The sequence below is a fragment of the Pseudomonas sp. NY15364 genome (genome assembly GCF_048068235.1).
In the GTDB taxonomy this organism is placed as follows: Bacteria; Pseudomonadota; Gammaproteobacteria; order Pseudomonadales; family Pseudomonadaceae; genus Aquipseudomonas; species Aquipseudomonas mendocina_D.
This window is the reverse complement of the sequence record NZ_JBLUPX010000004.1, coordinates 171,142-228,296: the sequence shown is the minus strand read 5'-3', so window position 1 is coordinate 228,296 and position 57,155 is coordinate 171,142. Positions and strand designations below refer to the sequence as shown.

Sequence of the window (57,155 nt, the reverse complement as noted above, 5' to 3'; positions counted from 1 at the left end):
CACTTCACGCGGGCGGAAATCGTTTTCGGTCAATGCCGCGAACAGGCGGATCACCGCCCCTGCCAGCATCTCCGGAAAATGGCGCGGTGTATCGGCTTCCAGTCCCAGGGTCAGCACGGCCACGTCGCCTTCCACGTCCAGGCGCGCGCTGAGGGTGTCGGAGAGCAGGCGCACATAGCGCAGCGCATGGCGCAGGCCAACGCCAAAGGTTTCGCTGGAGAGAAACAGGTATTCCAGCAGCAAGCCATGGAAGGCGGGCAGGTGCTGCGCCAGGTACAGCCCGACATGCTCCTCGCCACACTCTTCGCTGGCGGCCTTCCAGAATGGCGCCTGGGCGGCATGGGGAAAGCGGCCAGCCGGCAGCCCACCAGGAGGCAGGCCAACGCGCACCAGCACACGGTCAGGATCGGTTCCGCTGGCACGCAGGGCATCGATTACCGGGCGCATCAGCGCCACATCGTCGGTCAGATCACGCATGATTCCTGCTGTTGTTCTTATTAGTGAGCATTATTCGTGAACGGCGCCATCTTAGGGTCAGCGAGCCACCGCGCGCAAACCGCGTCGCAGGTCGGATTGACTGGCCTGCACACAAGCTGGGCAGAACAGCCAATGCCAGCGTGGGTCTGAGGGTTAAGCTGCTGTCATTCATTAGCCAAGGAGTTCGCCAATGGCCATCGACTGGCTCGAACTCGATACACCACCAGCCCTGCCCGGTCTGTTCCTGCGCGCAGCCCTGCGCCACAAGGTGACTGGCCGCCAGCTACCCAATATCGGCCTGCGCTGCCGTGTGGAGGCGGAGGCGCAGCACCTGGCGCGCTATCGCCAGGTGTGTGCCATCGAACAAAGCCCGTACCTGCCGCCGGTGTATCCGCACGTGCTCGCGTTCGGCCTGCAGATGAAGCTGCTCACCGACCGCCGCTTTCCCTTCCCGCTGCTGGGGCTGGTGCATCTGGAGAACCGTATCCGCGTATTGCGCCCAATGGGCGGGCTGGGGCCGTTCCAGGTCAGCGTGCAGGTGACCGACCTGCAGCCGCACGACAAAGGCGCCACGTTCAGCCTGATCACCCGCCTGGAAGATCAGCTCGGCCTGCTCTGGGAAGGTGACAGCCGCATTCTCTGCCGCGCTCTACGTCTCGACGGCCAGGCGCCGCTACGCGCCGAACAGCCGCCGCTGGAGCTGACGCCACTGGCCGACTGGGCCGCCCCTGCCGATACAGGCCGGCGTTACGCTCGCGTGGCCGGCGACTACAACCCGATCCACCTCTACGCTGTGACAGCACGTCTGTTCGGCTTCCAGCGCGCCATCGCTCATGGTCTGTGGAACAAGGCGCGCAGCCTCGCGGCCTTGCACGCCCAACTGCCGCAGGCCGGCTACGCCGTGGACGTACGCTTCCAGAAGCCCGTGCTGCTGCCCACCCAGGTTGCCCTGCAAGCCAGCGTGCCTGGCGCCAGCGGCCAGTTCCGCCTGATCAGCGAAGGCGACACCCCGCATATGGCTGGGAGCTGGCAGCCGCTAACGGTCTGACGTAGTCCGATGTCATCCGGGAGCTGATATCGAGAACATCCGCCCCGGATTGCATTCTGCGTTGTCGTAGGAGCGAGCTCTGCTCGCGAACCTGGCCAGCGGAAAAGCTTCGCGAGCAGAGCTCGCTCCCACCAAAGTCGCTGCTCTGCCAACCTCTTCCCGCCAACGACTTGCGGTCGCCTCCGTTCGAGCCGAAGCTATGCGGCTCGAACGGAGCCACACCATGAACCTCGCTGAACTCACCGCCCGCATGCACGCCATTCGCGATCACAACGATTGGCGCCGTTACCAGAGCCCGAAGAACCTGGCCATGGCCGCCAGCGTGGAAATGGCCGAGCTGGTGGAGATCTTCCAGTGGCTGAGCGAAGAACAGTCGCGCCAGCTGCCTACCGACCAGCTCGCCCACGCCGGGCAGGAAGTAGCCGACGTGGTGCTCTATCTGCTGCAACTGTGCAGTGAACTGGGTATCGACATGAACCAGGCGGTGCTAGACAAGCTCGCCGACAACGAACGGCGCTTCCTCAAATGAGCGATCGCCACTTCGACGAACTCGCCACCCGTTTCGCCGAAAAGATCTATGGCGGCGCCAAGGGCGCCATCCGCCTTGCCGTGTTGCAGGCTGATCTCGCTGAAGCGCTACCGGATCGCCCGCTGCGCGTGCTGGACGTCGGCGCCGGCCTGGGCCACATGAGCCTGTGGCTGGCCCAACGTGGCCATCAGATCACCCTGGCCGAGCCAGCCGAACCCATGCTCGAAGGTGCTCGCCAGCGCTTCGCCGAGGCTGGCCAGAATGCCACCTTCATCCAGGTACCCTGGCAGGAGCTGCTCGGCCAGTTGCAGGAGCCCTTCGATCTGGTGCTGTGCCACGCCGTGCTGGAATGGCTGGCCGAGCCGGCGGCCATCCTGCCGGTGCTGCATCAGCTGACGGCCAAGGACGGTTGGTTGTCGCTGGCCTTCTACAACAAGGACGCGCTGATCTACCGCAACCTGCTCAAGGGGCATTTCCGCAAACTGCGCAAGGAACACTTCGCCGGCGAAAAACAGAGCCTGACGCCACAGCAACCGGTCGACCCGCGCGAGCTGGCCACGCAACTCGCCGCCGACTGGCAGGTCGAAAGCCGTAGCGGCGTACGCGTATTCCACGACTATATGCCGCAGCAATTCCAGGCCAAGGCCGAACTGATCGACCTGCTGGAAATGGAGCTGGCGCACCGCCGCCATCCCAGCTTCGCGGGGCTCGGCCGCTACTTGCACTGGATCTGCCGACCACGTTGAGCGCGTTGGACGAAGCTGACAGGCCGGCGTAGCCTGAAACCATCGGGGATGCCGCACGCGACCACGGAGACGACCATGCGCACCGCCATAGCCCTATTCATCTTGCCGCTGCTGGCCGCCTGCCAAAGCAAGAACCCTTACCAGGCCGAGTCGCTACCCATGCCACCGGCGCCGCCCGAAGCGGCCACGACCTTCGACCCTAGCGCCTACCCTGCCGCGCCGCGTGACTATGGCCGCTACCGCAGCTGGAGCTGGCTGGATGGCCGCGCGCCTGGCGGCGATCAGTTGGCCGACAGCGTCAGCGCCGGCCTCGACCAGTATGGCCTGCGTCCGGCGCTCAATGGCCCTGGCGACGTGCTGGTCAGCGCCCGTATCAGTAAGGAAACCCGCCTGCGCCAATACCAGGACAACGTCGGTGGCTACTACGGCACCGGCAGCCACTGGGGCCGCCGCTACGGCGCCTACGGCAGCGTCCCCATCGTGCGCACCTACGAACAGAAAGTGGCCGTGGTGCGCATCGAACTGATCGACCCACGCGACCGCCAGGTGGTCTGGTCAGGCAGCGGCGAAGCGGTGGCCGGCAAGGACCAGGCGGCGCAGGCCGACGCCATGCGTGCGGCCATACGCAGCGCGCTGAACGGCTACCCACCCTATTGATCGACAACCCTGGAGAGCACCATGCGTAACCTGTCCTACCTGATCGTGGCACTGCTCCTGAGCGGCTGCGCCAGCGTCAGCCTGGAGCGCGACTTCGACCCCAGCCGCGACTTCGGCGCTTACCGCAGCTGGAGCTGGATGGACGACAAGCTCGCCTACCAACCCGACGACGCACGGCTGAAGAGCGATATCACCGAAGCGCGAATCAGCCAGGCCGTCGCCGAGCAGCTCGAGCAACGCGGCCTGCGCCAAGCAGCTGACGGCAAGGGCGACCTGAAAGTGCAGAGCGTGCTGATCGTCGACGAGCGTCAGGATCAGATCACCACCCAGTACGGCGGTGGCTGGGGCGGCTATTGGGGAGGTTACTGGGGCGGCCCGGCCTTCACCGAAACGCGCCGTGTGGACTACAAGGTCGCGACGCTGCAGATCGACTTGTACGACGGCAAAGACGGCAAACTGGTCTGGCGCGGCAGCGGTGAACAGGTGATGCGCAGCCAGCCACCGACACCGATCGAGCGCGAGCGGGCGATCCGTGAAACCGTCACCCAGGTGCTCTCGCAGTATCCACCGCGCTGAACAAGGACCGCCCCGTTTGAACGCAAACCTGCAACACCGCCCGGCCACGGCCACCGACCTCGGTGACGTGGTCGGCTTCCCGCAGAATGTCGATGAACTGTTCTTCTGCTACCCCAAGGCCATCTGGCCACTTAACGTCGGCCAGCTCGCTGCCGCCATTGCCGAGCGGCGTGAAAGCACCGTGGTGGAACTGGCTGGAAAAGTCGCCGGCTTCGCCAATTTCTACCAATGGCAGCACGGCGAATTCTGCGCCCTCGGCAACCTAATGGTGGCACCCTGGGCACGCAGCCAGGGCGTGGCTCAGCACCTGGTGGAAGTGATGGAGCAGATCGCCCACGAGCGCTACAAGGCGCCGCTGATGAAGGTGTCCTGCTTCAACGCCAACGCTGGCGGCCTGCTGCTCTACACGCGTCTTGGCTATCAGACCGTCGGCATCGTCGAACGCCGCGCCCCGGATGGCAGCCGTGTCGCCCTGGTGCAGCTGGAAAAAAACCTGTCGTAACGCCTTACCCCGTTTCCCTCGTTGGAGTTATTTATGAACCACATCAGCGGCTGGCTGCTAGCCCTGCCCTTCCTCGCCGGCGCGGTGCTGCCTCTGCAGGCCGGTATCAATGGCCAGCTTGCCCGTCACCTGTCCAGTGTCTTCGCCGCCGCGCTGATTTCCTTTGCCGTTGGCAGCCTGGCGTTACTGCTGATGACCCTGAGCCAGCGTGAAATGCCTGGCCTCGGTGCGCTCAAGGAGCTGACCTGGTGGCACTGGAGCGGCGGCCTGCTCGGCGCTTTCTTCATCGCGACCGCGGCCTTCGCCGGGCCGCGCGTCGGCGCACTGCTGTTCATGGTGCTGGTGATCGCCGGGCAACTGGCCATGGCCATCACCCTCGATCATTTCGGCTGGGCCGGTTTCCGCGAAAATCCCATCACCCTCGGCAAGGTGGCAGGCCTGCTGTTGATCGTCGCCGGGATATGGATGATCCGTCGCGGCTGACGGGTGGCCGCGAATACTGGCAAATGGACACTCCAGGGATCACGAAAAGGCGCTATGCTCACGCATGCACTTTCTGTGATCACAAAAAGCCCCGTGGAGAAGGTTCTGACGTCGCCTGCGACGGCCCGGAGGTGGCCGCCAGCGGTGACAGGCGAAAACGATGACCGACGCCGAAGTACCGCGCCAACCCAATACCTTCGCCCTGTGGCGCGAAGTGGATGACACCCGCATCCGCACGCGCCTGGGTGGTTTCTTCTATTTTCTGGCCTGGCTGCTGACCTGGGCCTTCAGCGCAGCGCCCGGCAGCCTGATGTTCAGCGGGGTGCTGGGCTGCCTGCTGTTCGCCGCACTGCTGGCCGCGCGACTGCTGCACCGCCCTGACGGCCTCGAAAGCCCCGAGCAGTTGCAGCGCTGGCTCGACCGTCACTGGGGCCTGATTCTCCTGACCTCGCTGTGCTGGGGCCAGGCCCATGCTCTGGCGGTATACAGCAACGCCTACAACGACTCGGAAATGATCGCCACCCTGGCCACGGTGGCCTTCGCCACGGCGATGACCTTCAACTTCGCCATGCGCCGCGGCCGCGCACTCCTAGCGCTGGCCCTGCTCTATCTGCCGGGCCTGGCAGTGATGGCGCTGAACTGGCAGCAGAGACACGCGATGCTGATCACTCTGATCTTCTACCTCAGCTATCTGGTGCTGGTGTTGGGGCGCAACCATCGTGAGTACCGCGCCACCCTCGAGCTGGAACTGAAGCTGCTGGAGCAGCAGCGTCAGCTCGACCTACTCAGTCGCACCGACAGTCTGACCCAGCTCGGCAACCGCTATCAGTTCAATAACCTGTTTCCCAGCCTGGTGGCCAATGCAGTGCGCCAGAGCGAGCCGCTGTCGCTGGTACTGATGGATATCGACTTCTTCAAGAAGGTCAACGACGAACACGGCCACGTCGGTGGCGATGCCTGCCTGAGCGCCTTCGCCGAACGCATGCGCAAGGTGTTTCGCCGCGATGCCGACGCATTGCTACGCCTGGGTGGCGAGGAGTTCGGTGTGCTGCTGCCGGACACCACACTGGCCCAGGCCTGGGATCTGGCCGAGCACTTTCGACAGGAGCTGGAGGTAGAAGGCCTGCAGTTGGACGATCAGCGTCTGGAGCTGACCACCAGTCTTGGTATCGGTTGCTTCAGCAACAGCCATGACGCCGATGCCGACGCCTTCTTCAAGCGCGTCGACAGTGCGCTATACCGCGCCAAGCGCGAAGGCCGTAACCGTCTGGTTGCGGCAGATCACTAAAGCGCGCTGGCGTTAAGATCACGTACCAATTTAGGTAGGGTGCAGCTGGGCTGCCCAGGCGGCGCACACCAGCGTGTTCCGGAGGGATAAGTGGTGTGCACGGCATCTTACAAAGCCCATCACGACTAAAGGCGGAACTTGCCCATCTACCCGGTTAGACCATCGGCCAGACAGCTCAGGCCAGAGCGGCCGACACCTGGAAACTCAGATCTCAGGGCCCTACGCTAAACTCCAGACGAGCGGTCTGGCCGCCTTCGTCGAGCACACTCAGTTGATGCCGGCCACTGGCGAACGCGTGGCTGAAGGGAGCATCCTGAGTGCTCTCCCCAATAGGTTGGCCATCGAGGAACCACCAGCGCCGACCGCTACCGCCCAGAGCCGAAAGATTGAGCCTTAGCGGTTCGTGACTGCCTTGCGGCCGACGCAAGCGATCGCCAATGCGCACACCGACGATGGACAACGGTGACACCTGACTGCTCTGTGGTGGCGGGCAGCTCGCATCGATATGTGGCAAGCGCGCGGTACGCCGCTCCCGGCGCGGCAACCAGGGCTCCAGCGGTGCCGGCCACAAGGCCAGTTCACGCGCTTCGGCCCCGGCACAACCGGAACCGATGCGCAGCCCTTGGGCATTGACCCAATAGCGCTCGCGCAACCCTGTCCCCAGTGGCTGATCGGCTGCCAGCAGCGTGGGTGGCGTGGTGCCTTCGAGCGTCCAGGCGAAACGCAGGCGCCGGCAGTTGGGGTCGTCCCTGCTCATCTGCTGCCCCAGCGGCCAGCAGATGGCCGCCACGCCCACCTCGTCCGGTTGTGGATCGGGCGGTGTGGCGATGCCGCGCTGGCTGTCGCGGTTGACCAGCAGGTCGTGAACCTGCAGCAACAGCGGCGCGGCAGAGGCCAGGCCGAACTGGCCAGGCACCGGCGTGCCATCCGGGCGACCGATCCAGATACCGATCAGGTGACGCGGGCCGACGCCGATGGCCCAGGCATCGCGAAAGCCGTAGCTGGTGCCGGTTTTCCAGGCCAGGGTCGGGGGCTGCGCCAGGTAGGCACGCGGGTCACGATCAGGGCGCGCCTGACCGCTGAGAATGCGCCTGATGATCCAGGCCGAGCCGGGTGACAGCAGGCGCCGTTCGCGCAGCTCATCACTCGGCTGCAGTCGCGGCTTGGCCGCCATGCCACCGCGCGCGAAGGCGCTGTAGCCTGCCACCAGCGACTCCAGGCGCGAGCCGCCACCACCGAGGATCAGCGCCAGGTTCGGCTCGGCCAGCGCCGGCAGGCGAATAGGCACACCGGCACTGCGCAGCTCACCGGCAAAACGTTTCGGCCCGTAGGCTTCAAGCAACTGCACGGCCGGCAAATTGAGCGAGGTGGCCAGCGCCTCGCTGGCCGATACCGGGCCGATGAAGCCGGCGGCGAAGTTGCCGGGCCGGTAGTCGCCATAGTGCCGCGGCACATCCTGCAGCAGAGACTCGGAATGAATCAGGCCGGCATCCAGGGCCATGCCGTAGAGGAAGGGTTTCAGCGTCGAGCCCGGCGAGCGCAGGGCGCGGACCATGTCGACATGACCGAAGCGCGACGTATCAGCGATATCCACCGATCCGAGATAGGCACGCACCGCCATGCTTTCGTGCTCGACCACCAGAATCGCCGCCGAGGTGCGCTCCGGCAGGCGCGCGCGCCAGCCCAGCAGCAGATCTTCCAGGCGCAGCTGCAAGCCGGCATCGAGAGTGGTGCGAATCAGCGGCGGGCTGCCGGCACGGTTCAGGCGCCGCGCCAGCAAGGGCGCCAGGCTTGGCTCACGGCGCGGCGCGAGAAACACTGGTTCCTCCAGCGCTTCGTCTACCTGGGACTGGGGCCACACCTGAAACTCGCCCAGGCGCCGCAGCACCTTGTCACGTGCGGCCTGGGCGCGCTCAGGATGGCGGTCCGGACGCAAGCGGCTGGGCGCCTGCGGCAGCACCGCGAGCAACGCGGCATCGGCACGGGTCAGTTGGCTCGGCGGCTTGCCCAGGTAACTCCAGCTGGCCGCCGCCACGCCCTCGAGGGTGCCACCGAAAGGCGCACGGTTCAGGTACAGGGTGAGGATTTCGTCCTTGGACCGGTGCCACTCCAGCTGCGCGGTGCGCCACAGCTGCTTGAGCTTGCCGGGCAGGTCACGAGCATGCGGATCGAGCAGCCGCGCCACCTGCATCGACAGCGTACTGCCACCGGACACCACGCGCCCGCCGGTCAGGTTCTGCCAGGCCGCACGCCCCAGCGCCAGCGGATTGACCCCAGGGTGCTGGCGAAACCAGCGGTCCTCGTAAGTCAGCAACGCTTCCAGGTAATAGGGCGAGACCTCTTCGGGCGTCACCGGATAGCGCCATACGCCATCACGGTCAGCGAAGCGCCACAACGGCGTGCCGTCCTCGGCCAGCACCACCCGCGCCAGATCATCCTCGGGCAGAGGTAGTGGAAAGAGTTGGTCGGCTAGCCAGAGCAGGGTCAGGGGGAGCAGGAGGATCAGCAGCCAACGCCGCCAGCGTTTGAATGGCATGGTCAGTACAAGCTCCCGGATTCATCCGGGCTACGCAGACTGTAGCCCAAATGAATCCGGGATCGCTTTTAGCGCCCCCTCACCACCAGACTATCCGGCGCACTACCCAGTGCCTGCCAGCTCGGGCGGTACATGGATTCGACCTGCGGTGGCGGTACACGGTAGCTGCCCGGCGTCACCGCACGGGCCAGGTAGAGCAGATGGGTGGTGCCGTACTCCTCCACATCCACCGCGGCCACGTAGCGGTCGCCGCGATATTCCTGATGCTTGATCCGCGCGTTCTGCATCGACTGACGCCACTCCTTGACGTTGCTGCCGGCGTCATCGAGGCTCGCCGCGCTTTGCGCCAGGTTCTGGTTCTCCAGCTCCAGGCCAGCCGGGAGCAGGTCGACGACCAGGGCGTCCGGCACACGTTGCTTGGCGCGCACGGCCAGGTGCACCAGCACCAGCTCGCCGCTGTCCAGGCGCTGCAAATCGAGCGGGCGACCATCCATACCGAGGTACTCGCGCTCGATGCTGAGGTTCTCACCACCGGCGCGCGGCGCCTGGCTCGGGTAACCGGACAGGGTCAGTTGCTGATACAAGGTAGCGCTGCCGGCGTTGCTCACGCTTAGCGGTTCGGCCAGCTCCGCACGCTCCAGCTTGATGCCGGGCTGCTGGTTGCTCAGGTCGAACTGGAAGGCGCCGCTGGCCAGCTTGGCGCTCCACGCCTGCTCGGGCTTGCCGAGAATGCCGCGACCGGCGAGGAACAGCGAGTTGCGCTCCTGGGTCGACAACCAGCGCTGACCGGCCAGCTCATCCGCCAGGTTGAACAGGCGCTGCTCGCGCTGGCCGGCAGCCAGATCATGCTCTTCCAGCAGAGCGAGAATCAGCGCCTGATCACGTAGTGGGCTGCCATAGTCAGCCATCCAGCGTTCGCCATCGCGTTGTTGGATCAAGCCCTGATTCAACGCCTGCTCGGCACGCGGTGCATCACCCATCAGCTTCAATGCGGCGGCCAGTTGTACCAGCGGCAGACCGGAGCGGGCGTCGTTACGACGGTCGAACAGGCTGCGTAGCGCGCCCAGCGGCGCCTGTTGGCTACGCGCCAACACGTAGCCGGCGTAGGCCTGCACGGCGAAGCGGGTGTGGGCGAAGTCCTGGCTGTAGCTGGCTTCGATCAGACTGCTCTGCTGCAGGTAACGCAGCAGGCGGTCGTTGGCCTTCTTCAGTGCCTCTGGCGGTACGCCAAAGCCCTGCTCGCGAGCACGCAGGAGGAAGTCGGTGACATAGGCGGTGAGCCAGTATTCCTCTTCGCTCTCGGCGCTCCACAGGCCGAAGCCGCCACTGTGACGCTGCATGCCGAGCAGACGCTCGATACCCAGCTCGATGCTCTTGCGCCGTTGCTCTTCCGGCTCGCCTTCCAAGCCGAGGCGCTTGAGGCTCGCAGCGTCAGCGTAGAGCGACGGATACAGGCCACTGGTGGTCTGTTCCAGACAGCCATAGGGGTAAGCCCTGAGCGCACGAATCTGCTCACCGAGGTTCAGCGGCGGTCGGCTCGACAGCGCCAGCACCGCCTCCAGCCCGGCAGGTTCGAACTGATTGAGGGTGCCCGCCGGCATGCTCCACGGCTCGCCCTCCCCCAGTACCGCACGGAAGTGCTGCAGCTGCGCCGGATAGGCCGGGCGAATACCCAGCGTCCACTCGCGGCTGAAGTCAGCCAGATCCTCGTTCGGCAGAGCCAGGCCCTGCACCTCGACATGGATACGGCCCTGGCCCAGGCCACCTTCGGCGAGCACCGGAATGCGCAAGGTGGTGCGCTGGCCATCCTTCAGACTGATCGGCGACTCACCCTTTCCGAGCAGGCGCAGCTGGCCCTCCACGCCCAGTTGCACATCGAGCTTCTGCTCACTGCCGGACAAGTTGGTCAGATCCAGCGCCAGCGTGGTTTCGTCACCACCGGCGAGGAAGCGCGGCATCGACAGTTCGGCGATCAGCGGCGCGGCCACCACCGTCTTGGCCTCGGCCATGCCGAAGCGCTCGTCGGTCCAGGCCTGCGCCATCAGGCGCAGCTCACCGTTGAAGTCGGGGATATCCAGGCTGACTTCGCCCTCGCCCTTGTCGTTCAGCTTCAGCGCATCGCTCTGCAGGGCGACGATCAGCACACTGGTATCCGGACGTTTGCCACCGGCGGCGAGGCCGGCGTCACCGCCGAAGGCCAGGCTGGCGACACGCCCCTGCGCTTCGATCAGTTGGCCATAGATGTCCAGCTGGTCAACGCCATAGGCCTTGCGCCCGAAGAAATTGGCGAAAGGATCGGGGGTGGCGTAACTGGTGATATTGAGGATGCCCACGTCGACCGCAGCAACCAGCACATGCACCTTGTCAGGGATGCTGCCGTCGGCATTGCGCGCACTGACCTTGACCTTCAGCGGCTGCTTGGGACGCATTTTTTCCGGTGCTTCCAGGCTGACTGCCAGCTTGCGCGGAGCGCGCTCCAGCGGCAGGTGCAGCAGGCCGACGGCACGCTTGGGCGTGACCTGCGCCTTGCGCTCGCCGGGGCGAACCACCAAAGCACTGAGATAGAGATCATGACGCGCCCATTTCTTGTCGATGGGCAGCTCGAAGGTCTTACCCTCGGCCGGCACGCTGATTTCCTGCCACCACAGCGGCCCCTCGCTGGACTCGACCAGCAGGTAGCCATTGCCGGCAGCCGGCGGGGTGACGGTGATCTTGGCTACCTCGCCCGCGGCGTAGGCAGGCTTGTCCAGCGCCAGCTTGACCTGGTCCGGGCGCACTGCGCCGCCATCGGCGTTGTCTTGCCAGCGGTAGCCGGCCCAGAAACGCAGGCTGCTGACCAGGCCGGTCTGGCTGTCCACAACCTCAACCCGGTATGGGCCCCACTCCACCGGGAAGCTGACCTTGGCAGTCCCACCGGCAGCGATCTTCAGCGGCTCGTCGCTGAGGGTGAGGAATTTCTCGTTGTAGTTGTGACGCCAGCCTTCACCGTCGGAGAAGCTCCAGAAGTAGTCGCGGCGCTCACGCACCAGGCGCACCTTGAGGTTGTCGGCCGCCAGCTTGTTGCCGGCGGCGTCGGCCACGAGGATTTCGAACTCGGCCAGGCTATCGGCGTCGACCTCCTCGCCGTCGAACAGCCCACGCAGGCCCGGCAAACGCTCGGCGGGCCATACCGGCTGGATGATGCGGCGAGTGATCGGGCGACCACCGGACTCTTGCAGGCTGGCCTGGAGGATCAGGCGCAGCGGCGACTTGGCGTCGCTCCAGCGATTTTCCGGGCGCAGCACGGCGCGGCCCTGGTCATCCAGATTCTGCTCGTCGAGCTCCTGGTCCTGGCTCAGGTCGGCCTCGGTGATGTCGCCGAACTGATAGCCCGGCAAGCTCGCCACCGCCTCACGCAGCGGACGCACGTAGAGTTGCCCGGTTAGGCGGTTGCCAGCGGCCGGGGCACCGTAGAGGTAGCGGCCAGTCACCGCGAACTCGGCGCTGTCGCTCGGCGCGTAGGGCTGCTCCTGGCCCTTGAGCTCCAGGGCCATGCGCTCGGGCAGGAAGTCCTCGACGAGGAATTCGTAGAGCTGCGGGTTGCCGTCACCCAGGTCGAGCAACAGCTGCCAGCGGCCTGTCGGGGCTTCTTCGGCGAGCGGCAGTTGATATTGATAGAGGCCGTCATCCCCTGCGTTCCAGACGAACTTGCGGCTGATCTGCTCATCCGGGCGACGCACCTCGACGCTGACCGGCTGAGCCTTGACCGGGCTGCCGTCGGCATCACGCAGCAGGCCATTGAGCAGCACGGTTTCGCCGGGGCGATACAGATCGCGCGGGCCGAACACGAAGAATTGCAGGGCATGTGCCTTGGGCCCGGTGATGTCGAATTCGGCCAGGTCCAGCGCCGGTGTGTTCAGGCGCAGCAGGCTGGTCTGTTCGTCCTGCTTGGCCACCAGCACCTGAGCCTTTTCCGGTAATGGCAGTTGCGCATGGCCAGCCGAATCGGTCTTGCCTTCAGCCAGCAGCGCGCCTTCACCATCGAGCAGCTCGAGCTGCACGCCGGACTGCGCCTTGCCACCTTCCAGCGCCTGGGTGAACACGTCGAGGCGGTCGCGATAACGATGCGCGGACAGGCCGATATCACTCAGGGAGAACAGCGTCGCCGGCTGCGAGTAGCTGTAGCTGCCGGCCTCACGCATCACCGCCAGGTACACGCCCGGCTGCTTGAACGGCTCCAGGCCGGCGATGGGCAGGAGCAAGGTTTCACGGGTATTGCGCGCCGGGTTGAGGTCGAAGCGCCCGCCATAGACCAGATCGGCCATCGGCAGCAGTTCGCGCGCCTCCCAGGTATCCAGGTTGCTGGCCCGGCCCCAGCGGGACAGAAAGCGCGGCAGCGCCTCGGGCTTGATGCGGAAGAATTCGACGTTGACCTTGTCGACGTTCAGCGCGATCACCGGCAGGCCTTCGGCCAGTCGGGTCGGCAGCAGCGAGCCACGACTGGCGAAACCGACGCTGGCCTGCAGGTCGCGGGTTTCGAAGCGGCTGACCTGCTCTTTGGCCAGTTTGCCGCCATTGATCGATTTCAGGCCGGCATCGATGGTCAGCACCAGCTTGCGCTGCGGCTCCAGGTGGCGCAGGCGCAGCTCGCTGAGGTTGTCGGTCAGCTCCCAGGCGCCGTCGACCTTGCCGGCAGTGCTGTCGACCAGGTGCAGGCGTTCGGCGAAGGGCTGATCGGGGTCCAGCGGGATGGAGAAGGTCACCGACAGTGCACTGGCGCCGTCGAGCTGCACCTCGGAAACGTCGACCACTTCCAGCTCGCGTCCGGCATAGCGCTTGGCCAGCGCGTCGCGGTCGACTGCCGGCTTGGGCGCCTGCGGCTGCTGCGCAGCAGGAGCGGCGGGAGTCACCGTGGCAGGGGGTTCAGAAGAATCACAGGCGCTGAGCAGGCTCAGCACCAAGGCCAGAAGCAGTCCTTTGTTCGGCATTGCGGGCTCCGGAGAGTAGGGGCGCGAAGGCCGATACTATAGCCGAGCGGCTACTGCGCCGACGAGGCGAAGCGACGAAATCCGCCAAGCTGCGCACAGTCCACCCTGTGCCTATAATCGGCGCTTTGCTGGAACGGAAGCCCCCATGCACGCCCTGTTCGAAGCCTGGCGCCACGCGCCGACCCAGAGAAAGGTCTGGGCCCTGGCCGCCCCGATGATTCTCTCCAACCTGTCAGTGCCCATGGTGGCGCTGGTCGATACCGCCGTGGTCGGCCACCTGCCGCATGCCCACCAGTTGGCGGCCGTAGCGGTAGGCGGCAGCCTCTATACCCTGCTGACCTGGGCGATGGGTTTTCTGCGCATGGGCAGTACCGGCTTCGCGGCCCAGGCCGCAGGTCGCGAGGACGGCGGCGCCCTGCGCCAGGTGCTGGTGCAGGGGCTCGGACTGGGCGTGTTCATGGCCTTGCTGCTGGGCCTGCTGGCACTGCCGTTGAGCGGTGCGGCGCTGAGCCTGATGCAACCCTCCGCCGAGCTGGATCAGTTGGCGCGCCAGTACTTTCAGATTCGCCTGTTCGGCCTGCCCGCCAGTCTGGCGACCTACGCCCTGATCGGCTGGCTGCTGGGCACGCAGAGCGCGCGAGGGCCGCTGGCCATTCTGATGACTGCCAACCTGATCAACGTGGCGCTCGACCTGTTATTCGTGCTCGGTCTCGAATGGGGCGTGGCCGGCGCGGCCTGGGCCTCGGTGATCGCCGAATGGAGCGGCGCCCTGCTCGGCCTGTGGCTGGCCCGCAGCGCGCTGGCACGTTATCCCGGCCGCCTCGACAGCAGCGCGCTGAAACGCTGGAGCAACTGGCGCCCATTGCTGGCCGTCAACCGCGATATCTTCATCCGCACCCTGGCACTGCAACTGGTGTTCTTTCTGATCACCGTGAAAGGCACGCGCCTGGGCGATGCCACGGTGGCGGCCAACGCACTGCTGCTCAATGGCCTGACGCTGACTGCCTACGCCCTCGACGGCCTGGCGCATGCCGTCGAGGCACTTGGCGGCCACGCGCTTGGCGCGCGTGATCGCGATGCGCTGCGCCGCTCGCTGCTGGTGGCCGGCACATGGTCGCTGCTGGCCAGCGCCGCCTTCGCGCTGTTCTTCCTGTTTGGCGGGCACTGGTTCGTCGGCCTGCTGACCGATATCGCCGAAGTCCGCGAACTGGCGCTGACCTTCCTACCTTATCTGGCCGTGCTGCCGCTGCTGGCGGTGTGGAGCTACCTGCTCGACGGCCTATTCATCGGCGCCACGCGCGCCCGCGAGATGCGCGACGCCATGCTGATTGCCCTGGCGCTGGCCCTGCCGCTGGGCTGGGCGCTGCAGGCGCTGGGCAACCACGGCCTGTGGCTGGCCTTTCTCGCCTTCATGGGGCTGCGGAGCCTAGTGCTGGCTGGCTATGCTTGGCACTTGAGTCGTCGCGACCAATGGTTCACCCCACTGCCAGCAGGAGAGACCGCGCATGCTCAGCGCTGAGCTGCCGCACAACGAAGTCCAACGTCAACAGGCCCTGGAGCGCCAGGACCTGCTCGACACCCCGGCCGATCCCTACCTGGACACCCTGACCCGCATCACCCTTGAGCTGTTCGAGGTGAAGACGGTGCTGATCAGCCTGATCGACAACGACCGGCAGTGGTTCATGAGCCGCCAGGGCCTGGAACTCGCCGAGACGCCAAGGTGTATCTCCTTCTGCGCCCACGCCATCCTGCAAGACGACGCCCTGGTGATCGAGGACACCCACCTGGACTTTCGCTTCGCCGACAACCCGGTGGTTCTGCAATCGCCCTTTATCCGCTTCTACGCCGGCCAGCCGCTGCATGACGAAGACGGCCAGACCCTCGGCACCCTGTGCCTGATCGACCCGCAGCCGCGCGGCTTAAATGCCCGCGAGCGGCGCCAGCTGCGCGACATGGCACAACTGGTGGAGGGCTATCTGCGCCTGCGCCACAGCTCGCGCCAGGCCGAACAGCTGCGCGCAGCACTGAGTCGCGCGCAGCGCAAGGCCATGCTCGACGCGCTGACCCTGCTGTGGAATCGCGCCGGCCTGCTGCACTTTCTGCCCCAGCAGCAGGCCGCGGCCGAACGCGCCGGCCTGCGCCTGGGCCTGCTGTTCTGCGACCTCGACCACTTCAAGCAGGTCAACGACCGCCATGGCCACGCCGCCGGCGATCAGGTGCTGTGGCAAAGCGCGCGACGCCTGAGCGCGGCGGTGCGCCCGCAGGACGTGGTCGCCCGCAACGGCGGCGAAGAGTTCGTGATTCTCGCCCTGGTGCACGACCGCGCCGAACTGCTGCAGATCGCCGAACGCATTCGCCTGGCCATCGCCGAACCGGCCATAGAGCTGGACGGCGCCCAGTTGAGCCAGACCGCCAGCGTCGGCTGCGCCCTGCTGGCGCCCGGCGAAACCGCCGCCGACGCCCTGGAACGGGCCGACCAAGCGCTGTACCGGGCCAAGCGCGGCGGTCGCAATCGCTGCGAATTCACCGCAACCGATAAATAACCCGCAAGGAGCACTCGATGGCCGCCGCACTCGTCGCCTATCTGCATTTTCTGGCGATCTTCGCCCTGCTCAGCATCGAACACGTGTTGTTCAAGGCGCCGCTGGATCTGTCCCGTGCGCGCAGCCTGATGATCACCGACCTGGTCTAAGGCATCTGTGCCGGTCTAGCAGCCTGTTGAAATTCGGCGTGATGATTGCGAGCGTAGCCGATGCAATCCGGGAACGATGTCTGACGTTGCACCATCCCCGGATTGCATCCGGGCTACCGGAGTTGCCGCAGGCGGTTTACGACGCCAGGTAGGACGAACGGGTCAGGCCCAGACGCAAGGCGTCGAGGAACTGCGTACGTTCACGGGCGCTGATCTTGGCGCTGGCGACCTTGTCGCGGTAGTGGGTCATCAGCTCTTCCGGCGACAGGTGCACATAGCGCAGCATATCCTCGATGGTGTCGTGGGTCTCGATGCCGGCGTGCACCACGCTGCCATCGGCGCCCTGGTAGATGTTCACCGAGTCGGTATCGCCGAACAGGTTGTGCATGTCGCCAAGGATTTCCTGATAGGCGCCGACCAGGAAGATGCCCAGCACATAGTCCTCACCCTCGCGGATCTCGTGCACCGGCAGGCTGGTCTCGATGGACTGCTCGTCGACGTACTGACGGATCTTGCCATCGGAGTCGCAGGTCAGGTCCTGCAGCACCGCGCGGCGCAGCGGCTCCTCGTCCAGGCGCGACAGCGGCAGGATCGGCAGGATCTGGCCGATAGCCCAGGTGTCCGGCAGGCTCTGGAATACCGAGAAGTTGCAGATGTACTTGTCGGCGAGTTTGTCGTTGAGCTCGTCGAGCACCGCACGGTGCGAACGCTGACGGGCTTTGAGCTGGTTGTGCAGGCGGCGGCAGATGGCGAAATAGCACTGCTCGGCCAGCGCCTTCTGCGCCAGGCTGAGCTTGCCGGACGAATACTGAGCCGCCACTTCCTCGATGTAGTGGGTGGCGCGCCAGTAGGTTTCGGCGACCATTTCCGGGTCGCTGTCGTCGAGCAGCTCGATCAGCACCTGGAGGATTTCCGGCTGTTCGACGCTGGCGTCCATCTCCGGCACTTTGTCGTTGTGGCGCTCGACGTCGGTCACCTGCACCAGCAGCACGGCGTGGTGCGCAGTCATCGCCCGGCCGCTCTCGGAGAAGATGTGCGGATGGGGGATTTCCTGGCGGTCGCAGAATTCCTTGAGCATATCGACCACGGCATCGGCGTAGTCCTGCATGTCGTAGTTGATCGAGCTGGCGTTACGCGAGTGGGTGCCGTCGTAGTCCACACCGAGGCCGCCACCGACGTCGATGTGATCGACCGGCAGGCCCATGGCACGTAGCTCGCCGTAGTAGCGGATGGCCTCGCGGAAGCCCTTGCGGTAATCGGCGATGTTGGCGATCTGCGAGCCCATATGGAAGTGCAGCAGGCGGATGCCCTGGTCCAGCCCGGCAGCGCGGAAACGCTCGACCACGGAGAGGATCTGCGCCGCGGACAGGCCGAACTTGGACTTCTCGCCACCGGTGTCGGCCCACTTGGAGGATGCCAGCGAGGACAGACGTACACGCAAGCCAATCTGCGGCGCGACCTTGAGCTCGGCCGCCTCCTCGATCACCAGGGCGACTTCCGACTCTTTCTCGATGACGATGAACACGTTGTGGCCGAGCTTCTGCCCCATCAGCGCCAGACGGATGAACTCGCGGTCCTTGTAGCCGTTGCAGACGATGGTGCCGCCCTTCGGCGCCAGCGCCAGCACCGCCAGCAGCTCGGGCTTGGAGCCGGCTTCGAGGCCGATGGAGACGTTCTGTGTGGCGATGATGTTCTCGATCACCGCCTCCTGCTGGTTGACCTTGATCGGGTACAACGCGGTGTAACGGCTCTGGTATTCCAGGCGTTCGATACTGGCGTCGAAGGCCCCGGTCAGACGGCGTACACGGTCCTGCAGAATGTCCGGGAAGCGCACCAGCAGCGGCAGCGAAAGGCCGCTCTGACGCAGCTCGTCGACCTGCTGATAGAGATCGATGGGTTGGCTGTCCGGCCCGTTGGGACGCACTTCGATGCGCCCGGCGTCGTTGATCGAGAAATAGCCGGCGCCCCAGTGGCGAATGCCGTAGACACTGCGGCTATCGGCTACGGTCCATTGGCTGCCGTCGTCTTTGCGGGTGCGTCGTGCGGACATCGGGTTCTCCCATGAGAAAAGCCTGACCTTGCTGGCGGCCAGTTTAGAAATGATGAAAGCAAGATGACATTTGCTCGGCGGTTGACCGCACGAGCATCATCGAAGTTTAGAAAAGGACTTATCAGCCGCCGGACTTCTTCGCGGTAAACCCGCGCTTGCTCAGCTCGGCCAACAACAGCTCGACGTGATCACCCTGGATCTCGATCACCCCATCCTTGAGCGCGCCGCCGGTGCCACAACGCTTCTTCAGCGCGCTGGCCAGCTCCTTGAGCGGCTCTTCGGCCAACGGCACACCACTGACGGTGGTGACGGTCTTGCCGCCACGGCCCTTGGTTTCCCGGCGCACACGGGCAATACCGTCACCATCGGGAATGCGCGTCTGTTTGCAGATGCAGGCATCCACCGCCTGATTGCAATCCGGGCAATGGCGACCAGCATCGGTGGAATAGACGAGACCGCTCAGGGCGGAGAATGAAGAGGCTTTCTTGACCACCGGCTTGTCCTCGTAGGGGTCAGGATAGGCGAAGCCCTTCTGCTAGGGGCAGCGCAGGCGGACAGACGTCCGCCGAAAAGGCCGCGCAGTTTAACGGCAAAGGCCGGGCTTGCTAAGACCAAATTTGCGTCATTGTTCGGTACTTTGGCGACGCTGTTCGTCATCGTGCACGGGGCGCTCGGAATCAGCGACGCGGGGTGCGCCGTGCGCACCTGGCCCCCATGTCCGAGGTAATGGCGGTGCGCGCGGCGCGGCCTACGCGCAGGAGCTAACAAAACCACCCTCTCCCACCCTTCGGGCACCCTCTCCCGCAAGCGGGAGAGGGTCATCAGCCGGCCGCAAGCGGCCTGTTTATATAGCGTTCCAGCGCCGCCAACGAGTCCGGGCAGTAAGGTAGGCGGTGAGCTTCCTCCAGCGCCTGCTCGATGCTGATGAAGCGCGCCTCGAGCACTTCTTCCGGCTGCAGCTGCAGTGGTGCATCGGACACCGCCGAATAGGCCATGCACCACAGACGGCTTTCCGGGGCGTCGTAAAGAAAGTGCGCATGCTCGATCAGTTCGGCATCGACGATACCCAGCTCCTCGGCCAGCTCACGCTCGGCAGAGAACCGATAATCCTCACCTTCGAGCACCATGCCGCCGGCAGCTACGTCCCAATAGCCGGGATACAGCGCCTTGCTCAGGGTGCGCCGGTGCACGCACAGCAGCCCAGCCGAATTGAACAACAGGATGTAGGTGCCGCGTCCGATCAGGCGCTGCTCGCGTAGCTCGGCACGGGAAACGCCACCCAGTGGTAGATCATGCTCATCGACCCAGGCCACCCGTTCCTGATCGGAAGCGACGCGATGCGCCGCTTCCGCTGCCGAAATCGCGACCATCAACCCTGGCTCAGCAGTTGACGCAGATCGATCATGCCGGCATTGGCACGGGAGATATAGTTGGCCATCACCAGCGAATGGTTGGCGAGAATGCCGTAGCCACTGCCGTTGAGGATCATCGGGCTCCACAGAGTGGCTTGCGCTGCTTCCAGCTCACGAATGATCTGACGCACGCTGACAGTGGCGTTCTTCTTCGCCAGCACGTCGGCGAAGTCGACCTCAATCGCGCGCAGCAGGTGAGCCAGCGCCCAGGCCTGACCGCGAGCTTCGTAGAACACGTTGTCAATCTGCAGCCACGGCGTCTCGTACACGCCATCTCGCCCTACCAGTCCGGACTCTTCGGCGTCGTTGCCCACCTGCAGGTTCTCGTTCAGACGCACCTGGCCGACGCTGGCCGACAGGCGCTGCGACAGCGAGCCGAGACGGGTGCCGGCATCGCCCAGCCAGTTGTTGAGGTTGTCGGCACGGGCATAGAACTGCGCATTCTTCTGCCCCGTATCAGACAGACGAGCCAGGTAACGATCCAGCGACTTGATGCCCTCGCGGTACTCGGACTCGGACGCCGGCAATGCCCAGCTCTTGTTATCGAAGTGGAAACGCGGCTCAGCCTTGGCCAGATCCGGGTCTTCGGTCGACTGCGACTGCGAGCGGGCGAAATCCTTGCGCAGCGCACGAGAGAAATCACGCACCTGCACCAGTACGCCATATTCCCAGCTCGGCATGTTGTCCAGCCACAGGCCGGGCGGCGCGAGGTCGTTGGACAGGTAGCCGCCCGGCTTGTCGAGCAGCGTGCTGGCGACCTGTTTGAGGGTTTCCACCGTGGTGTAACCGGTCACCATCTGGCGCTGCGCCTGCTGCGCCGCGCTCTGAGCATGCTGCTGCACCTGAAACGCAGACGGCTCCTGACTCCAGTACCAACCGACCACCAGGGCGATCAGCAGATAGACACCGATCAGGCCGCCCAGTGATCGAGCGATCAGGTTGCCACCGCTGCGGTCGCGCCCTGAGGCCTTATCGGCGCTGCCCTGCGAGTTCGTCGAGCGATTCTTCCAGTCCAGCATGACAGTGTCCCTTTTTAAGCGAATTCGAGTGTTCGACCACAACCTGGCCAACGGGTTGCGACCTGTTCCGCACTATAAGGCAAGCCCACTGCAAAACGCAGGGCGCAGGCGCAAACTTACCGCTGGTACGGGAAAACTACATTTCTGTCGCTTATTCGACAGAAATACGACCGTCAATTGATCGACGGCAATGCCAGCGCCCGCAGCAAGTGATAGCATCAAGCCACCACTGACTTAACCACCTATAGAAGTCGGCCCATGACCGAGCACCCGGATCCCAGTCGCGATCGCCTCAAGCATCACTTCGCCCAGCGCGTGATTCATCAGGCGCGCCAGGTGCTGGAAGTATGGCAGCGCCTGCAGCGCAGCGAATGGAACGACGCCGGCATGGCCGAGCTGACCGAAGCCAACCTGCGCCTGCTGCGTTACGCCGAGCGCTTCGAGCAGATCGAGCATGCGCAACTGGCGCAAAGCATTGGCACCAGCCTCGACGAGGTCGTGGAAAATCACGGCCGTCTCAACAGTACGCTGATCGCTCGCCTCAATCAGGCCATGCAACGCCTTTCACATACCGGCCTGCGCCATAGCGACGCCTTCGAGCAAACCTTCCTGCCACCGCTGCGCAAACCGGTCTATCTCGCCCTGCAGGATGCCCAACGCGCCGAGCGCCTGGTCCAGCAACTGGAGTTCTTCGGCCTGGCCGCGCAGGCACTGAGCGATGTGCGTGCTTTCCGCGCCGCCATCACCGAGCGCCACCCCGCCGCAATCGTCATGGACGTCGACTTCGCCGGCGCCGGAGCCGGGCTGGAGCTGGCAGGCTCGGTGCAGGAAGGCCTGGAGCAAAAGATTCCGCTGCTGTTCATCAGCCACTGCGACGCCGACACCCCGACACGCCTGGCCGCCGTACGCGCCGGTGGCCAGGAGTTCTTCACTGGCTCACTGGACGCATCGAGCCTGCTCGAACGCATCGAAGTGCTGACTCACGTCTCGCAATACGACCCGTACAAGGTGCTGATCGTCGACGACTCCAAAGCCCAGGCGACGCACACCGAGCGCGTACTCAACAGCGCCGGCATCCTCACCCACACCCTTACCGAACCTATCTTGGCAATGGATGCGCTGGCCGAGTTCCAGCCGGACCTGATCATCCTCGACATGTACATGCCCGAGTGCAACGGCACCGAACTGGCCAAGGTGATCCGCCACAACGACCGCTACGTCAGCGTGCCGATCATCTATCTGTCGGCCGAGGACGACCTCGATAAGCAGCTCGATGCCATGAGCGAGGGCGGCGACGATTTCCTCACCAAGCCGATCAAGCCACGCCACCTGATCGCCACCGTACGCAACCGCGCGGCACGTGCGCGCAACCTCAAGGCGCGCATGGTGCGTGACAGCCTGACCGGCCTGTACAACCACACTCACACCCTGCAACTGCTCGACGACGCCTGCTTCCGCGCGCGCCGCGAAGAGCAACCGCTGGCCTTCGCCATGCTCGACATCGACCACTTCAAGAAGGTCAACGACACCTACGGCCACCCCATGGGCGACCGGGTGATCAAGAGCCTGGCGCTGTTCCTCAAGCAACGCCTGCGCAAGAGCGACCATATCGGCCGTTATGGCGGCGAGGAATTCGCCGTGGTGCTGCCTGACACTGACGAACAATCGGCGCTCAAGGTACTGGAGGAAATTCGCCAGCGCTTCGCCGAAATCCATTACCCAGCCCAGCCGCAGGACCTGTCCTGCACCTTCAGTTGCGGCATCGCCATGCTGCAACCTGGCCTGGACGGCAACGCACTGTCCAAACGCGCCGACGAAGCGCTGTACAAGGCCAAACATGGCGGTCGTAACCGCGTAGAGCTGTACGACGACGAATAAAGCGCCGCGAAACGTGACGCCGTTCACGGCGTCATCAGGATGTAACCAAACCGCAATAAGCTCGCGGGCATCGTTCAGTTGTCGATCGAGCCTGCCATGCGCCTCAAGCTGCTTACCAACCTCAATACCCTGTTGCTGGTCACCGTCTGTGTCGCCCTGGCGGCAACCTTGTGGTGGTCGCAGCGCGCACTGCAGCAGCCGGTGCAACTGATGGAGCGCTACCTGACGCTATCCCAGCAGTTTCAGCGCGAGGTGGCCGACAACATTCAGGCCTACCTGGCCAGCGGCAACACCGTGCAACACAGCGCTGCAACCCAGGCCATCGACGCCTTCGACGAATCTATCGAACAACTGCCGCAACAACTGACCGCCGAGCTGCGCCCCAGCCTGGAACAACTGCGCGACTTCAGCGCCAATCAGCTGCTGGCCGCCGGCAAGCTGGCTGGCGATCCGCAGGGCCTGCTGCTGCAAGCCGAGCGCGAGATGCTCGCCGCTTTGGAACAGCTCAACCAGTACGCAGCCAGTGGCAGCGGCCCGGCAGCCGGTGACTATCGCCAGCCGCTGCAGGACGCGGGCTCGCGCCTGCTGAAGCTTGCTCACGCCCGTGAACGCTTCATCAGCCAGGGGCGCAGTGAACTGCTCGGCGATGTAGAGCGCGAACTCAAGGCCCTTGCCCAGCAGGTCGAGACGCTGGATAAGCTGCCGCTACTTGGCGTGCAACAAGCCGACAGCTCTGCCAGCGTCGGTTTCGCCGCGCTGCTCGGGCTGGACGACGCCCAGCAGGAGCAACAGGCGCAGGATCGCGGCATCGACCTGAAACGTGAACTGGGGACACTGGTGCGCCGCTACCCCAGCGAACTGCAACGCACCCGCGAACTGGTCGAGCAACGCCAGCAACTGGCCGTGACCACGACCAAGCGCGTGACCCAGGTGCAGCAGGCACTGGCGGAGCTGGAGCCGCTGGTAAAAGGTGAGTACGCGCGCATTCAGGGCGAGGTAAGGCTGATTCAGGGCCTGATGATCGGCCTGATCCTGCTGATCGCCCTGGTTATCGACCGCATCCAAAGGCACCTGTCACAGGTGCTCGAACGCTTGGTACCGGCGCTGTCGCGATGGGCGAGTGGTGATTTCGCAACGCCGATCAGCATCCTCTCCCGCACCCGCGAGCTGCGCGACATCGAAGACTCGCTCAATCACCTGCGCGGTTATCTGGTAGAGCTGGTCGCCAGCATCCGCGGTCATGCCGAGCATGTTGCCGGCTCCAGCCGGACTCTGGCCGACCTCAGCGGCGGCCTGCACGGCGGCGCCGAACGCCAGGCCGGCGATACCGCGCTGATCCGCGACGCGCTAGGCGAGCTGGAAGCGACCATCGGCCAGGTCGCCCAGGACGCCAGCCAGACAGCCGACGCCAGCCGCGACGCCGACCGCGCCCTGGCCCAGGGCCAACAAGTCATCGGCCAGAGTCTGCAAGGGCTGCACGCGCTGGTCACCGAGGTTCAGGGCAACGCCCAGGCCATCGAACGCCTGGCCGACGAAACGGCCACCATTGGCGGTGTACTGACGGTGATTCGCGGTATTGCCGAACAGACCAACCTGCTCGCCCTCAACGCCGCCATCGAGGCCGCTCGTGCCGGTGAGGCCGGCCGTGGCTTCGCCGTGGTCGCCGACGAAGTGCGCTCACTATCGCAGCGCACCGGCAGTGCCACGGCGGAAATCCAGGACGTCATTGGTCGCCTGCAACAGGCTGCGCATCAGTCGGTACAGGCCATGCGCGCCCAGGTCGAACATGCCGAAGCGACCGCAGGCAAGGCCGAGGCCGCGGATGGTGCGCTGGACGAGATCGTCAGCGCCATTCGCACCATCGCCAGCATGGCCGAGCGCATCGCCGAGGCTACCGCCCAGCAGAGCGATGCGGTCAGCGAGATTCGCGAGCACGGTGAACGCATTCATCAACTGGGTGATGACAACCTCGGCCTGATCGCCAGCGGACGCAACGAAAGCGAGCGCCTGCTGCACCTGGGCAGCCAACTACATAGCGCCGTACAGGCGTTTCGCGTCTAGCAGGCTGCTGAAAAACTACCTACGTTTTTCAACGGCCTGCTAGCCAGCTGCGACACGGCAGCGCAGGCAGCAACCGCCCGGGAACTCGACAAGACCGGCCTTTTCCAAGGTTCCGCTCATCCCAGGCATTCGACGCTCCGGCGCAGCGACGGCGATGCGGGTGGGCGCTTTCCGGTATCATGCCGCCACCTATCGCCGAGATATTCGCCCGATGTCACTGCGTCGACTGCTGCTTCCCCTGCTTCTGCTCTGCCTGAGCCTACCCGCCAGCGCCAACCTCTTCGATAAGCGCCCGGCCGCCTCGCCGATTGGCGCGCCGCTGAATAACAGCAGCGACTTCCTACCGGTGCGCGAAGCCTTCAAGCTGAGCCTGGTGAGCAGCGATGCACAGGCAGTGACGCTGCGCTTCGTCGCGACCGAGGGCTATTACCTTTATCGCCACCGCCTCAACTTCAGCGTCGAGCCGGCCGATCTGGTGCTTGGCGACGCCGAATTGCCAGCAGGCGAGGCCAAGCACGATGAGTTCTTCGGCGATGTCGAGGTGTACTACGGCGTGCTGGATATCCGCCTGCCGCTGGAGAACCCGGACAACCGCCCGCTGCGCCTGCAGGTCGGCTACCAGGGCTGCGCCGACAAGGGCCTGTGCTACCCGCCGGAGACAGAGTTCATCGAGATCGGTGATATGCCTGCTGCCAACAGCAGCGATGCGGCATCGGTGGCAGCCGGCTGGAGCTGGAAAGAGCTGGCGCTGTTCTTCCTCGGCGGTCTGGCGCTGACCTTCACGCCTTGCGTGCTGCCGATGCTGCCGATCCTTTCCGGCGTAGTGCTGCGCGGCCAACTGGGGGGCTTACGCAGCCTGACCCTGTCACTGGCCTATGTCCTGCCGATGGCCGCCTGCTTCGCCATTCTCGGCACGCTGATGGGGCTGTTCGGCGCGGGCCTCAATCTGCAGGCGCGCCTGCAGTCGGCCTGGGTACTGGTGCCTTTCGCCGCGTTCTTCGCGTTCTTCGCCCTGGCCATGTTCGGCCTGTTCGAACTGCGTCTGCCCCGTTTCCTCAGCGAACCGCTGGATCGTCTGGCCGGCAAGACTCACGGTGGTTCGCATCTGAATGCAGCCCTGCTCGGGGTGCTATCGAGTCTGTTGGTCAGCCCCTGCGTCTCGGCGCCACTGGCCGGCGCCCTGCTCTATATAAGCGCCAGTGGTGATGCACTGGGTGGCGGCCTGAAGTTGCTCGCGCTCGGCCTCGGTATGGGTACGCCGCTGGTGCTGTTCGCCGTGGGCGGTGGTGCGCTACTGCCGAAAACCGGTACCTGGATGATCACGGTGCGCAATGCCTTCGGCGTACTGCTGCTGGCCGTTTCGGTATGGCTGCTCGAACGCGTGCTGCCGGGCAGCCTCAGCCTGGCTCTGTGGGGGCTGCTGGCTGGTGGCGTGGCGGTGTTCCTCGGGGCGCTGGAGTTTGGGCCCAAGACACATCGGCAGAAGCTCAGCCAGATCGCCGGCCTGACGTTGCTGGTCTATGCCCTGGCCGCCTGGGTCGGTGCATTGCAGGGTGCGACCGATCCGCTCAAGCCGCTCGGCCAGTTGCAGGCCGGTGCCAGCCAGAGCAGCGCCAAGAGCGGTGCCTGGCAAACCCTGAGCAGCCCCGCCGAACTGGACGCCGCACTGGCCGAGGCCAAAGCCGCCGGTCAACCGCTGCTGCTGGACTGGTACGCAGACTGGTGCATCAGCTGCAAGGTGATCGAGCGCGAGGTGTTCGGCAACGCCGAGGTCGGCAGCAAGCTGGCCGGCTGGCGCCTGATCCGCTTCGATATCACCGAAAGCAACGCCGCCCAGCGCGCCCTGCTGGACCGTTACAAGCTGTTTGGACCGCCAGCCATCCAGCTGTTCGCCGGCAATAGTGACGAATTACTCGATCTGCGTGTCGTAGGTGAGATCAATGCCGCCACCTTCGCGGGCCGTCTGGATCAGGCAAGTAGCCGCCTAGGAAAACGCTGAAAAAGCCCCAAACCGTCACTCCCGCGAAGGCGGGAGTCCAGGTACTGCGGGGTCTGGATTCCCGCCTTCGCGGGAATGACGACTATTTCAGACCATCCCCAGGTAGCTGAACGCCGCCAAGACGATCATCGCTAGCGCCTGGCAACGACCGAAACCAACGCTATAGTCATATTTCTGCCGCAAACAGCAGGCATCGTGTCGACTATTGCTGACATCGCGCAGCTGCGGCATAGTCCTGCGCAGCCCGAACAACAAGGAACGCGACCATGGCCACCCTACTGGTGCTGCACGGCCCCAACTTGAACCTGCTCGGCACCCGCGAGCCCGACAAATATGGCGCCACCACCCTTGCCGAGATCAATCAGGATCTGGAGCAGCGCGCCCGCGAGACCGGTCACCATCTGCTGTACCTGCAGAGCAATGCCGAGTACGAGCTGATCGAGCGCATTCACGCCGCAAAGGGTGAAGGTGTCGACTTTATCCTGATCAATCCTGCCGCTTTTACTCATACCAGCGTCGCATTACGTGACGCGTTGCTGGCGGTGAGCATCCCATTCATCGAAGTGCACCTGTCCAACGTGCACAAGCGTGAACCTTTCCGCCATCACTCCTACTTTTCCGACGTTGCCGTAGGGGTGATCTGCGGGCTTGGCGCCAGCGGTTACCGGCTGGCCCTGGAAGCAGCACTCGAACAACTGACCGGGCGCGCCTGACGCGTAGCCTGGTAGACAAGTCCTACCTCACCTCTGGGAGTTGACCCTTCATGGATATCCGTAAAGTCAAGAAACTGATCGAGCTGCTGGAAGAGTCCGGTATCGACGAGCTGGAGATCAAAGAGGGCGAAGAGTCCGTACGCATCAGCCGTCACAGTAAGCAGCCGGCCTATGCCGCCCAGCCGATCTACGCCCCGGCACCCGCTCCAGCCGCCGCGCCTGTAGCCGCAGCCGCCGCTCCGGGCGCTGAAGCCGCTCCGGCTGCCGCACCGAAGCTGAACGGCACCGTGGCTCGCTCGCCGATGGTCGGCACCTTCTACCGCGCCGCTTCGCCGACCTCTGCCAACTTCGTCGAAGTCGGTCAGACCGTGAAGAAAGGCGACATCCTGTGCATCGTCGAAGCGATGAAGATGATGAACCACATCGAAGCCGAAGCCAGCGGTGTGATCGAATCCATCCTGGTGGAAAACGGCCAGCCGGTTGAGTACGACCAACCCCTGTTCACCATCGTTTGATGCACGGGGAGCCTGCAATGCAGAAGCTGGAAAAAGTCCTTATCGCCAACCGTGGCGAAATCGCCCTGCGTATCCTGCGTGCCTGCAAGGAGCTGGGTATCAAGACGGTGGCCGTGCACTCCACCGCCGACCGCGAACTGATGCACCTGGGCCTGGCCGACGAGTCCGTCTGCATTGGTCCGGCACCTGGTGCGCAGTCCTACCTGAACATCCCGGCGATCATCAGTGCCGCTGAGTTGACCGGCGCCACCGGCATCCACCCGGGCTACGGCTTCCTCGCCGAGAATGCCGACTTCGCCGAGCAGGTGGAAAACTCCGGTTTCGCCTTCATCGGCCCGACCGCCAGCGTGATCCGCCTGATGGGCGACAAGGTGTCGGCCAAGGACGCCATGATCAAGTCCGGCGTACCGGTGGTTCCCGGCTCCGACGGCCCGCTGCCGGAAGACGAGGAAGAAGCCCTGCGCATCGCCCGTGAAGTGGGCTACCCGGTGATCATCAAGGCCGCAGGTGGCGGCGGTGGTCGCGGCATGCGCGTGGTGCACAAGGAAGAAGACCTGATCAAGTCGGCCAAGCTGACCCGCACCGAAGCCGGTGCTGCGTTCGGTAACCCGATGGTCTATCTGGAAAAATTCCTCGGCAACCCGCGTCACGTGGAAGTCCAGGTGCTGTCCGACGGCCAGGGCAACGCCATTCACCTGTATGACCGCGACTGCTCGCTGCAGCGTCGCCACCAGAAGGTGATCGAGGAGGCTCCGGCCCCGCTGATCGACGAGAAGGCCCGCGCCGAAGTGCTCAAGCGCTGCGTCGATGCCTGTGTCGAGATTGGCTACCGTGGCGCCGGCACCTTCGAGTTCCTCTATGAAGACGGTCGTTTCTATTTCATCGAGATGAACACCCGCGTTCAGGTGGAGCATCCGGTCACCGAGATGGTCACTGGCATCGACATCGTCAAGGAGATGCTCAGCATCGCCGCTGGCAACCCGCTGTCGATCAAGCAGGAAGACGTGAAGATCCTCGGTCACTCGGTCGAGTGCCGGATCAACGCCGAAGACCCGGACAACTTCATGCCCAGCCCCGGCAAGGTCAAGCATTTCCATGCTCCGGGCGGTAATGGCGTTCGCGTCGACTCGCACCTGTACAGCGGCTACAGCGTCCCGCCGCACTACGACTCGCTGATCGGCAAGCTGATCACCTTCGGTAAGGACCGCGACGAAGCCATGGCGCGCATGCGCAATGCCCTGGACGAGATCGTGGTCGACGGCATCAAGACCAACGTGCCGCTGCACCGCGACCTGACCCGCGACAAGGGTTTCGTCAAAGGTGGCGTGAACATCCATTACCTGGAAAAGAAACTGGGTATGGACAAGCACTGAGCCCAATGACCTGCTGCGCGTCGCGCGATACGGCGTTAAAAACGATCTCGGCAAGCTGCTTGCAGCTAACGCTCTTTAGCGCGGCCCGAAGGGCGAGTGGAACGAGTAATGCTCACTTACAAATGTAAGCTCCGCTCCCTCGACCGTTTTTGCCTTGTCTCGCTCTAGCTCGCGAGGTCATGACTGAAGTGCTACACAAGGGCTGCCCTCGGGCGGCCCTTGTCGTTTCTGGCCGATAGCCGAACTGGCCGGCCGGCCATCCGTTCAAGTAAGCTGCGCGGCCAAACCGTTCCACATGCTTTCGAGGTTTCTCATGCCCTGGTTACAAGTCCGTCTCGCCATCACACCTGAGCAGGCAGAAACCTACGAGGACGCCCTGCTGGAAGTCGGCGCCGTGTCGGTAACCTTCATGGATGCCGAAGATCAGCCGATCTTCGAGCCGGATCTGGGCACCACGCCGCTGTGGTCGAACACCCACCTGCTGGCGTTGTTCGAGGCCGATACCGACGAAGCGGCGCTGATCGCCCACCTGACCCTGCTCTGCGGCGGAAGCCTTCCCGAGCACCAGATCGAGCACATCGAAGATCAAGACTGGGAACGCAGCTGGATGGATGGTTTCCAGCCGATGCGCTTTGGCCAGCGCCTGTGGATCGTACCGAGCTGGCACGCTGCCCCGGAACCGGATGCGGTGAACCTGCTGCTCGATCCGGGCCTGGCCTTCGGCACCGGCACTCACCCGACCACCGCACTGTGCCTGGAATGGCTCGACGGCCAGACACTCGATAACTGCAGCGTGATCGACTTCGGTTGCGGCTCAGGCATCCTCGCCATCGCTGCCCTGCTGCTCGGCGCACCGCAGGCAGTGGGCACCGATATCGACCCGCAGGCCCTGGAAGCTTCGCGCGACAATGCCTCGCGCAACGGTATCGACCCTGCCCGCTTCCCGGTCTATCTGCCCGACGACATGCCGCAACAACCCGCCGACGTGGTCGTCGCCAACATCCTCGCTGGCCCGCTGGTTTCCCTGGCACCTCAGATCACCGCGCTGGTCAAAGGCGGTGGACGCCTGGCGCTGTCGGGTATCCTCGCCGAACAGGCCGAGGAAGTCCGCGCCGCCTACGCAGGTGCGTTCGACCTCGACCCAACGGCCGTCAAAGACGGCTGGGTGCGCATCAGCGGCGTCAAGCGCTGAACCGCGCGCAATCGTTGCGTTAGACTAGCTGCTTGGATTTTCCGGACCCGCGCATGAGCGAAAGCCACGTCACCCAGTGCCCCAATTGCCGTACCAGCTTCCGCGTCAGTCAGGCGCAGCTGGCTGCCGCCCATGGTGCCGTACGCTGCGGCGCCTGCCTGCACGTGTTCAACGCTGCCGAGCAACTGTTCGGCCCCCGTGCGGCCGCACCTGCGCCAGTGGCAGCCAAAACGGCAAGCGCTCCGGTCAAAGCTCAACCCGAAACCCGCCCCAAGCCGCCAGCGGCCAAGCCCGCCGACGACACCCTGTGGATTCATGACGACCTCGACCTGGACAGCCTCGACCTCGATGAGGAACTGGCCAAGCTGGAAGAGCAGGAACAACAGCTGTCGCAGCAGTTCCTCGCGCTGGAACAGGCGCCGCGCTATGCCGAGAACTTCGGCAGCCGCGCGACAGATGAACACGAAGTTGCGCACGACGAAGCCTGGGCCGAAGCCCTGCTGCGCGACGAACCAGTCAAGCGCGAGCGCGACAGCTTCGAACTGCAACCAACCGAGGAACAGCCAGAGGCCGCAGTCGCACCGGAGCCCAAAGCCGCCGTTGAATTCACCCCCGTCACACAGCGCAAGCAGCAGCCCATCGCCGACGACCTCGACGAAGCCGACGAGCCGCGCCTGGGTGATCTCGATGACGAGCAGGACGAGCCCGAGCGACAGGACGATGACCTGCGCACGGAACGTGAAGAGCCCAAGGTAGCGCGTAACGAGCCGGGCCTGCGCGAGGAGCGCCTGTTCGATCTGGACGACGAGCCCTTGCAACTCGACTGGCGCCAGCCACAGGGCACATCCTGGGGTCGCCTGTTCGGCTGGGGCCTGCTCAATCTGCTGGCGGTGGGCGGCCTGCTGGCGCAGTACGCGGCCTACAACTTCGACGAACTGGCGCGCCAGGACCGCTATCGCCCCTGGTTCGAACAGCTGTGCCCGAACATCGGTTGCAGCCTGCCGTCGAAAGTCGACATCAGCCAGATTCGCAGCAGCAACCTGGTAGTGCGCAGCCACCCGGAGTTCTCCGGCGCGCTGATCGTCGACGCCATCCTCTATAACCGCGCCTCCTTCGCCCAGCCCTTCCCGCTGCTGGAGATGCGCTTCGCCGACCTGGGCGGCCAACTGGTCGCCAGTCGTCGCTTCAAGCCCAGCGAGTACCTTGCTGGCGAGCTGGCCGGACAGAGCGAAATGCCGCCGCAGACGCCCATTCACATCTCCCTGGACATCCTCGACCCGGGCACGCGCGCGGTTAACTACAGCCTCAGCTTCCATTCCCCCGAGTAGCCTGAAGGGGCCGCGACCCGTGGTCGCAGGCCCTTTATCTAACTACTGGCGATAAGCCCATAGCTGTTCAGAATTTGTTCAAAACGACCTTTATCCGGTCATCCAGAGCGGGTATCATGCCCACCCTTTCGCGAGCACCGAACCACCATCGTTTCCCCGAGAATCTGTTCAAAGTCTCGCGAGCTAGAGCCAGGCAAGGCGAAGTCGGGCGAAGAAGCGCAGTTTACTGTCTGTAAATGAGCATTCTGAGTCTGACTTCAACGCCGCCTGGCCGACGCGCAGCAGGCTTTGAACAGAATCTCAGGACACAGTGGAGGTCAGGTGTCGATCGCCCTTTGTCTCAACTGCGCACCAACAAGCAGGGACGCCCCATGTCGGCCCCACGTATTGGCCCCTACACATTGCCCAATCGGTTGATCCTGGCTCCCATGGCCGGCGTCACCGATCGTCCGTTCCGCCAGCTGTGCCGCCGTCTCGGCGCTGGCCTGGTGGTGTCGGAGATGGTCACCAGCGATGTGCGCCTGTGGAATAGCCGCAAGTCCAGCCTGCGTTTGATGCACGCCGGTGACCCCGAGCCGCGTTCGGTACAGATCGCCGGCGGCGACCCGCAGATGATGGCCGACGCGGCGCGCAAGAACGTCGAGTTGGGCGCGCAGATCATCGATATCAACATGGGTTGCCCGGCCAAGAAGGTCTGCAACAAGGCCGCCGGCTCCGCGCTGCTGCGTGACGAGCCCCTGGTACGTGAAATCCTCGATGCGGTAGTCGGCGCGGTGGACGTGCCAGTGACCCTGAAGATTCGCACTGGCTGGGATCGGCAGAACAAGAACGGCATCACTGTAGCGAAGATCGCCGAAGATGCCGGCATTGCTGCGCTTTCCGTCCACGGTCGTACCCGCGCCGATCTGTATACCGGCGAAGCCGAGTACGACACCATCGCCGCCATCAAGCAGGCGATATCGATTCCGGTGTTCGCCAACGGCGACATCGACTCCCCACAAAAAGCCAAGGCCGTGCTCGACGCCACCGGCGCCGACGCCCTGCTGATTGGCCGTGCCGCCCAGGGGCGGCCATGGATATTCCGTGAAATCGAGCACTACCTGCGTACCAGCGAAACCCTGCCGGCACCGAGCCTGCTCGAAGTGGAACGCATCCTGCTGGAACACCTGGCCGCACTGCACGCCTTCTACGGCGAATTGATGGGCGTACGCATCGCCCGCAAGCATGTCGGCTGGTATCTCGCAACCCTGCAGGGCGCCAGGGAGTTTCGCGCCCAGTTCAACCGTCTGGACAGTACGGACGCACAGTGCGCCAACGTTCGCGAGTTCTTCAGCGAACGGCATAACGATGGAAACGAGGTGGCCGCATGACGTTGATGACAGAGACCCTAGTGAGTGGAATTGCACCCGTGAGTGACAACACCAGCCTTAAACAGCACCTGAACACGCCGAGCGAAGAGGGTCAGACCCTGCGCGGCGCCGTGGAGAAGGCGCTGCACAATTACTTCGCCCACCTCGAGGGCGCGGACGTCACCGACGTGTACAACCTGGTGCTCACCGAAGTCGAAGCGCCGCTGCTGGAAACCGTCATGAATCACGTGAAAGGTAACCAGACCAAGGCTTCCGAGCTGCTCGGCCTGAACCGTGGCACGCTGCGCAAGAAGCTCAAGCAGTACGATCTGCTGTAACCCCGAACTCCCGAAAAGGGCGGCCCGCATGAGCCGCCTTTTTTGCTGATATCCCCGCTCTGATGGATAGTGAAATGACCGACCAGACCACCCTTCTGCCCGTGCGCCGCGCGCTGATCAGCGTTTCCGACAAGACTGGCGTCCTCGAATTCGCTCGCGAACTGGCCGCCCTCGGTGTCGAGATTCTCTCCACCGGTGGTACCTACAAGCTGCTCAAGGACAACGGCGTAGCCGCAGTGGAAGTGGCTGACTACACCGGTTTCCCGGAGATGATGGACGGCCGCGTGAAGACCCTGCACCCGAAGATTCACGGCGGCATCCTCGGTCGTCGCGCCCTGGACGGCGCAGTGATGGACGAGCACGGCATCAAGCCGATCGACCTGGTGGCGGTAAACCTCTATCCCTTCGAAACCACCGTGGCCAAGCCTGATTGCGACCTGGCCGACGCCATCGAGAACATCGACATCGGCGGCCCGACCATGGTCCGTTCGGCGGCGAAGAACCACAAAGACGTGGCCATCGTGGTCAACACCGGCGACTACGCCGGCATCGTCGCCTCCCTCAAGGCCGGCGGTCTGAGCTACGCCCAGCGTTTCGACCTGGCCCTGAAGGCCTTCGAACACACCGCGGCCTATGACGGCATGATCGCCAACTACCTGGGTACCATCGACCAGGCGGCTGGCACCCTGTCCACCGAAGGCCGTGGCGCCTTCCCGCGCACCTTCAACAGCCAGTTCGTCAAGGCGCAGGAAATGCGCTACGGCGAGAACCCGCACCAGAGCGCGGCGTTCTATGTCGAGGCGAAGAAGGGCGAAGCCAGCGTTTCCACCGCCGTGCAACTGCAAGGCAAGGAACTGTCGTTCAACAACGTCGCCGATACCGACGCCGCGCTGGAATGCGTGAAGAGCTTCGTCAAGCCGGCCTGCGTCATCGTCAAGCACGCCAACCCATGCGGCGTGGCCGTGGTACCGGAAGACGAAGGCGGCATCCGCAAGGCCTACGACCTGGCCTACGCCACCGACACCGAATCGGCGTTCGGCGGCATCATCGCCTTCAACCGCGAACTGGACGGTGAAACCGCCAAGGCCATCGTCGAGCGTCAGTTCGTCGAAGTGATCATCGCCCCGACCATCAGCGCTGCGGCCCGCGAAGTAGTGGCCGCCAAGGCCAACGTACGCCTGCTCGAGTGCGGCGAATGGCCGGCCGAGCGCGCCAGCGGTTGGGACTTCAAGCGCGTCAATGGCGGTCTGCTGGTACAGAGCCGCGATATCGGCATGATCACCGCCGATGACCTGAAGATCGTCACCCAGCGCGCGCCGAGCGAGCAGGAAATCCACGACCTGATCTTCGCCTGGAAAGTGGCCAAGTTCGTCAAATCCAACGCCATCGTCTACGCCAAGAACCGTCAGACCGTCGGCGTCGGCGCCGGCCAGATGAGCCGTGTCAACTCCGCCCGCATCGCTGGCATCAAGGCCGAGCACGCTGGCCTGCCGGTACCGGGCGCGGTGATGGCCTCGGACGCCTTCTTCCCCTTCCGCGACGGCATCGACAACGCTGCCAAGGCCGGCATCACCGCGGTGATCCAGCCGGGCGGTTCGATGCGCGACAACGAAGTGATCGCGGCTGCCGATGAAGCGGGCATTGCCATGGTGTTCACCGGCATGCGCCACTTCAGGCACTAAAATCGGCCGCACTGAAACCGGCATCTGCGTTGTTGCCCCTGGTTTCGCCAATGCTCATTGCCAATAGGCAACTCCGCTTGTCGAAACCTGGGGCGCCTAGCATCTACCGGCTTCATCGCGACCTCGGAATTTGTAGTGTGGATAGCGCTTTTCCTATCCACCAAACGGGCCACCGGCCCGCCTCCATTGGGAGAGACTTATGAACGTATTGATCATCGGCAGCGGCGGTCGTGAACACGCCCTGGCCTGGAAAGTGGCGCAGGACAAACGCGTCGAGAAGGTCTTCGTCGCCCCAGGCAACGCCGGCACCGCGGTGGAAGCCAAATGCGAGAACGTCGCCATCGACGTACTGGCCATCGAACAGCTGGCCGACTTCGCCGAGAAGAACGTGCAGCTGACCATCGTCGGCCCGGAAGCGCCGCTGGTGAAGGGCGTGGTCGACCTGTTCCGCTCGCGTGGCCTGGACATTTTCGGCCCCACCGCCGCCGCCGCTCAGCTGGAAGGCTCCAAGGCCTTCACCAAGGATTTCCTCGCTCGCCAGCAGATCCCCACCGCCGACTACCAGAACTTCACCGAGATCGAGCCGGCGCTGGCTTACCTGCGTGAGAAAGGCGCACCGATCGTGATCAAGGCCGATGGCCTGGCCGCAGGCAAGGGCGTGATCGTCGCCATGACCCTGCAGGAAGCCGAAGACGCCGTGCGCGACATGCTCGCCGGTAACGCCTTCGGTGAAGCCGGCTCGCGTGTGGTGATCGAGGAGTTCCTCGACGGCGAAGAAGCCAGCTTCATCGTCATGGTCGACGGCGAGAACGTACTGCCGATGGCCACCAGCCAGGACCACAAGCGCGTCGGCGATGGCGACAGTGGCCCGAACACCGGCGGCATGGGCGCGTACTCGCCTGCGTCGGTGGTCACCGCCGAGGTGCACAAGCGCGTGATGGACGAGGTGATCTACCCGACCGTGCGCGGCATGGCCAGCGAAGGCAACGTCTACACCGGTTTCCTCTATGCCGGTCTGATGATCGACAAGGCCGGCAAGCCCAAGGTCATCGAGTTCAACTGCCGCTTTGGCGACCCGGAAACCCAGCCGATCATGTGCCGCCTGGAGAGCTCCCTGGTGCTGCTGGTCGAGGCCGCACTGGCCAAGGCCCTGGACAAGGTCGAAGCCACCTGGGACCCACGTCCGACCGTGGGCGTGGTACTGGCTGCCGGTGGCTACCCGGGCGACTACGCCAAGGGCGACGTGATCGAAGGCCTGGATGAAGCCGCCAAGCTCGACGGCAAGGTGTTCCACGCCGGTACCGCACTGAAGGACGGCCAGATCGTCACCGCCGGAGGCCGCGTTCTATGCGCCACTGCCATCGGCGCCAGCGTCGCCGATGCCCAGCAGCAAGCCTACCGCCTGGCCGAGAAGATTCGTTGGAATGGCATGTTCCATCGTAACGATATCGGCTATCGGGCCATCGCCCGCGAGCGCGGCGAGAGCTGATCGTTTGAGCGAAAATGCGGCACAAACAAGGCAAAATCGCTGTTTGTGCCGTATTCGCTCGAGCAAATGCTTGGCTATAATCCGGCCACTCATTTAGAAGGATTTTGCCCGTGCGCCGGCTCAGGATTGCCATCGGACTACTCGCCAGCTTGCTGCTGCTTGGCCTTGCCCTGACAGCCACGGCGAACACAGCCCCTACCGGCACGCACAGCTGGTCCTATCTGGTCGACGCCAGCGCCCGCCTGGGCCTCGAAGAAGTCCGCGCCCAGCGCCAGCAGTTCAAACCCCTCAGCAAACAGTCCTTTACTTTCCCGCCCAGTGATCATGCTGTCTGGCTGCGTGCCGAGCTCGCACCGCAGCAGCAACCCGCCTGGCTGTGGATCTTTTCACCACGGGTGCAGTACCTCGATTACTACCTGCTGAGAGACGGTGTGCTGGAGCAGAACCTGCACACCGGCGAGGCCATGCCGCTGGATTCGCGACCGCTGCCGTCGCGCTTCTACCTGATGCCGTTGCCGAATGACGGCCAGGCCCGCGTCGCCTATGTCCGCCTGACCTCCAACCACCCGCTGATGACCTGGTTCAAGGTCATGGATCAGGCCGAGCTGGTCAGCCTGGAAAAGCCCGCCTACCTCTATGGCATGCTGTTCGGCGCCCTGCTGCTGCTGACCCTGTACAACCTCATTCGCTTCATCTACAGCCGCAGCGCCAGTGGCCTGTGGCTGGCCGGGGTGAACATCGGCCTGGCCGTGTGCTCGTCGGCCAACCTCGGCATTTTCGCCCAATGGCTGCCCAGCCTGGGCTACAACCAGTCCTTGATCGCCGACCTCTCTGCCCTGTTCGCCGCCTTCAGCGCCCTGGCCTTTGGCCTGAGCTTCATGCACGGCACGCCAGTGCAGCACAGCCCCCTGAACCGCCTGCTGCGGGGTAATGCCCTACTGCTCCTGGGCTATGCGCTGTGCATCGTCGTCACTGGTCTGTTCTGGTACAGCTCGCTGGTCTACCTGCTGGTGGCCCTGAGCGCAATCAACCTGCTGCTGGTGAGCGGCCTGCACTGGCGCGCCGGTTACCAGCCGGCACGCCTGATCGCCTTAGGCATGCTGGTGTTCAACATGGGCTTCGGTTTCTTCGTGCCGGTGCTGCTCGGCTTCGATCAGCTCAATCCGGGCTGGCTGGTGCTGGGCGTATTCAGCGTTGCCACCCTGGCCGGTCTGATCCTCAGCGTGTCGCTGACCGAGCGGCAGCGGCAGATCCAGCGCGACACTCTGCAGGAAAGCACAGCTCTGGCTGCAAGCAGTGCCGAGCTGAAAGCCAAGGCTGAGTTCCTGGCCAAGATCAGCCACGAGATCCGCACGCCGATGAATGGCGTACTGGGTATGACCGAGTTGCTGCTGGGCACGCCGCTGTCGGCCAAGCAGCGTGACTACGTGCAGACCATCCACAGCTCGGGCAACGAACTGCTTACCCTGATCAACGAAATCCTCGACATTTCCAAACTCGAGTCCGGACAGATCGAACTGGACGATGTGCAGTTCGACCTCGGCGCACTGATCGAAGACTGCCTCGACATCTTCCGCGCCAAGGCCGAACAACAGCGCGTGGAGCTGATCAGCTTCATCCAGCCGCAGGTGCCACGGGTGATCAGCGGTGACCCAACGCGCTTGCGCCAAGCCCTGCTGAGCCTGCTGGACAACGCCTTCAAACAGACCGACGAGGGCGAGATTCTGCTGGTTGCCGCCCTCGACAGCAGCGACGGCCAACATCGTCTGCGCGTCGCCGTACAGGACAGTGGTCGTCCGCTGCTGCCAGAGGAACGCGACGCCCTGCTCAACGCCGAACTGCAGAGCCGCGACTTCCTCTCTGCCACCCGACTGGGCGGGCGCCTCGGCCTGATCATCGCGCGCCAGTTGGTGCGTTTGATGGGCGGCGAGTTCGGCATCCAGGGCAGCGGCAACCAGGGCACAACCCTGTGGCTGACCCTGCCGCTGGACGCCGCCCGTCTGGAACAACCGGAAGCCGACCTCGACAGCCCGCTGCAGGGCGCGCGCCTGCTGGTGGTGGACGACAACGACACCTGCCGCAAGGTACTGATGCAGCAATGCAACGCCTGGGGCATGCAGGTCAGTGCCGTCCCTTCCGGCAAGGAAGCTCTGGCGCTACTGCGCACCAAAGCGCACATGCGCGAATATTTCGACGCGGTGCTGCTCGATCAGGATATGCCCGGCATGACCGGCATGCAGCTGGCCGCCAAGATCAAGGAAGATCCGAGCCTCAATCACGACATCCTGATCATCATGCTCACCGGCATCAGCAACGCGCCGAGCAAGGTGATTGCACGCAACGCCGGGATCAAGCGCATCCTGGCCAAGCCAGTGGCCGGCTACACGCTCAAGACCACCCTGGCCGATGAACTGGCCCAGCGCCCCAACGACACCCCCGCCCAAGCAGCGCCAACTCCGGTGAGTACGCCGCTGAACGTGCCGGCCGATTTCCGTATTCTGGTGGCCGAAGACAACAGCATCTCGACCAAGGTAATTCGCGGCATGCTCGGCAAGCTCAACCTCAAGCCGGACACCGCCAGCAACGGCGAAGAAGCCCTCAGCGCGATGAAGGCGCAGCCCTACGACCTGGTGCTGATGGACTGTGAAATGCCGGTGCTCGACGGTTTCTCCGCCACCGAACAGCTGCGCGCCTGGGAAAAGAGCGAGAAACGCCCGCGTACACCGGTGGTAGCACTGACCGCGCATATCCTCAGCGAACACAAGGAACGCGCGCGCGCTGTCGGCATGGACGGCCATATGTCCAAGCCGGTGGAGCTGTCGCAACTGCGCGAGCTGATCGAGCACTGGATTGCCGAGCGCGAGCTGCGCCGCCAGCGTGAAGTGTCGTAGGGCGGGTGAAACCCGCCTGACTGTCGATGGCGGGTTGCACCCGCCCTACTCTCAAACGAGCGCCCCATGTCCGAGTTGTTCAGCCTGTACCTGAAGATGCTGGTGCTCTACAGCCCCTTCTTCGTCCTCTCCTGCTTCATCGGCCTCAGCCGCGGCTACACCCTCAAGGAGCGCAAGCGCCTGGCCTGGAAAGTGGCGCTGGCCACACTGATCGCCAGCGTGCTGCTGTACCTGTTCGGCAAACACATCTTCACCCTGTTCGGCATCACCATCGACGCCTTCCGTATCGGCGCAGGCAGCGTGCTGTTCATCTCCGCCCTGGGCATGGCCCAGGGCAAATCGGCGGTGCAGAGCGATAACGTACAGCAGGACGTGACCATCGTCCCGCTGACCATCCCCCTGACCGTCGGCCCCGGCACCATCGGTGCCCTGCTGCTGATGGGGGCCAGCCAGCCGCACTGGGACGACAAGCTGGTAGCGGTGGCAGCGATCTTCCTCGCCAGCCTCACCGTGGGCGTGGTGCTGTACCTGTCCAACCAGTTCGAGCGCCTGCTCGGCGACCAGGGCCTGCAGATCGTCAGCCGTTTGATGGGGCTGTTCGTTTGCGCCCTGGCGGCGCAGATCATCTTCACCGGGGTGAAGAACTACCTGGTGCTCTGAAACCCCGGTACCTGACGAACGCCTGCACCAACGTCCAGGGCAGGCTGTTCGCAGCAATCGTGTCTAACACTCCCCCGGCAATCCGCAAACGAGCAGCGATGCGCCCTGCATCGCCTGCAACGCGAAGATTTTCTCCAGGCGCACTTAGGCCGTGCCTGGCAGGGTCGCCTGCGGATACTCGCCCGGTTCGACGCGCTCGAACTCGAAGCGGCGCGCCGTCCCTGCTAGCGCCCCACGAATGATCACCTGCCTGCACCGCAGGCGCTGATTCGCACCTGGATGGTGCGAAAGACGGGGCATCGGCGTTGCCGCCTCACCCCCGGCGCAACCGTTCACGGCCAATCACCGGCAATCACGAAAAGCCGCGCGTACACCACAAAATCCACGCGCAGGCGCGCATTGCGGGGCGGCTGCACCGCGTCCAGACGCAGCGTATCGAGCTGAGCGGCGCCGGCGATCCTGACTCGTCGCTCAGAAGAGGCACAGCAATTGCTCAAGGGCCATATAGAGGTCAGCAAGGCAGAGGTGCATTCGATCACCTTGCACAAGCTGTACGGCGCTCGTCAGCGCGTAGAGCAGATGCCGGAGCAACCGGGCCATGACCTTCACGCATGACCAATAACAACGCTGTCCACTTACTCACGATTGTGAATGGAGATCGCACCATGCAACGTCGCAGCCTGATCAAGGCCTTTACCCTTTCCGCTTCCATCGCCGCCATGGGCCTGTCTTGGTCCATCCAGGCCGCCGAGACCATCAAGGTCGGCGTCCTGCACTCGCTGTCCGGCACCATGGCCATTTCCGAAACCTCGCTGAAAGACATGGCGCTGATGACCATCGACGAGATCAACGCCAAAGGCGGTGTACTCGGCAAGCAGCTCGAAGCGGTGGTAGTCGACCCGGCCTCCAACTGGCCGCTGTTCGCCGAGCGTGGCCGTCAATTGCTGACCCAGGACAAGGTCGCGGTGACCTTCGGCTGCTGGACCAGCGTGTCGCGTAAATCGGTACTGCCGGTCTACGAGGAGCTCAACGGCCTGCTGTTCTACCCGGTGCAGTACGAAGGCGAAGAGATGTCGCCGAACGTGTTCTACACCGGTGCAGCGCCAAACCAGCAGGCCATCCCGGCGGTGGAATACCTGCTCAGCGAAGACGGCGGCGCGGCCAAGCGCTTCTTCCTGCTCGGCACCGACTACGTCTACCCGCGCACCACCAACAAGATCCTGCGCGCCTTCCTCAACAGCAAGGGCATCGCCGACAAGGACATCGAAGAGGTCTACACCCCCTTCGGTCACAGCGACTATCAAACCATCGTCGCCAACATCAAGAAGTTCTCCGCGGGCGGCAAGACTGCCGTGGTTTCCACTGTGAACGGCGACTCCAACGTGCCGTTCTACAAGGAGCTGGCCAATCAGGGCCTGGAAGCCACCGAAGTGCCGGTGGTGGCCTTCTCCGTGGGTGAAGAAGAACTGCGCGGCATCGACACCAAGCCGCTGGTCGGCCACCTGGCGGCCTGGAACTACTTCCAGTCCGTGGAGAACCCGGTCAACGAGAAGTTCGTCGCCGACTGGAAAGCCTACGCCAAGGCCAAGAAGCTGCCCAACGCCGACACCGTGGTGACCAACGACCCGATGGAAGCCACCTACGTGGGCATCCACATGTGGGCGCAGGCCGTCGAGAAGGCCGGCACCACCGACGTCGACAAGGTGCGCGAAGCCATGGCCGGCCAGGAGTTCGCGGCGCCGAGCGGCTTCACCCTGAAGATGGACGAGAAGAACCACCACCTGCACAAGCCGGTGATGATCGGCGAGATTCAGGATGACGGTCAGTTCTCCGTGGTCTGGGAAACCGAAGGCCCGATCCGCGCCCAGCCGTGGAGCCCGTACATCGAAGGCAACGACAAGAAAGCCGATACCCCGGTGAAGTCGAACTAAGGCAAAAGCCCTCTCCCTGTGCCAACCGCGCAGGGAGAGGACAAACGTAGCCCGGATGCAATCCGGGGAGAGCTGTCCCGGATTACATCCGGGCTACGCCAAGGACACCCTTATGCCCACTGCCCTTACCCGAATTTTCCTGGGCCTGCTGCTGTTGCTGCCCCTGGCGGCGCAGGCTGGCGAGGCCGACGATTTCGTCGCGGCCAACGCCAGCAAGCAGGCCAAACTGCTGCAGGACTGGGCCGCCGCGCCCAACACCGAACGCATGCCACTGCTGCAAGCCCTGCAGCAGGGCCGCGTCGGCAGCGATGCCGACAAACGTGCCTTCATCGAACAGGACGGCACCTGGCAAGCCGCCGATGGCGACGCCGAAGCCAATGGCACGCCACGCAAACTGCGCCTGAACAACCGCCTGCGCGGCTTGGTCACCTTCACCGTGGCCAGCCATCAATTGCTCGACGACGATGCCGCCGTGCGCCTCGCTGCGGCCAAGCAACTGCAACGCAACACGCCGCCGACACTGCTGCCGCTGCTGGAAAACCGCCTAAGCATGGAAGCCGACGAGAACGTGCGTGACGCCATCACCCTGGCCCTGGCCAACCTGCAGCTGGAGGCCAGCGACCCTGCCGTGCGCCTCGCTGCCGTGGAGCGTCTGGGCAGGACCGGCGACCCGCTGGCGCGCACCCGCCTGCAAAGCCTGCTCGATGGCGAGGAAAGCGATACCGCCGTGCGCGCCGCTGCCGAGCAGAGCCTGGCCCAGGTGAAGAACAAACTGCTGATCGGCGAACTGCTAGGCCAGGCATTCAGCGGCCTGTCGCTGGGCTCGATACTGCTGCTCGCAGCGCTGGGCTTGGCCATCACCTTCGGCCTGCTCGGGGTGATCAACATGGCCCACGGCGAAATGCTGATGCTGGGCGCCTACACCACCTACGTGGTGCAGCTGAGCTTCCAACGCCTGGCTCCCGAATACCTCACACTCTACCCACTGGCCGCGTTGCCGATCGCCTTTGTTGTCACGGCCTGCATCGGCATGGCGCTGGAGCGTACGGTGATCCGCCATCTCTACGGTCGCCCGCTGGAAACCCTGCTGGCCACCTGGGGTATCAGCCTGATCCTGATCCAGCTGGTACGCGTCACCTTCGGTGCGCAGAACGTCGAAGTGGCCAACCCGGCCTGGCTGTCTGGCGGCATGCAGGTGCTGCCGAACCTGGTGCTGCCGTACAACCGCATCGTCATCATCGGCTTCGCCTTGTTCGTCGTGGTCCTGACCTGGCTGCTGCTGAACAAGACGCGCCTGGGCCTGAACGTGCGCGCGGTAACCCAGAACCGCAATATGGCCGCCTGCTGCGGCGTGCCCACCGGGCGCGTGGACATGATGGCCTTCGGTCTCGGCTCGGGCATCGCCGGCCTCGGCGGCGTGGCCCTGAGCCAGATCGGCAACGTCGGCCCGGACCTCGGTCAGAGCTACATCATCGACTCCTTCCTGGTGGTGGTACTCGGCGGCGTCGGGCAACTGGCCGGTAGCGTGCTGGCCGCCTTCGGCCTGGGCGTGGTGAACAAATTCCTCGAGCCGCAGATCGGTGCCGTACTCGGCAAGATCCTCATCCTCGCGCTGATCATTCTGTTCATCCAGAAACGCCCGCAAGGCCTCTTCGCTCTCAAAGGACGGGTGATCGACTGATGACCATGCCACTCAATCAAACGTTGCTGGCCCGCGCCAGCGCCAAGCTCGGCCCTCAGGTTTCGCTGGCCATCGGCCTGCTGGTGCTGGCCGTGCTGCTGGCCATGCCGCTGCTGCACCTGTTGCCGGCCGACCATGCCCTGCACGTCTCGGCCTATTCGCTGACCCTGGTGGGCAAGATCCTCTGCTACGCCATCGTCGCCCTGGCGCTGGATCTGGTCTGGGGCTACGCCGGCATGCTGTCGCTGGGCCACGGCCTATTCTTCGCCCTCGGCGGCTACGCCATGGGCATGTACCTGATGCGCCAGTCGGCGGGTGACGGCCTGCCAGCGTTCATGAGCTTCCTCGCCTGGAGCGAATTGCCCTGGTACTGGTACGGCACCTCCAGCTTCCTCTGGGCGATGTGCCTGGTGGTGCTGGCGCCCGGCCTGCTGGCGCTGGTGTTCGGCTTCTTCGCCTTCCGCTCGCGGATCAAGGGCGTGTACTTCTCGATCATGACCCAGGCGCTGACCTTCGCCGGCATGCTCCTGTTCTTCCGCAACGAAACCGGCTTCGGCGGCAACAACGGCTTTACCGGCTTCACCCGCATCCTCGGCTTCGACATCACCGCGCAGAGCACTCGCGCGGCGCTGTTCTTCGCCACCGTGGTGTTGCTGGTGGGCAGCCTGTACCTGGGCTTTCGCCTGGCACGCAGCAAGTTTGGCCGCGTGCTCACGGCCCTGCGTGACGCCGAGAACCGCCTGATGTTCTGCGGTTACGACCCACGCGGTTACAAGCTGTTCATCTGGGTGCTGAGCGCAGTGCTGTGCGGCCTGGCCGGCGCGCTGTACGTGCCGCAGGTGGGCATCATCAACCCCAGCGAAATGGCACCGACGCAGTCCATCGAAGCCGCCGTGTGGGTCGCCCTGGGCGGTCGCGGCACGCTGATCGGCCCGCTGCTTGGTGCCGGGCTGGTGAATGGCATGAAGAGCTGGTTCACCGTTGCCTTCCCGGAATACTGGCTGTTCGCCCTGGGCGCGCTATTCATCGTCGTCACCCTGTTCCTGCCACGCGGCGTGGTTGGCCTGCTGCGCAAGGAGAAGGATCAATGAAAGCCACTCCGGTACCTGAAACCATGCTCGAAGCCGCTTTCGATCCCACCGGCCTTGCGTTGGACACCGGCAAGAACGTCGGCAAGGGCGTCAACGTCCGCCATGGCACCATCCTTACGCTGGAAGATATCAACGTCAGCTTCGATGGCTTCAAGGCACTGACCAACCTGACGCTGTACATTGGCGTCGGTGAGCTGCGCTGCATCATCGGCCCCAACGGCGCCGGCAAGACCACCATGATGGACGTGATCACCGGCAAGACCCGCCCGGACAACGGCGTGGCCTACTTCGGCGAGCAGTACGACCTGACCGCCATGAGCGAAGTGCAGATCGCCCAGGCCGGCATCGGCCGCAAGTTCCAGAAGCCGACGGTGTTCGAAGCGCTGACGGTGTTCGAAAACCTGGAGCTGGCACAGAAGACCAACAAGTCGGTATGGGCCAGCCTGCGCGCCAGACTCAGCGGCGAGCAGAAGGATCGTATCGAGGAAGTGCTGACCACCATTCGCCTGGAAGCCTCGCGCAACCGCCCAGCTGGTCTGCTCTCCCATGGCCAGAAACAGTTCCTGGAGATCGGCATGCTGCTGATGCAGGAGCCTCACCTGCTGCTGCTCGACGAACCGGTGGCAGGCATGACCGATGCCGAGACCGAGTTCACCGCCGAGCTGTTCAAGTCGTTGGCACGCAAGCACTCGCTGATGGTGGTGGAGCACGACATGGGCTTCGTCGGCTCCATCGCCGACCACGTCACCGTGCTGCACCAGGGCAGCGTGCTGGCCGAAGGCTCGCTGGAGCAGGTACAGAACGACGAGCGGGTGATCGAGGTTTATCTGGGTCGCTGACAGTCGGTGCGCACGGCGCACCCTACCCGGCGCGGTTTATCCCGTAGGGTGCGCCACGCGCACCGCATGCTTAAGGACATCGATATGCTGCAAGTCCAACAACTCCACCAGTATTACGGCGGCAGCCACATCCTCCGTGGCCTGTCGTTCGACGTGAAGGTCGGCGAAGTCACCTGCCTGCTCGGCCGCAACGGCGTGGGCAAGACCACCCTGCTCAAATGCCTGATGGGCCTGATTCCGGCCAAGGACGGCAGCGTGCAATGGGAAGGTAAGGCCATCACCGGCTTCAAACCCCACCAACGCGTGCACGCCGGCATCGCCTACGTGCCCCAGGGACGCGAAATCTTCGGCCGCCTGACGGTGGAAGAGAACCTGCTGATGGGCCTGTCACGTTTTACCGGCAGCCATGCCAAGGCCGTGCCGGAATTCATCTACGAGCTGTTCCCGGTGCTGCGCGAGATGAAGCATCGCCGTGGCGGCGACCTGTCCGGTGGCCAGCAGCAACAGCTGGCCATCGGTCGCGCTCTGGCCAGCCAGCCGCGCCTGCTGATCCTCGACGAGCCCACCGAAGGTATCCAACCCTCGGTGATCAAGGAGATCGGCGTGGTGATCAAGAAGCTCGCCGCTCGCGGCGACATGGCCATCCTGCTAGTGGAGCAGTTCTACGACTTCGCTGCCGAACTGGCCGACCAGTACCTGGTGATGAGCCGTGGCGAGATCGTCCAGCAGGGCCGTGGCGAGAACATGGAGGCCGAAGGCGTACGCGGGCTAGTGGCGATCTGACCAGCCTCGCAGGGTGGACGATGCTTCATCCGTCCACCACTCTGCGATGCAATGGTGGATGAAAAAAATGTCATCCACCCTGATCCGCCCTACTCAGCGAAATCCGAACCCTCACGCAGCAACTGGCGCTTCACGCTCTCAAGATGCAGCCACGCGCTTTCGGCGTTGCCCTGCAGCATCTGCCGGCACGCCGCACTGGCAATCTCCGGCGTCACCGCTTTCAACGGACGACCGCTGGCCATGGCCTTTAGCTGCACCTCGGCGGCACGTTCCAGGTAGTAGAGGTCATCCCAGGCCTCGGCAATGCTCGGCCCCAGCACAAGGGGGCCATGGCTCTTCAGCATCACCACATCGGCATCACCTGCCGCACGGGCGATGCGCTCGCCCTCGGCATAGTTCAGGGCAAGGCCCTGATAATCCTCATCAACCGCCAGGCGTTCGTAGAACTTCAACGCCGTCTGCCCGGCCCAGACGAAGGGCTCGCCATCCAACATGCACAGCGCTGTGGCATTGGGCATGTGCGTGTGGAAGGCTGCCGTGGCACGCGGGTTGAGGCGGTGCAACTGGGCGTGGATAAAGAACGCCGTGGCCTCCGGGCGGCCCTCGCCAAGCACCACGCGCCCCTCGAAATCACAGATCAACAACGATGACGCTGTGACCTCGGCAAAGGCCAGACCATAGGGGTTAACCAGAAACAACTCAGGCCGCCCCGGCACCACCACGGAAAAGTGATTGCAGATGCCTTCGCCCATGCCCAGCCGTGCCGCCATGCGAAAGCAGGCGGCCAGGTCGATACGCGCCTGGGCGATCTCGGGGCTGTTCAGACCCTCTGTGGACGCCAGCGGGGCGGTGTTGATTTCGAATGCGTGGGCCATGGTTTCACTCCTGAAAACGTATGCCTCCAGCCTAGCCTGTGCACACCAAGCGCCTAGGGACAGTTGCTCGATGTCGGCGAGCCAGACGCGCTGACCCAGCCACTTCCGGCATCTGGCCCTACGGCACACGGCCGCTTTGTTCCTATGGTGCAGCCATCCGCAACGACCAGCCCGAGGTCATCATGAGCACACCGATCAGCAACCAGTACGTCCACGATCTGGATCGCCAGCACGTCTTCCATTCCTGGTCGACCCAGGGCGCCCTCAACCCGCTGGTGATTGCCGGCGGCGAGGGCTGCACCCTGTGGGACTACGACGGCAAACGCTACCTCGACTTCAGCAGCCAACTGGTCAACACCAACATCGGCCACCAGCACCCGAAGGTGATCGCCGCCATCCAGGAACAGGCCGGCAGCCTGGTGACCATCGCCCCGGCCACCGCCAACCTGATGCGTGGCGAAGCGGCCAAGCGCATCCTCGCCCGCGCGCCGGCCGGTTTCTCCAAGGTGTTCTTTACCAACGCCGGCGCCGATGCCAACGAGAACGCCATGCGCATGGCGCGCCTGTACACCCGCCGCGACAAGATCCTCTCCGCCTACCGCTCCTACCATGGCAGCACTGGCGCGGCCATCGTCGCCACCGGTGACCCGCGCCGTGTGCCCAACGAATACGCCCGTGGCCATGTGCACTTCTTCAACCCCTACCTGTACCGCACCGAGTTCAATGCGGCGAACGAAGAGGAAGAATGCGCGCGTGCCCTGCAGCACCTGCGCCGGGTCATCGAATGCGAGGGTCCGGGTGCCATCGCCGCGATACTGCTTGAGAGCATTCCCGGCACCGCCGGCATTCTGGTACCGCCGAAAGGCTATATGCAGGGCGTGCGCAAGCTGGCTGACGAGTTCGGCATTCTGCTGATTCTCGACGAGGTGATGGCCGGCTTCGGCCGCACCGGCAGCTGGCTGGCACTGGAGCACTTCGACGTGGTGCCGGACCTGATCGTCTTCGCCAAGGGCGTCAACTCCGGCTACGTACCGGCTGGCGGCGTGATGATTTCCAAGCCGATCTGCGAGCACTTCGACAACCACTTCTTCCCCGGCGGGCTGACCTACTCCGGCCACCCGCTGGCCATGGCCGCCATCGTCGCCACCCTGGATGCGATGAGCGAGGAAGGCATGGTGGAGAATGCCCGTAACATCGGCGCCCAGGTGCTCGGCCCGGGCCTGAAGAAACTGGCCGAGCGCTACCCGATGATCGGCGAGGCGCGTGGTGTCGGCCTGTTCTGGGCACTGGAATTCGTCAGCGACGTGCAGAAGAAGACGCCGATGCCGGCAGCGGTGATGCAGGAAATGAAGGCTGCGCTGACCGCGCGCGGGCTGCTCAGCTTCGTGGTGGAGAACCGCATCCATGTGGTGCCGCCGTGCATCGTCAGCGCCGCCCAGGTAAACGAGGCGCTGGCGATCTTCGACGAGGTGTTCGCCCTGTTCGCACCGCGTTTTGCCTGACTCTGTCCGGGCCGCAGACAGCCCCCTCTCCCATTTATGGGAGAGGGTTGGGGAGAGGGCAAGTACGGCAGATAGGAGTCGCCGGCAAACCCTCTCCCCCGCCCCTCTCCCGCAAGCGGGAGAGGGGAGACAAGCGATCATAACCCCGCCAACACCTCACCCAGCTTCTGCACACCCGGCCGAATGCGTTCTGCATCGATGGCATGGAAACCCAGGCGCATGAAATTCTTCGGCGCCTCGCCATCACCGAGGAAGAACTGCGCCCCGGACTCGATCAGCACGCTCTGCTGCGCCGCCGCCCAGGCCAGGCGCTGGGTATCGACGCCTGCGGCCGCTGCCAGCCAGCAGGCGCTGGCACCAGGGCTGCCCATCGGCTGGCAGTTGCTCAGGTCGCTGCGCAGCGCCTGGTAGAGCAGCTCGCGACGACGACAATGCTCCTCGCGAAAGCGCCGCAGGTGCGCGTCGTAATGCCCCTGAGCGAGGAAGTCGGCAAGCATGCGCTGGTTGTTCAGTGGTGGATGGCGATACATCAGCCGGCGCAGGGCGCGCAGTTCGTCGATCAGTTCGGCGTCGGCGACCATGTAGCCGATGCGTAGCCCCGGCGAGAAGGCCTTGGACAGGCTGCTCAAGTAAATCACTCGTCCGCTGCTGTCGCTGGCCTTGAGCGCCGGTAGCGGGTGGTTGTCGAGGTTGAATTCAGCGTCGTAGTCGTCCTCGATCAGCACCTGGTCGTGCTCACGAATCTGCCTCAGCAGTTGTTCGCGCCGCGCCGTGCTCATCGCCACGCCGGTGGGTACCTGGTGCCCCGGCGTCACGTAGAGGTACTGGCAGTCATCCAGCCGCCGGTCCACCACAAGGCCCTGATCGTCGACATCCTGCAGGTGCACCTTGGCGCCGTGAATGTCGAAGATGCTAGCCGCATCGCGAAAGCCAGGGTTCTCCATGCCAACACGCACCCCGCGCGCCATCAGCAGGCTGGCCAGCAAGTACAGCGCGTTCTGCGAACCGAGGGTTACCAGAATCTCGTCGGCCCGCGCCCAGATGCCGCGCTTGGGCAGCACGCGGGTGCGCAGCTGCTCGATCAGTTGCTCGTCGTCACGGTCGAAACGGTCGCCCAGCCACAGCTGGTCGCGCTCACCGCTGAGGTTCTTGCGCGACACCTCGCGCCAGCGCTCCAGTGGAAACAGCTCGCTGATCGGCTGGCCGTAGATGAAGGGGTAGGTGAAGCGGCTCCAGTTGCTCGGGCGCAGCACGCCGTGCTTCAAACTGGGCTGCATACGAAAGCGCGCGGCCCAATCCGGGGCAGTGGCGGCGCTGCTGTCATCGGACGGTTCCGGTTTTCGCAGCGGCGTCATGCGCAGTACGGCATCGGTCTGCCCGCAGTAATCGGGGTGCAGGTAGTAACCACTGCGCGGGCGGCTGACCAGGTAGCCGTTGTCGAGCAGGCTCTCGTACACCAGCGCCACGGTATTGCGCGAGACCGACAACTGCTGGGACAGCTTGCGGCACGACGGCAGTGGCTCGTCGGCAGGGAAGCCGCCACCGAGAATGGCCGACACCAGCGACTCGCGAAGCTGCTCCTGAAGGCCGCGCTGACGGTCGAAATCAAGATGGTAAAAGTGATCGATCATGGCGCCCTCCAACAGCCAAAAAACCCTGTGATGTAGCAAGTAGCGCGCCACTGTCGCTGGCCAGAACAATGGGCGGAACTGCCCCTATCGCCGGCTCGTCAGGCGTCTCTAAGGTGAAAACGAAACCGCCGCCGAGCGGCCTGGACAACCCTTGTCGACACCTCTGGAGCACGCCCATGAAGCCATCGAAAACCGATTCCAAACCCTTCGGCCTGCTGCGCAAGCTGGCCCTGGCCAGTTGCCTGGTCGGCGCCTCGCTGAGCGCCCACGCCGACCTTGACGAGATCAAGTCCAAGGGCGTGATGACTGTTGCCACCGAGGATGACTACGCGCCGTTCAACTTCATCGTCGACGGCAAACCGGAAGGGTTCCACAAGGAGCTGCTCGAAGACCTGAAGACCTATGCCAAGGCCCAGGGCTTCGATGTGAAGCAGGAAATCCTGCCCTGGACCGGCCTGCTCGCCTCGGTTTCGTCCGGCCAGTACGACATGGCCTTCACCGGCGCCCTGGTCACCGACGACCGCCTGCGCGTGTTCAACTTCGCCCCACCCTTCGCCTCGGCGCAGCACTTCTACGTCAAGCGCGCAGGCGATGACAGCCTCAGCGATATCGCCAGCCTGTGCGGCAAGACCGTCGGTCTGCAGGCCGGCAGCGCCCTGCTCGCACGCCTGCCGGAGCTGAAGAAGATGATGGAGGCCGAGGGTTGCAAGATCGGCAAGGTCACCGAATACCCGTCCTACCCGGAGGCCTACGCCGACCTGGCCAACGGTCGCCTGGACTACGTGATCAACGCGCTGATTTCGGTCAACGACCTGGTCAAGACCCGTGGCGATACCTTCGCCAAGGGCATTGCCGTGTCCGGTGATGGTTTCGCCGCCTGGCCAGTACCGAAGAACAGCCCCGAGCTGCTGGAATTCCTCACCGGCTTCATGACTGAAGTTCGCGACAGCGGCCGCCTGGCCGAGCTGCAGACCAAGTGGTTCGGCGAAGCCTTCCCGGCCATGCCCAAGGAGCCGATCACCAAGGTCGAGCAGTTCCACGAACTGGCCGGCATGTGACAGCGGGCTGCGGCCACGTCTCTGACATGGCCGCATAGGGTGCGCCGCGCACCGGCGTAAATGGTTCCAGCGCCTCGGTGCGCACGGCGCACCCTACATGCTCATCGCCAACGCACTGCCGTCTATCAGGGCCAGCTCTGGCCCTGACCTTGCTTGCAACATCCCATCCCTTTCCTTGGAGCCCGACATGAACGGACAAGCCTGGTTATTGCTGCTCGAAGGCGCCTGGACGACTCTGTGGATCTCCTCGATCGCCATTGCCCTGGGCGTCGTCATCGGCCTGGGCATCGCCTTGCTGCGCATGGCGCGCATTCCCTTCGTGGAGCAGGCGCTGGTGCTCTACGTGAGCCTGGCGCGCGCCACGCCGCTGGTCACCCTGGTGCTGTTCATCTTTCTCTCGGCGCCGACCTTCGGCCTGGCCATGGATCGCAACACGGCAGCGATTCTCGCCCTCACCCTGAACACCGCGGCCTTCAACGCCGAGGTGTGGCGCACGGCGTTCATCAGTTTCTCCCGCGAGCAGAAGGAAGCGGCACTGGCCTGCGGCATGACCAATGGCGTGTTCTTCCGCCGCATCATGCTGCCGCAGATGATCACCAGCAGCCTGCCCGGCCTGGTCAACGAGATGTCTTTCCTGATCAAGAGCAGCCCGGCCATCGCGGTAATCGGCATCGTCGATCTGACCCGCGTGACCAACCGCATCAGCGCCGTGACCTACGAGCCGCTGCCACCGATTCTCGCCGCTGCCCTGCTGTACATGCTGATCATCGGCGTGCTGCTCAAGGTGCAGGCCGTGGCCGAGAAGAAAGCCAACCGACTGGCCATGTGAGGACGCGACCATGACCGAATGGAGCATCATCTGGGAGGCGCGCGACGCCTTCCTCAACGGCGCACTCAACACGCTGATCCTGTTCGTCCTGTCGGTGCTGGCAGCCTTCGTCATCGGCTGCTTCACCGTCTACCTGCTGGAGGGCCGCAACTGGCTGTCGACGCTGCTGCGCGGGGCGATCAATCTGATGCGCATGCTGCCCTTCCTGGTGCTGGCCTACCTGCTCTACTACGGCCTGCCGGCGCTCGGCATCAAGCCCAGCGCCTGGAGCGCGGGCCTTGTCTCGCTGGCCATCTATCACGCGGCGTACTTCGCCGAGATCTTGCGCGGCGCACGCCTGGTGCTGCCGCTCGGCCAGGTCGAGGCGGCCAAGGCCCATGGCTTTCGCCCCGCTCGCCTGTACTGGCGGATCATCCTGCCGCAACTGGTGATCCGCACCCGTCCGCTGCTCGGCAATCAGCTGATCTACGCACTCAAGGACACCGCCTTTCTCACCATCATCACCGTGCAGGAACTGACCGCCGCGGCCAACTCGGTGCAGGCCACCTACTTCATCCCCACCGAGGCGTTCATCGTGGTCATCGCCCTGTACTGGATCATCAGCATCTGCCTGGAACTGGCGCTCAAGTGGGCGAGCCGGTTCGGCGCCAAACGAGGTTTCGAACATGCCTGAGGCACCTGCGGTACAGATCGACAATCTTTCCAAGAGCTTCGACGGCGTCGAGGTACTGCGCGACATCTCGCTGACCGTGAACAAGGGCGAGGTAGTCAGCGTGCTGGGCTCGTCCGGCTCGGGCAAGTCCACCCTGCTGCGCTGCATCAACTGGCTCGAGGAGCCGGATCGCGGCAGCATTCATATCGCCGGCCAGCGCATCGGCGTGGATGCCCAGGGCAAGCGCATGAACAACCGCGACCTGGCAGCGATCCGCGCCAGAACCGGTATGGTGTTCCAGAGTTTCAACCTGTGGCCGCACCTGAACGTGCTGCAGAACGTCATGGAAGCACCGATGCAGGTGAAGAAGATGCGCAAGGACGAGGCCCGCGCCATCGCCCAGACGCTGCTGGAAAAAGTCGGCATGGAACAGAAGGCCGAGGCCTTTCCCTACACCCTCTCCGGTGGGCAGAAGCAGCGCGTGGCGATTGCCCGCGCGCTGGCCATGAGCCCGGAAGTGATCCTGTTCGACGAGCCGACCTCGGCACTCGACCCGGAGCGGGTCGGTGAAGTGCTGACGGTGATGAAGAACCTCTCCAGCGAGGGCTACACCATGATCGTGGTCACCCACGAAATGGAATTCGCCCGCGCGGTGTCGGATCAGGTGGTGTTCCTGGAAAAGGGCCTGCTGATCGAGAAATCCGCCCCGGAGAAGTTCTTCACCAACCCGGAAACCGAACGCGTGCGCAAGTTTCTCGAACTGTCCGCATGAATCCGCGACCAGCTGTGGAGCGCGGCCTTTAGGCCAAGGTTTTACACTGGCGCACCGCAGCAAAAGGACTGCTCGAGCTGCGCCCGATAGAGGGTACAGGAGCAGGCCATGAACCCTGATAGCAAAACGAGGTTATCCATGAGCAAGGTGGCATTCATCACAGGCGCGACATCCGGTTTCGGCCGCGCCACGGCACGACGTTTCGCCGAGGCCGGCTGGGCGCTGGTACTCAGCGGCCGACGCCTGGAGCGCCTGGAAGAACTGAAGGCCGAGCTGCAGGGCAAGGTGCCGGTGCACATCGCTGCACTCGACGTGCGTGACGCCGCCGCGGTGAAGGCGCTGGTCGACGGCCTGCAAGCGCCCTTCGACCGCATCGATGTGCTGGTCAACAACGCCGGTCTGGCCCTGGCCCCGGAGGCCGCGCAGAAGGTTGCCCTGCAAGACTGGCACACCATGATCGACACCAACGTCACCGGTCTGGTCAACGTCACCCACGCCGTGCTGCCGAAGCTGCTGGAAATCGGCAAGGGCACCAGCATCATCAACATCGGCTCGGTGGCCGGCGAATGGCCCTACCCGGGCGGCCACGTGTATGGCGCCACCAAGGCCTTCGTCAAACAGTTCAGCTTCAACCTGCGTTGCGACCTGGTATCCACCGGCGTGCGCGTCACCGACATCGCCCCCGGCATGGCCGAAACCGAGTTCACCCTGGTACGCACCAAGGGCAACCAGGCTGCCTCCGACGCGCTATACGGCACCACCACTCCGCTGACCGCCGAAGATATCGCCGAGCAGATCTTCTACGTCGCCACCCTGCCCGACCATATCAACATCAACCGTCTGGAAATCATGCCGAGCCGCCAGGCCTGGTCGCCTTTCGCCGTCGACCGCGATTGAAGGTCGTAGCTCAGCGTAGGGCGGGTGCAACCCGCCAGACCACCCGTGTCTGGTGATGCCCCTGCCCTACACGCACAACACCCGCAACAGACTCCCCAGCGACAGCAGCACCAGCAGCCCACCGACCAGCACCCGCAGCGGTAACGGCTGCCAGCGCGGATGCAGCCACTGGCCAAGCAGGTTGCCGGCCAGCGCCGGCAATGCCAGTTCCAGCGCCAGCCGCCACAGCGCGCCGCTCAGCACACCCGCAAGCCCCAACCCGATCAGCGCAGCGCCACTGCTGGCGAGGAAGAACAGCACCGCCGTAGCGCGCAACTGGCGCGCATCGAGGCCACTGCGCAGCAGGTAGATCATCAAGGGCGGGCCGCCAGCCGAAGCCATGGTAGTCGCCAGCCCTGATGCCAGGCCCGCCAACCAGGCCATGCCCTGGCTCACCGGTGTGGCAACGGACGGTCGCCATAACACCAGCATGCCCCCGCACAGACAAAGCACCGCCACCAGCGGCGCCATGATGCGGGCCGGCAGCCACAGCAACAGCCCGGCACCCAGCGGCACCGCCAGCAGCATCCCGACCAATAGCCGCCTCAGCACGCGCCCATGCACGGCACGCAGCGCCGCCGACCACAGTGTCACGCTGCAGGCCACATCGAGAATCAGCGCTACTGGCACCGCTTCCGCAGGCGGCAGCCGCAGCATCAGCCCGAGTGCCATCAGCATGGCGAAACCGAAGCCACTGTAGCCGCGCACCAGGCCGGCGGCGAAGGCGATAAAAGTGAACATAAGCGCTCCGCACGAATCGACGCCCCACTCTAGAGCCGGCCAGGTGTGAGAAGGCAGAGCCAGATAAGGCAGCACGACTGGCCACAGGCGCAAATACGCACCGAATTGGTTCAGGGCACGCCTCTTGCTTGCCCACTCGGTCAACTATCCTGCGGAACCGCTGCCTCGACATGAATCTGCCTGCCGTCCTATTCACGCCAAGCTGGCCCGCCGAGCTGGAGCTGGCCTACGCGCGCCACGGCGAACGCACCACTCCAGTGCGAAGGCGTCACCTTGGCCCACTTAGGGTGCAGAAGCACCTGTATGCCGAGGGGCCGGAAGTCTGCCAGCACATCATCGTTCACCCGCCCGGCGGCATTGCCGGCGGCGACGTTCTGGATATCTCGGCTCACGCTGGCGATAACACCTGGGTGCAACTCACCAGCCCAGGCGCAGCCAAGTGGTATCGCGCCGCGGGCGTCGCCCATCAGAATCTGCACCTGCGCGTCGACGCCGGCGCCACCCTGGAATGGCTGCCGCAGGAAACCATCATCTACGCCGGTGCCCAGGCCGAACTGCACACGCAGATCGACCTGCAGGGCGACGCCCGCCTGTTCTACTGGGACATCGTCGCCCTCGGCCGACCCGCCGCCGACGAGCGCTTTACCAGCGGCCACTTCCAGGCCGCACTGGATGTCCGCCGCGATGGCAAGCTGCTCTGGCACGAGCGCCAGCGCGTGAGCGGCGGCGATGGCCTGCTCGACTCACCTATCGGCCTCGACGGCCAGCCGGTGTTCGCCACCCTGCTGATCAGCGCCGATGTAGACAGTGATTTACTGGAACGCTGCCGGGAGCTGAAGATCGACGGCGTACGCGGTGACCTCAGCCAGATTTCAGGCCTGCTTGTAGCGCGCTGCCTGGCCAGTGAAGCACTCAAGGCACGTGCCTGGTTGATCGAGCTCTGGCGCCTGCTGCGCCCAGCGTTGCTGGGGCGTGAAGCACGCCCACCCCGTATCTGGAGCACATGACGGCGGATGTAAAAGCGACACCCGCCCTACCCCACGACGCATTCCGGCGATGCCTGGCATACGCCCCAATGGAGTAACACGATGGATCTGAGTCCACGCGAGAAAGACAAGCTGCTGATCTTCACCGCCGGCCTGGTGGCCGAGCGCCGCCTGGCGCGCGGAGTAAAGCTGAACTACCCGGAAGCCATGGCCTATATCTCTGCCGCCCTGCTCGAAGGCGCACGCGACGGCCAGACTGTGGCCGATTTGATGCACTTCGGCACCACCCTGCTGACCCGCGATCAGGTGATGGAAGGTGTGCCGGAGATGATCCCGGAGATCCAGATCGAAGCCACCTTCCCTGACGGCACCAAGCTGGTGACCGTGCATCAGCCGAT

General features: G+C 64.3%; 48 protein-coding genes and 1 pseudogene (2 of these 49 only partly in view). 38 read left to right on the top strand and 11 right to left on the bottom strand.

Annotated elements, in window-relative coordinates; all coding sequences use genetic code 11:
- Positions 1-477 carry the 5' end (the start) of an AraC family transcriptional regulator gene (locus ACNFCJ_RS05790; RefSeq protein WP_416770304.1) on the bottom strand. The gene continues 516 nt to the left of window position 1, outside the view, so only the first 477 of its 993 coding nucleotides appear in the window; its start codon is at positions 475-477; its stop codon lies off the left edge, out of view.
- Positions 478-667: 190 nt separating this feature from the next.
- Between ACNFCJ_RS05790 and ACNFCJ_RS05785 the strand changes: the two genes are divergently transcribed.
- The 8 genes from ACNFCJ_RS05785 to ACNFCJ_RS05750 all read left to right on the top strand — a co-directional run bounded on the left by ACNFCJ_RS05785 (position 668) and on the right by ACNFCJ_RS05750 (position 6,306).
- Positions 668-1,525, top strand: a complete 858-nt coding sequence (locus ACNFCJ_RS05785) for a MaoC family dehydratase (protein ID WP_416770303.1) — start codon at positions 668-670, stop codon at positions 1,523-1,525.
- Positions 1,526-1,748: 223 nt separating this feature from the next.
- Positions 1,749-2,054: a nucleotide pyrophosphohydrolase gene (locus tag ACNFCJ_RS05780; protein WP_416770302.1), complete on the top strand. Its 306-nt coding sequence runs from the start codon at positions 1,749-1,751 to the stop codon at positions 2,052-2,054.
- Complete coding sequence (locus tag ACNFCJ_RS05775; protein ID WP_416770301.1) at positions 2,051-2,800, top strand: methyltransferase domain-containing protein; 750 nt, start codon at positions 2,051-2,053, stop codon at positions 2,798-2,800. Before ACNFCJ_RS05780 ends, ACNFCJ_RS05775 begins: the two co-directional genes overlap by 4 nt.
- 75 nt (positions 2,801-2,875) lie before the next feature.
- Entirely contained in the window at positions 2,876-3,457 is a 582-nt protein-coding gene (locus ACNFCJ_RS05770; RefSeq protein WP_416770299.1) for a DUF4136 domain-containing protein, read from the top strand.
- 21 nt (positions 3,458-3,478) lie between these two features.
- Positions 3,479-4,033 carry a DUF4136 domain-containing protein gene (locus ACNFCJ_RS05765; protein ID WP_416770298.1) on the top strand — a complete coding sequence of 185 codons (555 nt, stop codon included), beginning with the start codon at positions 3,479-3,481 and terminating at the stop codon, positions 4,031-4,033.
- A 16-nt stretch (positions 4,034-4,049) separates the two neighbouring features.
- A complete protein-coding gene (locus ACNFCJ_RS05760) occupies positions 4,050-4,535 on the top strand; it encodes a GNAT family N-acetyltransferase (protein WP_416770297.1) in 486 nt (161 codons plus the stop codon).
- Positions 4,536-4,568: 33 nt separating this feature from the next.
- On the top strand, positions 4,569-5,018 hold the full coding sequence (locus tag ACNFCJ_RS05755) for a DMT family transporter (protein ID WP_343349034.1): 450 nt from the start codon (positions 4,569-4,571) through the stop codon (positions 5,016-5,018).
- A gap of 160 nt (positions 5,019-5,178) precedes the next feature.
- The gene (locus ACNFCJ_RS05750) at positions 5,179-6,306 is read left to right on the top strand and encodes a sensor domain-containing diguanylate cyclase (RefSeq protein WP_143505489.1); all 1,128 of its coding nucleotides are present in this window, start codon (positions 5,179-5,181) and stop codon (positions 6,304-6,306) included.
- 211 nt (positions 6,307-6,517) lie between these two features.
- On the opposite strand, the gene pbpC is transcribed toward ACNFCJ_RS05750, so the two are convergent.
- Positions 6,518-8,842, bottom strand: coding sequence for a peptidoglycan glycosyltransferase PbpC (pbpC, locus tag ACNFCJ_RS05745; RefSeq protein WP_416770294.1), 2,325 nt, complete (start codon positions 8,840-8,842; stop codon positions 6,518-6,520).
- A gap of 68 nt (positions 8,843-8,910) precedes the next feature.
- Positions 8,911-13,809 carry an alpha-2-macroglobulin family protein gene (locus tag ACNFCJ_RS05740; protein WP_416770293.1) on the bottom strand — a complete coding sequence of 1,633 codons (4,899 nt, stop codon included), beginning with the start codon at positions 13,807-13,809 and terminating at the stop codon, positions 8,911-8,913.
- 145 nt (positions 13,810-13,954) lie between these two features.
- Between ACNFCJ_RS05740 and ACNFCJ_RS05735 the strand changes: the two genes are divergently transcribed.
- The 3 genes and pseudogenes from ACNFCJ_RS05735 to ACNFCJ_RS05725 all read left to right on the top strand — a co-directional run.
- Complete coding sequence (locus ACNFCJ_RS05735) at positions 13,955-15,328, top strand: MATE family efflux transporter (RefSeq protein ID WP_416770291.1); 1,374 nt, start codon at positions 13,955-13,957, stop codon at positions 15,326-15,328.
- Positions 15,315-16,352: a diguanylate cyclase gene (locus tag ACNFCJ_RS05730; protein ID WP_416770289.1), complete on the top strand. Its 1,038-nt coding sequence runs from the start codon at positions 15,315-15,317 to the stop codon at positions 16,350-16,352. Before ACNFCJ_RS05735 ends, ACNFCJ_RS05730 begins: the two co-directional genes overlap by 14 nt.
- 17 nt (positions 16,353-16,369) lie before the next feature.
- Positions 16,370-16,498: pseudogene (locus tag ACNFCJ_RS05725) on the top strand (DUF2214 family protein); the annotation flags it as partial.
- A 139-nt stretch (positions 16,499-16,637) separates the two neighbouring features.
- On the opposite strand, the gene speA reads toward ACNFCJ_RS05725, so the two are convergent.
- The 4 genes from speA to ACNFCJ_RS05705 all read right to left on the bottom strand — a co-directional run bounded on the left by speA (position 16,638) and on the right by ACNFCJ_RS05705 (position 20,982).
- The gene (gene speA, locus ACNFCJ_RS05720; RefSeq protein ID WP_416770287.1) at positions 16,638-18,551 is read right to left on the bottom strand and encodes an arginine decarboxylase; all 1,914 of its coding nucleotides are present in this window, start codon (positions 18,549-18,551) and stop codon (positions 16,638-16,640) included.
- A 121-nt stretch (positions 18,552-18,672) separates the two neighbouring features.
- On the bottom strand, positions 18,673-19,044 hold the full coding sequence (locus ACNFCJ_RS05715) for a translation initiation factor Sui1 (protein WP_416770286.1): 372 nt from the start codon (positions 19,042-19,044) through the stop codon (positions 18,673-18,675).
- Between the two features lie 328 nt (positions 19,045-19,372).
- Positions 19,373-19,921 carry an NUDIX hydrolase gene (locus ACNFCJ_RS05710; protein WP_416770285.1) on the bottom strand — a complete coding sequence of 183 codons (549 nt, stop codon included), beginning with the start codon at positions 19,919-19,921 and terminating at the stop codon, positions 19,373-19,375.
- On the bottom strand, positions 19,921-20,982 hold the full coding sequence (locus ACNFCJ_RS05705) for a DUF2333 family protein (RefSeq protein WP_099522627.1): 1,062 nt from the start codon (positions 20,980-20,982) through the stop codon (positions 19,921-19,923). Before ACNFCJ_RS05705 ends, ACNFCJ_RS05710 begins: the two co-directional genes overlap by 1 nt.
- Before the next feature lie 258 nt (positions 20,983-21,240).
- Between ACNFCJ_RS05705 and ACNFCJ_RS05700 the strand changes: the two genes are divergently transcribed.
- The 14 genes from ACNFCJ_RS05700 (at position 21,241) to ACNFCJ_RS05635 (ending at position 40,450) form a co-directional block, all read left to right on the top strand.
- Positions 21,241-22,860, top strand: a complete 1,620-nt coding sequence (locus ACNFCJ_RS05700) for a diguanylate cyclase (RefSeq protein WP_416770284.1) — start codon at positions 21,241-21,243, stop codon at positions 22,858-22,860.
- A gap of 96 nt (positions 22,861-22,956) precedes the next feature.
- Complete coding sequence (locus ACNFCJ_RS05695; protein WP_416770282.1) at positions 22,957-24,921, top strand: methyl-accepting chemotaxis protein; 1,965 nt, start codon at positions 22,957-22,959, stop codon at positions 24,919-24,921.
- A 211-nt stretch (positions 24,922-25,132) separates the two neighbouring features.
- Complete coding sequence (gene dsbD, locus ACNFCJ_RS05690) at positions 25,133-26,920, top strand: protein-disulfide reductase DsbD (RefSeq protein WP_416770280.1); 1,788 nt, start codon at positions 25,133-25,135, stop codon at positions 26,918-26,920.
- 266 nt (positions 26,921-27,186) lie between these two features.
- Complete coding sequence (aroQ, locus tag ACNFCJ_RS05685) at positions 27,187-27,633, top strand: type II 3-dehydroquinate dehydratase (RefSeq protein ID WP_416770279.1); 447 nt, start codon at positions 27,187-27,189, stop codon at positions 27,631-27,633.
- Between the two features lie 50 nt (positions 27,634-27,683).
- The gene (accB, locus tag ACNFCJ_RS05680) at positions 27,684-28,148 is read left to right on the top strand and encodes an acetyl-CoA carboxylase biotin carboxyl carrier protein (RefSeq protein WP_275547259.1); all 465 of its coding nucleotides are present in this window, start codon (positions 27,684-27,686) and stop codon (positions 28,146-28,148) included.
- A gap of 17 nt (positions 28,149-28,165) precedes the next feature.
- Positions 28,166-29,521: an acetyl-CoA carboxylase biotin carboxylase subunit gene (gene accC, locus ACNFCJ_RS05675; RefSeq protein ID WP_416770277.1), complete on the top strand. Its 1,356-nt coding sequence runs from the start codon at positions 28,166-28,168 to the stop codon at positions 29,519-29,521.
- A gap of 313 nt (positions 29,522-29,834) precedes the next feature.
- The gene (gene prmA, locus ACNFCJ_RS05670; RefSeq protein ID WP_416770275.1) at positions 29,835-30,713 is read left to right on the top strand and encodes a 50S ribosomal protein L11 methyltransferase; all 879 of its coding nucleotides are present in this window, start codon (positions 29,835-29,837) and stop codon (positions 30,711-30,713) included.
- Positions 30,714-30,766: 53 nt separating this feature from the next.
- Positions 30,767-32,041: a DUF3426 domain-containing protein gene (locus ACNFCJ_RS05665; protein WP_416770273.1), complete on the top strand. Its 1,275-nt coding sequence runs from the start codon at positions 30,767-30,769 to the stop codon at positions 32,039-32,041.
- A 371-nt stretch (positions 32,042-32,412) separates the two neighbouring features.
- The gene (dusB, locus tag ACNFCJ_RS05660; RefSeq protein WP_416770271.1) at positions 32,413-33,411 is read left to right on the top strand and encodes a tRNA dihydrouridine synthase DusB; all 999 of its coding nucleotides are present in this window, start codon (positions 32,413-32,415) and stop codon (positions 33,409-33,411) included.
- Entirely contained in the window at positions 33,408-33,728 is a 321-nt protein-coding gene (gene fis / locus ACNFCJ_RS05655) for a DNA-binding transcriptional regulator Fis (protein ID WP_003242613.1), read from the top strand. The genes dusB and fis overlap by 4 nt, the downstream gene beginning before the upstream one ends.
- A 74-nt stretch (positions 33,729-33,802) precedes the next feature.
- On the top strand, positions 33,803-35,410 hold the full coding sequence (gene purH, locus ACNFCJ_RS05650; protein WP_416770270.1) for a bifunctional phosphoribosylaminoimidazolecarboxamide formyltransferase/IMP cyclohydrolase: 1,608 nt from the start codon (positions 33,803-33,805) through the stop codon (positions 35,408-35,410).
- 199 nt (positions 35,411-35,609) lie between these two features.
- Positions 35,610-36,899, top strand: coding sequence for a phosphoribosylamine--glycine ligase (gene purD / locus ACNFCJ_RS05645; protein ID WP_416770268.1), 1,290 nt, complete (start codon positions 35,610-35,612; stop codon positions 36,897-36,899).
- A 110-nt stretch (positions 36,900-37,009) separates the two neighbouring features.
- Positions 37,010-39,790 carry a response regulator gene (locus tag ACNFCJ_RS05640; protein WP_416770266.1) on the top strand — a complete coding sequence of 927 codons (2,781 nt, stop codon included), beginning with the start codon at positions 37,010-37,012 and terminating at the stop codon, positions 39,788-39,790.
- A gap of 66 nt (positions 39,791-39,856) precedes the next feature.
- Entirely contained in the window at positions 39,857-40,450 is a 594-nt protein-coding gene (locus tag ACNFCJ_RS05635; RefSeq protein ID WP_143505506.1) for a MarC family protein, read from the top strand.
- 332 nt (positions 40,451-40,782) lie between these two features.
- Here ACNFCJ_RS05635 and ACNFCJ_RS05630 read toward each other — a convergent pair whose 3' ends face one another.
- The gene (locus ACNFCJ_RS05630) at positions 40,783-40,998 is read right to left on the bottom strand and encodes a hypothetical protein (protein WP_416770264.1); all 216 of its coding nucleotides are present in this window, start codon (positions 40,996-40,998) and stop codon (positions 40,783-40,785) included.
- 117 nt (positions 40,999-41,115) lie between these two features.
- Between ACNFCJ_RS05630 and urtA the strand changes: the two genes are divergently transcribed.
- From urtA to urtE, 5 genes are all read left to right on the top strand, one after another.
- Positions 41,116-42,381: an urea ABC transporter substrate-binding protein gene (gene urtA, locus ACNFCJ_RS05625; RefSeq protein WP_059390392.1), complete on the top strand. Its 1,266-nt coding sequence runs from the start codon at positions 41,116-41,118 to the stop codon at positions 42,379-42,381.
- A 112-nt stretch (positions 42,382-42,493) separates the two neighbouring features.
- Positions 42,494-44,062, top strand: coding sequence for an urea ABC transporter permease subunit UrtB (urtB, locus tag ACNFCJ_RS05620; protein ID WP_416770262.1), 1,569 nt, complete (start codon positions 42,494-42,496; stop codon positions 44,060-44,062).
- Positions 44,062-45,153: an urea ABC transporter permease subunit UrtC gene (urtC, locus tag ACNFCJ_RS05615; RefSeq protein WP_099522643.1), complete on the top strand. Its 1,092-nt coding sequence runs from the start codon at positions 44,062-44,064 to the stop codon at positions 45,151-45,153. Before urtB ends, urtC begins: the two co-directional genes overlap by 1 nt.
- Entirely contained in the window at positions 45,150-45,992 is an 843-nt protein-coding gene (urtD, locus tag ACNFCJ_RS05610; RefSeq protein WP_059390389.1) for an urea ABC transporter ATP-binding protein UrtD, read from the top strand. The genes urtC and urtD overlap by 4 nt, the downstream gene beginning before the upstream one ends.
- Positions 45,993-46,076: 84 nt before the next feature.
- A complete protein-coding gene (urtE, locus tag ACNFCJ_RS05605; protein ID WP_416770260.1) occupies positions 46,077-46,775 on the top strand; it encodes an urea ABC transporter ATP-binding subunit UrtE in 699 nt (232 codons plus the stop codon).
- An 89-nt stretch (positions 46,776-46,864) separates the two neighbouring features.
- Here urtE and ACNFCJ_RS05600 read toward each other — a convergent pair whose 3' ends face one another.
- Positions 46,865-47,650, bottom strand: coding sequence for an aldolase (locus tag ACNFCJ_RS05600; protein WP_416770258.1), 786 nt, complete (start codon positions 47,648-47,650; stop codon positions 46,865-46,867).
- 182 nt (positions 47,651-47,832) lie between these two features.
- Here ACNFCJ_RS05600 and ACNFCJ_RS05595 point away from each other — a divergent pair, with 182 nt between their 5' ends.
- Complete coding sequence (locus tag ACNFCJ_RS05595; RefSeq protein ID WP_416770257.1) at positions 47,833-49,152, top strand: aspartate aminotransferase family protein; 1,320 nt, start codon at positions 47,833-47,835, stop codon at positions 49,150-49,152.
- A 137-nt stretch (positions 49,153-49,289) separates the two neighbouring features.
- On the opposite strand, the gene ACNFCJ_RS05590 is transcribed toward ACNFCJ_RS05595, so the two are convergent.
- A complete protein-coding gene (locus ACNFCJ_RS05590) occupies positions 49,290-50,783 on the bottom strand; it encodes a PLP-dependent aminotransferase family protein (RefSeq protein ID WP_416770255.1) in 1,494 nt (497 codons plus the stop codon).
- Positions 50,784-50,959: 176 nt separating this feature from the next.
- Here ACNFCJ_RS05590 and ACNFCJ_RS05585 point away from each other — a divergent pair, with 176 nt between their 5' ends.
- From ACNFCJ_RS05585 to ACNFCJ_RS05565, 5 genes are all read left to right on the top strand, one after another.
- Complete coding sequence (locus ACNFCJ_RS05585) at positions 50,960-51,841, top strand: transporter substrate-binding domain-containing protein (protein ID WP_177429620.1); 882 nt, start codon at positions 50,960-50,962, stop codon at positions 51,839-51,841.
- A 187-nt stretch (positions 51,842-52,028) separates the two neighbouring features.
- Positions 52,029-52,670, top strand: coding sequence for an amino acid ABC transporter permease (locus tag ACNFCJ_RS05580; RefSeq protein WP_119691952.1), 642 nt, complete (start codon positions 52,029-52,031; stop codon positions 52,668-52,670).
- Positions 52,671-52,680: 10 nt separating this feature from the next.
- Positions 52,681-53,343: an amino acid ABC transporter permease gene (locus tag ACNFCJ_RS05575; RefSeq protein WP_416770254.1), complete on the top strand. Its 663-nt coding sequence runs from the start codon at positions 52,681-52,683 to the stop codon at positions 53,341-53,343.
- Positions 53,336-54,094 carry an amino acid ABC transporter ATP-binding protein gene (locus ACNFCJ_RS05570; RefSeq protein ID WP_125881480.1) on the top strand — a complete coding sequence of 253 codons (759 nt, stop codon included), beginning with the start codon at positions 53,336-53,338 and terminating at the stop codon, positions 54,092-54,094. The genes ACNFCJ_RS05575 and ACNFCJ_RS05570 overlap by 8 nt, the downstream gene beginning before the upstream one ends.
- 138 nt (positions 54,095-54,232) lie before the next feature.
- Positions 54,233-54,991 (top strand): SDR family NAD(P)-dependent oxidoreductase, encoded by a 759-nt coding sequence (locus ACNFCJ_RS05565; protein WP_416770252.1) that lies wholly within the window; start codon positions 54,233-54,235, stop codon positions 54,989-54,991.
- A gap of 66 nt (positions 54,992-55,057) precedes the next feature.
- On the opposite strand, the gene ACNFCJ_RS05560 is transcribed toward ACNFCJ_RS05565, so the two are convergent.
- A complete protein-coding gene (locus tag ACNFCJ_RS05560; RefSeq protein ID WP_416770251.1) occupies positions 55,058-55,771 on the bottom strand; it encodes a sulfite exporter TauE/SafE family protein in 714 nt (237 codons plus the stop codon).
- Positions 55,772-55,941: 170 nt separating this feature from the next.
- Here ACNFCJ_RS05560 and ACNFCJ_RS05555 point away from each other — a divergent pair, with 170 nt between their 5' ends.
- Together ACNFCJ_RS05555 and ureA are read left to right on the top strand one after the other, a co-directional pair.
- Positions 55,942-56,778, top strand: coding sequence for an urease accessory protein UreD (locus ACNFCJ_RS05555; protein ID WP_416770249.1), 837 nt, complete (start codon positions 55,942-55,944; stop codon positions 56,776-56,778).
- Between the two features lie 81 nt (positions 56,779-56,859).
- Positions 56,860-57,155: the 5' portion of an urease subunit gamma gene (gene ureA / locus ACNFCJ_RS05550; protein WP_416770248.1), read on the top strand. The gene runs 7 nt beyond the window's last position; the window shows 296 of its 303 coding nt (coding positions 1-296); its start codon is at positions 56,860-56,862; its stop codon lies beyond the right edge, outside the window.

What these genes read in the sequence shown, in the direction of transcription:
- ACNFCJ_RS05785 (WP_416770303.1), top strand. Translation starts at nt 668, where the DNA reads ATGGCCATCGACTGGCTCGAACTCGATACACCACCAGCCCTGCCCGGT.
- ACNFCJ_RS05780 (WP_416770302.1), top strand. Translation starts at nt 1,749, where the DNA reads ATGAACCTCGCTGAACTCACCGCCCGCATGCACGCCATTCGCGATCAC.
- ACNFCJ_RS05775 (WP_416770301.1), top strand. Translation starts at nt 2,051, where the DNA reads ATGAGCGATCGCCACTTCGACGAACTCGCCACCCGTTTCGCCGAAAAG.
- ACNFCJ_RS05770 (WP_416770299.1), top strand. Translation starts at nt 2,876, where the DNA reads ATGCGCACCGCCATAGCCCTATTCATCTTGCCGCTGCTGGCCGCCTGC.
- ACNFCJ_RS05765 (WP_416770298.1), top strand. Translation starts at nt 3,479, where the DNA reads ATGCGTAACCTGTCCTACCTGATCGTGGCACTGCTCCTGAGCGGCTGC.
- ACNFCJ_RS05755 (WP_343349034.1), top strand. Translation starts at nt 4,569, where the DNA reads ATGAACCACATCAGCGGCTGGCTGCTAGCCCTGCCCTTCCTCGCCGGC.
- ACNFCJ_RS05750 (WP_143505489.1), top strand. Translation starts at nt 5,179, where the DNA reads ATGACCGACGCCGAAGTACCGCGCCAACCCAATACCTTCGCCCTGTGG.
- pbpC (WP_416770294.1), bottom strand. Translation starts at nt 8,842, where the DNA reads ATGCCATTCAAACGCTGGCGGCGTTGGCTGCTGATCCTCCTGCTCCCC.
- ACNFCJ_RS05740 (WP_416770293.1), bottom strand. Translation starts at nt 13,809, where the DNA reads ATGCCGAACAAAGGACTGCTTCTGGCCTTGGTGCTGAGCCTGCTCAGC.
- ACNFCJ_RS05735 (WP_416770291.1), top strand. Translation starts at nt 13,955, where the DNA reads ATGCACGCCCTGTTCGAAGCCTGGCGCCACGCGCCGACCCAGAGAAAG.
- ACNFCJ_RS05730 (WP_416770289.1), top strand. Translation starts at nt 15,315, where the DNA reads ATGCTCAGCGCTGAGCTGCCGCACAACGAAGTCCAACGTCAACAGGCC.
- speA (WP_416770287.1), bottom strand. Translation starts at nt 18,551, where the DNA reads ATGTCCGCACGACGCACCCGCAAAGACGACGGCAGCCAATGGACCGTA.
- ACNFCJ_RS05710 (WP_416770285.1), bottom strand. Translation starts at nt 19,921, where the DNA reads ATGGTCGCGATTTCGGCAGCGGAAGCGGCGCATCGCGTCGCTTCCGAT.
- ACNFCJ_RS05705 (WP_099522627.1), bottom strand. Translation starts at nt 20,982, where the DNA reads ATGCTGGACTGGAAGAATCGCTCGACGAACTCGCAGGGCAGCGCCGAT.
- ACNFCJ_RS05700 (WP_416770284.1), top strand. Translation starts at nt 21,241, where the DNA reads ATGACCGAGCACCCGGATCCCAGTCGCGATCGCCTCAAGCATCACTTC.
- ACNFCJ_RS05695 (WP_416770282.1), top strand. Translation starts at nt 22,957, where the DNA reads ATGCGCCTCAAGCTGCTTACCAACCTCAATACCCTGTTGCTGGTCACC.
- dsbD (WP_416770280.1), top strand. Translation starts at nt 25,133, where the DNA reads ATGTCACTGCGTCGACTGCTGCTTCCCCTGCTTCTGCTCTGCCTGAGC.
- aroQ (WP_416770279.1), top strand. Translation starts at nt 27,187, where the DNA reads ATGGCCACCCTACTGGTGCTGCACGGCCCCAACTTGAACCTGCTCGGC.
- accB (WP_275547259.1), top strand. Translation starts at nt 27,684, where the DNA reads ATGGATATCCGTAAAGTCAAGAAACTGATCGAGCTGCTGGAAGAGTCC.
- accC (WP_416770277.1), top strand. Translation starts at nt 28,166, where the DNA reads ATGCAGAAGCTGGAAAAAGTCCTTATCGCCAACCGTGGCGAAATCGCC.
- prmA (WP_416770275.1), top strand. Translation starts at nt 29,835, where the DNA reads ATGCCCTGGTTACAAGTCCGTCTCGCCATCACACCTGAGCAGGCAGAA.
- ACNFCJ_RS05665 (WP_416770273.1), top strand. Translation starts at nt 30,767, where the DNA reads ATGAGCGAAAGCCACGTCACCCAGTGCCCCAATTGCCGTACCAGCTTC.
- dusB (WP_416770271.1), top strand. Translation starts at nt 32,413, where the DNA reads ATGTCGGCCCCACGTATTGGCCCCTACACATTGCCCAATCGGTTGATC.
- fis (WP_003242613.1), top strand. Translation starts at nt 33,408, where the DNA reads ATGACGTTGATGACAGAGACCCTAGTGAGTGGAATTGCACCCGTGAGT.
- purH (WP_416770270.1), top strand. Translation starts at nt 33,803, where the DNA reads ATGACCGACCAGACCACCCTTCTGCCCGTGCGCCGCGCGCTGATCAGC.
- purD (WP_416770268.1), top strand. Translation starts at nt 35,610, where the DNA reads ATGAACGTATTGATCATCGGCAGCGGCGGTCGTGAACACGCCCTGGCC.
- ACNFCJ_RS05635 (WP_143505506.1), top strand. Translation starts at nt 39,857, where the DNA reads ATGTCCGAGTTGTTCAGCCTGTACCTGAAGATGCTGGTGCTCTACAGC.
- urtA (WP_059390392.1), top strand. Translation starts at nt 41,116, where the DNA reads ATGCAACGTCGCAGCCTGATCAAGGCCTTTACCCTTTCCGCTTCCATC.
- urtB (WP_416770262.1), top strand. Translation starts at nt 42,494, where the DNA reads ATGCCCACTGCCCTTACCCGAATTTTCCTGGGCCTGCTGCTGTTGCTG.
- urtC (WP_099522643.1), top strand. Translation starts at nt 44,062, where the DNA reads ATGACCATGCCACTCAATCAAACGTTGCTGGCCCGCGCCAGCGCCAAG.
- urtD (WP_059390389.1), top strand. Translation starts at nt 45,150, where the DNA reads ATGAAAGCCACTCCGGTACCTGAAACCATGCTCGAAGCCGCTTTCGAT.
- urtE (WP_416770260.1), top strand. Translation starts at nt 46,077, where the DNA reads ATGCTGCAAGTCCAACAACTCCACCAGTATTACGGCGGCAGCCACATC.
- ACNFCJ_RS05600 (WP_416770258.1), bottom strand. Translation starts at nt 47,650, where the DNA reads ATGGCCCACGCATTCGAAATCAACACCGCCCCGCTGGCGTCCACAGAG.
- ACNFCJ_RS05595 (WP_416770257.1), top strand. Translation starts at nt 47,833, where the DNA reads ATGAGCACACCGATCAGCAACCAGTACGTCCACGATCTGGATCGCCAG.
- ACNFCJ_RS05590 (WP_416770255.1), bottom strand. Translation starts at nt 50,783, where the DNA reads ATGATCGATCACTTTTACCATCTTGATTTCGACCGTCAGCGCGGCCTT.
- ACNFCJ_RS05585 (WP_177429620.1), top strand. Translation starts at nt 50,960, where the DNA reads ATGAAGCCATCGAAAACCGATTCCAAACCCTTCGGCCTGCTGCGCAAG.
- ACNFCJ_RS05580 (WP_119691952.1), top strand. Translation starts at nt 52,029, where the DNA reads ATGAACGGACAAGCCTGGTTATTGCTGCTCGAAGGCGCCTGGACGACT.
- ACNFCJ_RS05575 (WP_416770254.1), top strand. Translation starts at nt 52,681, where the DNA reads ATGACCGAATGGAGCATCATCTGGGAGGCGCGCGACGCCTTCCTCAAC.
- ACNFCJ_RS05570 (WP_125881480.1), top strand. Translation starts at nt 53,336, where the DNA reads ATGCCTGAGGCACCTGCGGTACAGATCGACAATCTTTCCAAGAGCTTC.
- ACNFCJ_RS05565 (WP_416770252.1), top strand. Translation starts at nt 54,233, where the DNA reads ATGAGCAAGGTGGCATTCATCACAGGCGCGACATCCGGTTTCGGCCGC.
- ACNFCJ_RS05560 (WP_416770251.1), bottom strand. Translation starts at nt 55,771, where the DNA reads ATGTTCACTTTTATCGCCTTCGCCGCCGGCCTGGTGCGCGGCTACAGT.
- ACNFCJ_RS05555 (WP_416770249.1), top strand. Translation starts at nt 55,942, where the DNA reads ATGAATCTGCCTGCCGTCCTATTCACGCCAAGCTGGCCCGCCGAGCTG.